Source organism: Fulvimonas soli (assembly GCF_003148905.1).
Classification (GTDB): Bacteria; Pseudomonadota; Gammaproteobacteria; order Xanthomonadales; family Rhodanobacteraceae; genus Fulvimonas; species Fulvimonas soli.
This window is the reverse complement of sequence record NZ_QGHC01000004.1, coordinates 282257-339629: the sequence shown is the minus strand read 5'-3', so window position 1 is coordinate 339629 and position 57373 is coordinate 282257. Positions and strand designations below refer to the sequence as shown.

Annotated in this window: 48 protein-coding genes and 1 tRNA gene (2 of these 49 cut by a window edge); 28 read left to right on the top strand and 21 right to left on the bottom strand. The window is 71.4% G+C overall.

The window, feature by feature from the left end:
- From nuoL to gyrA, 17 genes are all read left to right on the top strand, one after another.
- Positions 1–768, top strand: the end of a protein-coding gene (gene nuoL / locus C7456_RS07160; protein ID WP_109723051.1) for an NADH-quinone oxidoreductase subunit L. 1347 nt of this gene lie to the left of the window's left edge; 768 of the gene's 2115 nt are visible here — the last part of the coding sequence; its start codon lies off the left edge, out of view; it ends in the stop codon at positions 766–768.
- Between the two features lie 13 nt (positions 769–781).
- Positions 782–2290: an NADH-quinone oxidoreductase subunit M gene (locus C7456_RS07155; RefSeq protein WP_109723050.1), complete on the top strand. Its 1509-nt coding sequence runs from the start codon at positions 782–784 to the stop codon at positions 2288–2290.
- Positions 2291–2302: 12 nt separating this feature from the next.
- Entirely contained in the window at positions 2303–3742 is a 1440-nt protein-coding gene (gene nuoN, locus C7456_RS07150; protein ID WP_109723049.1) for an NADH-quinone oxidoreductase subunit NuoN, read from the top strand.
- A gap of 69 nt (positions 3743–3811) precedes the next feature.
- Positions 3812–3888 (top strand) — tRNA-Met (locus C7456_RS07145).
- Between the two features lie 1280 nt (positions 3889–5168).
- Positions 5169–5705 (top strand): ribosome maturation factor RimP, encoded by a 537-nt coding sequence (locus C7456_RS07135; protein ID WP_109723047.1) that lies wholly within the window; start codon positions 5169–5171, stop codon positions 5703–5705.
- Between the two features lie 52 nt (positions 5706–5757).
- Positions 5758–7263, top strand: coding sequence for a transcription termination factor NusA (gene nusA / locus C7456_RS07130; protein ID WP_109723046.1), 1506 nt, complete (start codon positions 5758–5760; stop codon positions 7261–7263).
- Positions 7264–7393: 130 nt separating this feature from the next.
- On the top strand, positions 7394–10150 hold the full coding sequence (gene infB, locus C7456_RS07125; RefSeq protein ID WP_109723045.1) for a translation initiation factor IF-2: 2757 nt from the start codon (positions 7394–7396) through the stop codon (positions 10148–10150).
- Between the two features lie 165 nt (positions 10151–10315).
- Entirely contained in the window at positions 10316–10690 is a 375-nt protein-coding gene (gene rbfA / locus C7456_RS07120) for a 30S ribosome-binding factor RbfA (RefSeq protein WP_109723044.1), read from the top strand.
- A 110-nt stretch (positions 10691–10800) separates the two neighbouring features.
- A complete protein-coding gene (gene truB / locus C7456_RS07115) occupies positions 10801–11727 on the top strand; it encodes a tRNA pseudouridine(55) synthase TruB (protein WP_109723043.1) in 927 nt (308 codons plus the stop codon).
- A gap of 142 nt (positions 11728–11869) precedes the next feature.
- Positions 11870–12139: a 30S ribosomal protein S15 gene (gene rpsO / locus C7456_RS07110; protein ID WP_109723042.1), complete on the top strand. Its 270-nt coding sequence runs from the start codon at positions 11870–11872 to the stop codon at positions 12137–12139.
- 18 nt (positions 12140–12157) lie between these two features.
- On the top strand, positions 12158–14263 hold the full coding sequence (pnp, locus tag C7456_RS07105; protein WP_109723041.1) for a polyribonucleotide nucleotidyltransferase: 2106 nt from the start codon (positions 12158–12160) through the stop codon (positions 14261–14263).
- Between the two features lie 127 nt (positions 14264–14390).
- A complete protein-coding gene (locus tag C7456_RS07100; RefSeq protein WP_109723040.1) occupies positions 14391–15371 on the top strand; it encodes a poly(R)-hydroxyalkanoic acid synthase subunit PhaE in 981 nt (326 codons plus the stop codon).
- A gap of 11 nt (positions 15372–15382) precedes the next feature.
- Complete coding sequence (locus C7456_RS07095; protein ID WP_109723039.1) at positions 15383–16450, top strand: class III poly(R)-hydroxyalkanoic acid synthase subunit PhaC; 1068 nt, start codon at positions 15383–15385, stop codon at positions 16448–16450.
- Between the two features lie 15 nt (positions 16451–16465).
- Complete coding sequence (locus C7456_RS07090; protein ID WP_109723038.1) at positions 16466–16657, top strand: PspC domain-containing protein; 192 nt, start codon at positions 16466–16468, stop codon at positions 16655–16657.
- An 86-nt stretch (positions 16658–16743) separates the two neighbouring features.
- Positions 16744–17757 carry an S-methyl-5-thioribose-1-phosphate isomerase gene (gene mtnA / locus C7456_RS07085; RefSeq protein ID WP_109723037.1) on the top strand — a complete coding sequence of 338 codons (1014 nt, stop codon included), beginning with the start codon at positions 16744–16746 and terminating at the stop codon, positions 17755–17757.
- Positions 17754–18164, top strand: coding sequence for a GtrA family protein (locus C7456_RS07080; protein ID WP_109723036.1), 411 nt, complete (start codon positions 17754–17756; stop codon positions 18162–18164). The genes mtnA and C7456_RS07080 overlap by 4 nt, the downstream gene beginning before the upstream one ends.
- A 138-nt stretch (positions 18165–18302) precedes the next feature.
- Positions 18303–20882 carry a DNA gyrase subunit A gene (gene gyrA, locus C7456_RS07075; protein ID WP_109723035.1) on the top strand — a complete coding sequence of 860 codons (2580 nt, stop codon included), beginning with the start codon at positions 18303–18305 and terminating at the stop codon, positions 20880–20882.
- A 62-nt stretch (positions 20883–20944) separates the two neighbouring features.
- Here gyrA and C7456_RS07070 read toward each other — a convergent pair whose 3' ends face one another.
- On the bottom strand, positions 20945–21442 hold the full coding sequence (locus tag C7456_RS07070; protein WP_109723034.1) for a peroxiredoxin: 498 nt from the start codon (positions 21440–21442) through the stop codon (positions 20945–20947).
- A 140-nt stretch (positions 21443–21582) separates the two neighbouring features.
- On the opposite strand from C7456_RS07070, the gene C7456_RS07065 reads away from it, so the two are divergent.
- Positions 21583–22041: an Hsp20/alpha crystallin family protein gene (locus tag C7456_RS07065; RefSeq protein ID WP_109723033.1), complete on the top strand. Its 459-nt coding sequence runs from the start codon at positions 21583–21585 to the stop codon at positions 22039–22041.
- Between the two features lie 88 nt (positions 22042–22129).
- A complete protein-coding gene (locus C7456_RS07060; RefSeq protein ID WP_109723032.1) occupies positions 22130–23026 on the top strand; it encodes a DnaJ C-terminal domain-containing protein in 897 nt (298 codons plus the stop codon).
- Positions 23027–23150: 124 nt separating this feature from the next.
- Here C7456_RS07060 and pilH read toward each other — a convergent pair whose 3' ends face one another.
- The 8 genes from pilH to C7456_RS07020 all read right to left on the bottom strand — a co-directional run bounded on the left by pilH (position 23151) and on the right by C7456_RS07020 (position 33073).
- On the bottom strand, positions 23151–23516 hold the full coding sequence (gene pilH / locus C7456_RS07055; protein ID WP_109723031.1) for a twitching motility response regulator PilH: 366 nt from the start codon (positions 23514–23516) through the stop codon (positions 23151–23153).
- Positions 23517–23583: 67 nt separating this feature from the next.
- Positions 23584–24585 carry a YhdH/YhfP family quinone oxidoreductase gene (locus tag C7456_RS07050; RefSeq protein WP_109723030.1) on the bottom strand — a complete coding sequence of 334 codons (1002 nt, stop codon included), beginning with the start codon at positions 24583–24585 and terminating at the stop codon, positions 23584–23586.
- 33 nt (positions 24586–24618) lie between these two features.
- Positions 24619–25215: an LOG family protein gene (locus tag C7456_RS07045; protein ID WP_109723029.1), complete on the bottom strand. Its 597-nt coding sequence runs from the start codon at positions 25213–25215 to the stop codon at positions 24619–24621.
- 226 nt (positions 25216–25441) lie between these two features.
- Positions 25442–26866 (bottom strand): dihydrolipoyl dehydrogenase, encoded by a 1425-nt coding sequence (gene lpdA, locus C7456_RS07040; RefSeq protein ID WP_109723028.1) that lies wholly within the window; start codon positions 26864–26866, stop codon positions 25442–25444.
- 146 nt (positions 26867–27012) lie between these two features.
- Complete coding sequence (gene odhB / locus C7456_RS07035) at positions 27013–28236, bottom strand: 2-oxoglutarate dehydrogenase complex dihydrolipoyllysine-residue succinyltransferase (RefSeq protein ID WP_109723027.1); 1224 nt, start codon at positions 28234–28236, stop codon at positions 27013–27015.
- 83 nt (positions 28237–28319) lie between these two features.
- On the bottom strand, positions 28320–31157 hold the full coding sequence (locus C7456_RS07030; protein WP_109723026.1) for a 2-oxoglutarate dehydrogenase E1 component: 2838 nt from the start codon (positions 31155–31157) through the stop codon (positions 28320–28322).
- Between the two features lie 225 nt (positions 31158–31382).
- Positions 31383–31877 carry a DUF7931 domain-containing protein gene (locus C7456_RS07025; protein WP_109723025.1) on the bottom strand — a complete coding sequence of 165 codons (495 nt, stop codon included), beginning with the start codon at positions 31875–31877 and terminating at the stop codon, positions 31383–31385.
- Positions 31874–33073, bottom strand: coding sequence for a cupin domain-containing protein (locus tag C7456_RS07020; RefSeq protein WP_109723024.1), 1200 nt, complete (start codon positions 33071–33073; stop codon positions 31874–31876). The genes C7456_RS07025 and C7456_RS07020 overlap by 4 nt, the downstream gene beginning before the upstream one ends.
- A 189-nt stretch (positions 33074–33262) precedes the next feature.
- On the opposite strand from C7456_RS07020, the gene C7456_RS07015 reads away from it, so the two are divergent.
- The 4 genes from C7456_RS07015 to C7456_RS07000 all read left to right on the top strand — a co-directional run bounded on the left by C7456_RS07015 (position 33263) and on the right by C7456_RS07000 (position 39327).
- Entirely contained in the window at positions 33263–35092 is a 1830-nt protein-coding gene (locus C7456_RS07015) for an assimilatory sulfite reductase (NADPH) flavoprotein subunit (RefSeq protein WP_425454625.1), read from the top strand.
- A gap of 7 nt (positions 35093–35099) precedes the next feature.
- A complete protein-coding gene (gene cysI, locus C7456_RS07010; protein ID WP_109723022.1) occupies positions 35100–36797 on the top strand; it encodes an assimilatory sulfite reductase (NADPH) hemoprotein subunit in 1698 nt (565 codons plus the stop codon).
- A complete protein-coding gene (locus tag C7456_RS07005; RefSeq protein WP_109723021.1) occupies positions 36794–37516 on the top strand; it encodes a phosphoadenylyl-sulfate reductase in 723 nt (240 codons plus the stop codon). The genes cysI and C7456_RS07005 overlap by 4 nt, the downstream gene beginning before the upstream one ends.
- Before the next feature lie 65 nt (positions 37517–37581).
- Positions 37582–39327: a bifunctional sulfate adenylyltransferase/adenylylsulfate kinase gene (locus C7456_RS07000; RefSeq protein WP_109723020.1), complete on the top strand. Its 1746-nt coding sequence runs from the start codon at positions 37582–37584 to the stop codon at positions 39325–39327.
- Between the two features lie 263 nt (positions 39328–39590).
- Here C7456_RS07000 and C7456_RS06995 read toward each other — a convergent pair whose 3' ends face one another.
- A complete protein-coding gene (locus C7456_RS06995; RefSeq protein ID WP_109723019.1) occupies positions 39591–40586 on the bottom strand; it encodes a LysR substrate-binding domain-containing protein in 996 nt (331 codons plus the stop codon).
- Positions 40587–40897: 311 nt separating this feature from the next.
- Here C7456_RS06995 and cysG point away from each other — a divergent pair, with 311 nt between their 5' ends.
- Positions 40898–42370: a siroheme synthase CysG gene (gene cysG, locus C7456_RS06990; protein ID WP_109723018.1), complete on the top strand. Its 1473-nt coding sequence runs from the start codon at positions 40898–40900 to the stop codon at positions 42368–42370.
- A 74-nt stretch (positions 42371–42444) separates the two neighbouring features.
- Positions 42445–43386 (top strand): cysteine synthase A, encoded by a 942-nt coding sequence (gene cysK, locus C7456_RS06985; protein ID WP_109723017.1) that lies wholly within the window; start codon positions 42445–42447, stop codon positions 43384–43386.
- 59 nt (positions 43387–43445) lie between these two features.
- On the opposite strand, the gene C7456_RS06980 is transcribed toward cysK, so the two are convergent.
- Positions 43446–44984, bottom strand: coding sequence for a glycoside hydrolase family 64 protein (locus C7456_RS06980; RefSeq protein ID WP_245889796.1), 1539 nt, complete (start codon positions 44982–44984; stop codon positions 43446–43448).
- 267 nt (positions 44985–45251) lie between these two features.
- Complete coding sequence (locus C7456_RS06975; protein WP_109723016.1) at positions 45252–45665, bottom strand: winged helix-turn-helix transcriptional regulator; 414 nt, start codon at positions 45663–45665, stop codon at positions 45252–45254.
- Positions 45666–45820: 155 nt separating this feature from the next.
- Here C7456_RS06975 and gstA point away from each other — a divergent pair, with 155 nt between their 5' ends.
- The gene (gene gstA / locus C7456_RS06970; protein ID WP_109723015.1) at positions 45821–46438 is read left to right on the top strand and encodes a glutathione transferase GstA; all 618 of its coding nucleotides are present in this window, start codon (positions 45821–45823) and stop codon (positions 46436–46438) included.
- Positions 46439–46691: 253 nt separating this feature from the next.
- On the opposite strand, the gene purB is transcribed toward gstA, so the two are convergent.
- Positions 46692–48059, bottom strand: coding sequence for an adenylosuccinate lyase (purB, locus tag C7456_RS06965; protein WP_109723014.1), 1368 nt, complete (start codon positions 48057–48059; stop codon positions 46692–46694).
- 132 nt (positions 48060–48191) lie between these two features.
- Between purB and C7456_RS06960 the strand changes: the two genes are divergently transcribed.
- Positions 48192–49589 (top strand): class II fumarate hydratase, encoded by a 1398-nt coding sequence (locus C7456_RS06960; protein WP_109723013.1) that lies wholly within the window; start codon positions 48192–48194, stop codon positions 49587–49589.
- Between the two features lie 30 nt (positions 49590–49619).
- Here the strand turns inward: C7456_RS06960 and C7456_RS06955 are convergent, their stop codons facing one another.
- The 8 genes from C7456_RS06955 to C7456_RS06920 all read right to left on the bottom strand — a co-directional run bounded on the left by C7456_RS06955 (position 49620) and on the right by C7456_RS06920 (position 56531).
- Positions 49620–50141, bottom strand: a complete 522-nt coding sequence (locus C7456_RS06955) for a YggN family protein (RefSeq protein WP_139942941.1) — start codon at positions 50139–50141, stop codon at positions 49620–49622.
- 94 nt (positions 50142–50235) lie between these two features.
- Positions 50236–50943, bottom strand: a complete 708-nt coding sequence (locus C7456_RS06950; RefSeq protein WP_109723011.1) for a YggN family protein — start codon at positions 50941–50943, stop codon at positions 50236–50238.
- 23 nt (positions 50944–50966) lie between these two features.
- Positions 50967–51923, bottom strand: coding sequence for a hypothetical protein (locus tag C7456_RS06945; protein ID WP_109723010.1), 957 nt, complete (start codon positions 51921–51923; stop codon positions 50967–50969).
- Positions 51920–52777: an ABC transporter ATP-binding protein gene (locus C7456_RS06940; protein WP_109723009.1), complete on the bottom strand. Its 858-nt coding sequence runs from the start codon at positions 52775–52777 to the stop codon at positions 51920–51922. The genes C7456_RS06945 and C7456_RS06940 overlap by 4 nt, the downstream gene beginning before the upstream one ends.
- Positions 52774–53148: a GntR family transcriptional regulator gene (locus C7456_RS06935; protein ID WP_109723008.1), complete on the bottom strand. Its 375-nt coding sequence runs from the start codon at positions 53146–53148 to the stop codon at positions 52774–52776. Before C7456_RS06935 ends, C7456_RS06940 begins: the two co-directional genes overlap by 4 nt.
- A 4-nt stretch (positions 53149–53152) precedes the next feature.
- Positions 53153–53485, bottom strand: coding sequence for a hypothetical protein (locus C7456_RS06930; protein WP_109723007.1), 333 nt, complete (start codon positions 53483–53485; stop codon positions 53153–53155).
- Positions 53486–54135: 650 nt separating this feature from the next.
- On the bottom strand, positions 54136–55818 hold the full coding sequence (locus C7456_RS06925; RefSeq protein WP_109723006.1) for an amidohydrolase: 1683 nt from the start codon (positions 55816–55818) through the stop codon (positions 54136–54138).
- 128 nt (positions 55819–55946) lie between these two features.
- On the bottom strand, positions 55947–56531 hold the full coding sequence (locus tag C7456_RS06920; protein WP_109723005.1) for an FMN-dependent NADH-azoreductase: 585 nt from the start codon (positions 56529–56531) through the stop codon (positions 55947–55949).
- Between the two features lie 115 nt (positions 56532–56646).
- On the opposite strand from C7456_RS06920, the gene C7456_RS06915 reads away from it, so the two are divergent.
- A protein-coding gene (locus C7456_RS06915) for a LysR substrate-binding domain-containing protein (RefSeq protein ID WP_109723004.1) crosses the window boundary here: on the top strand, positions 56647–57373 show its 5' portion. It continues 242 nt past the right edge of the window; 727 of the gene's 969 nt are visible here — the first part of the coding sequence; it begins with the start codon at positions 56647–56649; its stop codon lies off the right edge, out of view.

Here is a 57373-nt window from a genome sequence, read left to right as displayed (position 1 = left end):
ACCTTCCACGGCAAGGAGCGCTTCGTGGTCGTGCACGACCATGGCCACGGCCGCCACGCGCACGACCATGCGCACGGCCACGCCGCGGCGCACGGCCACGGCGGCGCGGACGCGGCGGTGAGCCCGGAGGAGCATCCCAGCGACGAGCCGGGCCACGGCGAGCCGGGCGTGCTGCACCATCCGCCGAAGGAGTCGCCGTGGGTGGTGACCCTGCCGCTGGTGCTGCTGGCGATCCCGTCGCTGCTGGTCGGCTTCCTCACCGTCGGCCCGGTGCTGTTCGGCGGCTGGTTCGGCCAGGCCGTCCGCGTCGAGGAGGCCAACGACGTGCTCGGCGAGCTGGCCCGCGAGTTCCACGGCGCGACGGCGATGGCGCTGCACGGCTTCTGGAGCCTGCCGTTCGGGCTGGTGGTGCTGGCCTTCGCGATCACCACCTACATCTACCTGTTCAATCCGGCCCTGGCCGGGCGCATCAAGCGCGCGTTGAAGCCGCTGTACGTGGTGCTCGACCGCAAGTACTGGTTCGACACGGTGTACTTCGCGGTGTTCGCGCGCGGCGGCGTGGCGCTGGGCCGCGCGCTGTGGAAGGGCGGCGACGCGGCGGTGATCGACGGCGCGCTGGTGAACGGCTCGGCCGGCCTGGTGGAGCGCATCGCCGCCGGGATGCGCCGGCTGCAGTCCGGCTACCTCTACCACTACGCCGTTGCGATGATCCTCGGCCTGGTCCTGCTGCTGGGCGGGTACTGGCTGATCGGCCAAAACGGGCAATAAGGGAAGCAGCTTCATGTTCAATCACCTGCTCAGCCTGCTGATCTGGCTGCCGATCGTCGGCGCGGTGCCCGTGCTGCTGGCCGGCTCGGGCCGGCCCAACCTGGCGCGCTGGCTGTCCCTGGCGGTGGCGGTGCTGACCTTCGCGGTCAGCCTGTTCCTGCTGCCGCAGTTCGACGCCGGCGACAGCGCCATGCAACTGGTGGAAAGCCACGTCTGGATCGCCTCGCTCGGCGTGCACTACGGCCTGGGCGTGGACGGCATCTCGGTGGCGCTGATCCTGCTCACCACCTTCGTCGGCATCCTGGTGATCGTCGGCGCGTGGGAGGTGATCCAGGACAAGCCGCACCAGTACATGGCCGCCATGCTGGTGCTCGAGGGCCTGATGATCGGCGTGTTCTGCGCCACCGACGCGCTGCTGTTCTATGTGTTCTTCGAGGCGATGCTGATCCCGATGTTCATCCTGATCGGCATCTGGGGCGGCCCGCGGCGCGTGTACGCCACGCTGAAGTTCTTCATCTACACCTTCTTCGGCTCGATCTTCATGCTGGTCGGGCTGATCTACCTGTACCTGAAGGCCGGCACCTTCGACCTGCACGCGCTGGCCGCGCTGCCGCTGACCCTGCGCGAGCAGAGCTGGCTGTTCTTCGCCTTCCTGATCGCCTTCGCGGTGAAGGTGCCGATGGTGCCGGTGCACACCTGGCTGCCCGACGCCCACGTGGAGGCGCCGACCGGCGGCTCGGTGGTGCTGGCGGCGGTGATGCTGAAGATCGGCGGGTACGGCTTCCTGCGCTTCTCGCTGCCGATCGTGCCGGACGCCTCCGAGCAGTTCGCCTGGCTGATCATCGTGCTCAGCCTGGTCGCCGTGGTCTACATCGGCTACGTGGCGCTGGTGCAGGAGGACATGAAGAAGTTGGTGGCGTACTCCTCGGTGGCGCACATGGGCTTCGTCACCCTGGGCATCTTCATCGGCTTCCTGCTGGTGCGCGGCGCCGGCAACGCCGACGCCGCCAAGCTCGGCATGCAGGGCGCGATGGTGCAGATGATCTCGCACGGCTTCGTCTCCGGCGCGATGTTCTCCTGCATCGGCGTGATGTACGACCGCCTGCACACCCGCCTGATCAAGGACTACGGCGGCGTGATCAACGTGATGCCGTGGTTCGGCTTCTTCTACGTGCTGTTCGCCATGGCCAACTGCGGCCTGCCGGGTACCAGCGGCTTCGTGGGCGAGTTCATGGTGATCCTGGCCAGCTTCAGCGCCAACCCGTGGATCGCGCTGTTCGCCGCCTTCACCCTGATCATCGGCGCGGCCTACACGCTGTGGATGGTCAAGCGCGTGCTGTGGGGCGACGTCACCAATCCGCACGTGGCCGAGATGAAGGACATCAACGGCCGCGAGACCTTCGTCCTGCTGGCCTTCGCCGCCGCGGTGGTGGCGCTGGGCGTCTGGCCGCAGCCGCTGGTGCACCTGATGGACGGCGCGGTGGGCCAGCTGGTGCAGCAGCTGGGCGTTCACAAGATCTGATCGGGACCGAACATGCCGAACCTCACTGACCTCCTGATCCTGCTGCCCGAGCTGTACCTCACCGCGGCGGCGTGCTTGCTGCTGCTGCTGGACGCCTTCATCAGGCCCGAGCAGCGCAACGTGCTGCACTGGCTGTCGCTGGCCGTGGTGCTGGTGGCGATCTACCTGGTGGTGGCGAACCAGCCGCCGTTCCCGGTCACCGCCTACGGCGGCATGTTCGTGCGCGACGGCGTGGCCGAGATCCTCAAGGTGTTCGCGCTGCTGTGCACCGCGCTGGTGTTCGTCTACGCGCGGCCCTACCTGGCCGACCGCAAGCTGTACGTGGGCGAGTTCTACACGCTGGCGATCTTCGCCACCCTCGGCGTGATGCTGCTGGTCTCGGCCGGCAACCTGGTGATGGTGTACCTGGGGCTGGAGCTGTTGACGCTGTCCTCCTACGCGCTGGTGGCGCTGAACCGCGACTCGGCGCAGTCCTCGGAGGCGGCGATCAAGTACTTCGTGCTGGGCGCGCTGGCCTCGGGCATGCTGCTGTACGGCATGTCGATGGTCTACGGCGCCACCGGCACGCTGGCGCTGGCGCAGCTGCACGGCGCGGCCGCGCACACGGCGATGCCGAACCTGCTGGTGTTCGGGCTGATCTTCGTGATCGTCGGCATCGGCTTCAAGCTCGGCGCGGCGCCGTTCCACATGTGGATCCCGGACGTCTACCAGGGCTCGCCGACCGCGGTCACCGTGTTCATCGGCTCGGCGCCCAAGCTGGCCGCCTTCGGCATGGCCTACCGCCTGCTGGAGACCGGACTGGGCGACCTGGCGCCGCACTGGCAGCAGATGCTGGCCGCGCTGGCGGTGCTCTCGCTGGCGATCGGCAACCTGGTGGCGATCGTGCAGAGCAACCTCAAGCGCCTGCTGGCCTACTCGACCATCTCGCACATGGGCTACCTGCTGCTGGGCCTGGTCAACGCCGGGCCGGAGGGTTACGCCGCGGCGATGTTCTACGCGATCAGCTACGCGCTGATGAGCACCGCGGCCTTCGGCGTGATCCTGGCGCTGGCGCGCGCGGGCTTCGAGTGCGAGGAGATCGACGACTTCAAGGGCCTCAACCAGCGCTCGCCGTGGCTGGCCTTCCTGATGATGCTGGCGATGTTCTCGCTGGCCGGCGTGCCGCCGCTGTTCGGCTTCTTCGCCAAGCTGCTGGTGCTGCAGGCGGCGATCCACGCCGGCATGCTGTGGCTGGCCATCGTCGGCGCGGTGTTCGCCATCGTGGGCCTGTACTACTACCTGCGCGTGGTGAAGGTGATGTACTTCGACAAGCCCGTCGAGGGCAGCGAGGTGCGCGTGCAGCCGGACGCCGGCCTGCGCGTGCTGCTGTCGGTCAACGCGCTGGTGCTGCTGGCGCTGGGCCTGTACTGGGGGCCGCTGCTGGGCTGGTGCCGGGCCGCGTTCCCGGGCTGAGCGGAGCGAAAAGTTTGGCGCGCTGGCTTGCAAGAATCCGGCCATCCCGCTAAACTCCCAAAAATCTGATGCGGGGTGGAGCAGTCTGGCAGCTCGTCGGGCTCATAACCCGAAGGTCGCAGGTTCGAATCCTGCCCCCGCTACCACTTCATCGGAAACGAAAACGGCGCGACCACGGTCGCGCCGTTTTCGTTTCCGGCCCGCATCCGTCCCCGTGCGGATGTGCCCGCCGTCCGCGACGCCAGGGCGTTGCCCGGACGATCCCCCGCGCCGATGGCGCGCAGCGCCGGCGGCTTCCACGCGCATCCGTTCCGCAAGAGCGGGCAAGCCGCTGGTCCATGCCCCGGCATCGAGCGGAGGCGGCGGGCGCCGGGGCCGCAGGTCCGATGCGGGGACGACGGTCCGCGCAATGCAGCGCCGGCCCGCGAAAATTTACAGGCAGGCGAGTAGGGTGGGGGCGTTGCCGGTTCCCGCGATGCGGGAACGAGCGCCGCGGTTCGCCCCGGACGGAGCAACGACGATGCCGCCCCACCCTTACCGGATGCACATGATGAATGACGATTCGAGACCCCTGTCCGCCGCGCAGATCCACAGCATCTACCGGGACGGGCTGTCCGTTGGCGACCCCGGGCAGGTCGCGCCGCCGGCATACCGCCGGTCCACCTTCTCGACCCGCGAGCCTTCCCACCCCGGCTCGCCGCCGCCGCGGCCGTCGCCGTCCCCGAAATCCAAGCGGCGCTAGCCGGCCACGAAGCCGGACGGCACGCATGACGAGGGCATAACACCGGGCCACGCATACTTCCCGGCACGGGGGATTCGCCCCCGTCCGCGGGTTTTCCGGCGAAGCCGGGAGGACATATGGAGCCCTACTGCTATCCGGCGCACTCGCCGTGGGCCAGCCGGCTGCTGGCCCTGGCGGCGCGGCTCGGGCTGGTCGCCGCTCCGCCGCCCGCCCGGGCGCAGCCGCTCAGCCGTCGCCATCAGCTGATGCTCGCCGCCGACCAGCGCAGGGAACGGGAACGCCGGCGCGCGTCCGCGCCCGGCGGGGCATCCGGCCCGCATTGCTGACGATGGCGCCCGCGCGGCGCCCGTCCCGCCGGACCCGCTTGCCATGCGCCAGGCGATGCACGGATCGGTTGCGCCACCGGGGCGCCGCGCGTATACTCCGTCGACTCTGAGCGAGGAAGAGGAACGCGCATGGGCCCTGCAGACCGGGCACAGGCCGCGTCCTCGCTACCAGATCTTTCTTAGAACAAGAAAGCCTCCTCGTGAGGCTTTTTTGTTGGGCGCAAGGATGTGCCATCCCCCGGCGGCGAGCGCCCGCCGGCGGGGCCGGGAAGAACCTGGAGGGGTCGGGACATCGGCGTGGTAAGGGAATGGGCCGTCACGAGCCCATTTTTTGTTTCTGGCGGCGGAAAAACGCACCATGGATACGCAGGCACTGGCACAACGCTTCAGCGAGGTTCTGGCCGATCTGGGCCTGGAATGCCTGGGCGTGGAGTTCACCCCGTCGCAGGGGCAGAGTACCCTGCGCGTCTACCTGGACATTCCGGCCGGGAGCGGGGAGGGCCGCGAGGTCACGCTCGACGACTGCGAGGCGGCCAGCCGCGAGCTGTCGGCGCTGCTCGACGTCGAGGACCCGATCCCGGGCCACTACGTGCTGGAAGTGTCCTCGCCCGGCATCGACCGCCCGCTGTTCAGCGCGGCGCACTTCGCCAAGGCCCTCGGCCAGGAAGTGAAGCTGCTGCTGAAGGCGCCGATCGAGGGCCGCCGCCGGCTGCGCGGCCGGGTGTCGGCGGTGGACGGCGAGCGCATCTCGCTGGAAGCCGAGGGCAGGACGTTCGCGTTCGACCACGCGGCGGTGGAAAGCGCCCGCGTGGTGCCGGACTGGGCGGCGCTCGGCTACGTGCCGCAGCCCAAGCCGGGCGGCAGGAAGGCGGCCGGCAAGGCCGGCAAGAAGTAACCCAATTCAAAAAAGCGATCGGGCGCCGGACGGCGCCTACGGAGTTGCTGCAATGAGCAAAGAACTTTTGCTGGTCGTCGATGCGGTCGCCAACGAGAAGGGCGTGCCGCGCGAGGTGATCTTCGAGGCGATGGAGGCCGCGCTGGCCTCGGCAGCCAAGAAGCGCTACCCCGACGAGGACCCGGACATCCGCGTGTCGATCGACCGCCACAGCGGCGAGTACGAGACCTTCCGCCGCTGGGAGATCATCGCCGACGACGCCGAGATGGAGTCGCCGTACTTCCAGGTGCGCCTGATGGACGCGCTGGACGAGCGCGCCGACGCCCAGGTGGGCGAGTACGTCGAGCAGCAGATCGAGAACGCCGAGTTCGGCCGCATCGCCGCGCAGGCCGCCAAGCAGGTGATCGTGCAGCGCGTGCGCGAGGCCGAGCGCCAGCAGGTGGTGGACGCCTACAAGGACCGCGTGGGCGAGCTGATCACCGGCATCGTCAAGCGCGTCGAGCGCGGCAACGTGTACCTCGACCTGGGCGGCAACGCCGAGGCGTTCATCCCGCGCGACAAGACCATCCCGCGCGAATCGCACCGCGTGGGCGACCGCGTGCGCGGCTACCTGTACGAGGTGCGCTCGGAAGTGCGCGGCCCGCAGCTGTTCGTCTCGCGCGCGGCGCCGGAGTTCATGATCGAGCTGTTCAAGCTCGAGGTGCCCGAGGTCGGCCAGGGCCTGGTCGAGATCAAGGGCTGCGCCCGCGACCCGGGCGACCGCGCCAAGATCGCCGTGGTGGCGCACGATTCGCGCACCGACCCCATCGGCGCGTGCATCGGCATGCGCGGCTCGCGCGTGCAGGCGGTGTCCAACGAGCTCAACGGCGAGCGCGTGGACATCATCCTGTGGCACGAGAACCAGGCGCAGTACGTCATCAACGCGATGGCGCCGGCCGAGGTGCAGTCGATCATCATGGACGAGGACAAGCACTCCATGGACATCGCGGTGGCCGAGGACAAGCTGTCCCAGGCCATCGGCCGCGGCGGCCAGAACGTGCGCCTGGCCAGCAAGCTCACCGGCTGGCAGCTCAACGTGATGACCCAGGACCAGGTGCAGGCCAAGAGCGAGGCCGAGCAGCAGGCCGCGCGCCAGCTGTTCATGGAGAAGCTGGAGGTGGACGAGGAGATCGCCAACATCCTGGTGCAGGAGGGCTTCTCCAGCATCGAGGAGATCGCCTACGTGCCCAGCGCCGAGCTGCTGGCGATCGAGGGCTTCGACGAGGACATCGTCGAGGAGCTGCGCGCGCGCGCGCGCGACGCCCTGCTGACCGAGGCGCTGGCGGTGGAGGAGGGCATCGAGGAGCACCAGCCGTCCGAGGAACTGCTCGCGCTGGAAGGCATGGACGAGGCCACGGCCTACGCCCTGGCCGAGCGCGGCATCGTCACCCTGGACGACCTGGCCGACCAGGCCGTCGATGATCTGATCGACATCGAGGGCATGGACGAGGAACGGGCGGCGGCGCTGATCATGGCGGCGCGCGCCCCGATGATCGCGCGCCTGGAGAAGGGCGGCTAACCGCGGGCGGCGCGCCTTCGGACGGGCGCGCCGAGGGGGCATCCGGGAGGATGCCCCGCCAGGGACGGTGGTGGCCTCGCGGCGTGGGCCGCGGGGACGAGCAGCGCGGGAAAGGCGGAGAAAGCACACGATGTCGGACGTCACGATCAAACAACTCGCCCAGGTCCTGGGCATGCCGGTGGAGAAGCTGCTCGGCCAGCTGGCCGAGGCAGGGATGAAATTCTCCGATCCGGAGCAGGTCATCAGCAGCACCGAGAAGGTGAAGCTGCTCGGCTTCCTGCGCCGCACGCACGGCAAGAACGAGGAGGCCGTCGAGGCCGACGACAGCGCGCCGCGCCAGATCACCCTCAAGCGCCGCAAGGTCAGCGAGCTGAAGGTCGCCACGCCCGGCGGCCGCGGCGCGGCGGGCAGCGCCAAGACGGTCAACGTCGAGGTGCGCGCCAAGCGCACCTACGTCAAGCGCAGCGTGATCGCGGAGGAGGCCAGCGCCGACAGCGAGCGCGAGGAGGCCCTGCGCAAGCTGCAGGAATCCCAGCAGCAGCGCGAGCAGGAGGAGCAGGAGCGCGCCGAGGCCGAGCGCCGCCGCCAGGAGGAAGCGCAGCGCCGGCAGGAGGAGGAGCGCCAGGCCGAGGCCGAGCGCCAGCGCGCCGAGACGCAGGCCCGCGAGGCCGCCGAGACGGCCGTCGAGGCCGGGCGCGGTCAGCATGCCGAGGCCGAGGCCGCCGCCGAGGAGTCGGCCGCCGTCGCCGAGAAGGCGCCGGAGGGCGGCGGCGTGCAGCGCCTCGATCCCAGCTCGCTGGGCATGATCCTTCCGCGCATCCACGAGCCGCGCAAGCGCGAGAAGAAGGTCGTGGCGGCGCCCGCGCCGGCCCCGGCGCCCGCCCCCGCGCCGGCCCCGGCCGGCGACGGCGGCCGCGGCAAGGCGCGCCACGGCCGCGACCGCGACGAGATGCCGGGCGGCAAGCGCTTCGCCGCCGGCGAGCTGCATCTGTCCGAGGCCGACCGCGCACGCCGCTCCAGCAAGCGCGGCAAGCCGGGCAAGGGCAACGTGCGCGAGGCGGTCCGCGGCGGCGTGCCGTCCGCCGGCGCGCACGGCTTCTCCCGGCCCACCGCGCCGGTGGTGCGCGAGGTGGTGGTCGGCGAGAGCAACGTGGTCGCCGACCTCGCGCAGAAGATGGCGGTGAAAGGCTCGGAGGTGGTCAAGGCGCTGTTCAAGATGGGCGTCATGGCCACCATCAACCAGACCATCGACCGCGATACCGCGACCCTGGTGGTGGAGGAGCTCGGCCACAAGCCGGTCGACGCCAGCCAGAACGACGCCGAGGCCGCGCTGGCCGCGCACACGCAGAGCGCCGAGCTGGAAGGCGAGCGCCAGCCGCGCCCGCCGGTGGTCACCATCATGGGCCACGTCGACCACGGCAAGACCTCGCTGCTGGACTACATCCGCCGCACCAAGGTGGCGGCGGGCGAGGCCGGCGGCATCACCCAGCACATCGGCGCCTACCACGTGGAGACGCCGAAGGGCGTGATCACCTTCCTCGACACCCCGGGCCACGCCGCGTTCACCGCGATGCGCGCCCGCGGCGCGCAGTCCACCGACATCGTGGTGCTGGTGGTGGCCGCCGACGACGGCGTGATGCCGCAGACCATCGAGGCGGTGCAGCACGCGCGCGCCGCCAAGGTGCCGCTGATCGTCGCGCTCAACAAGATGGACAAGGCCGACGCCAACCCCGACCACGTCAAGCAGGGCCTGGCCAACCTCGAGGTGATCCCGGAGGACTGGGGCGGCGACACCATGTTCGTGCCCGTCTCGGCCAAGACCGGCATGGGCGTGGACGAGCTGCTCGACGCCATCTCGGTGCAGGCCGAGGTGATGGAGCTGACCGCGGTGGTCGATGGCCCGGCCTCGGGCGTGGTGATCGAGTCCAGCCTGGACAAGGGCCGCGGCCCGGTGGCCACGGTGCTGGTGCAGCAGGGCACGCTCAAGCGCGGCGACTTCGTGGTCTGCGGCGTGGAGTACGGCCGCATGCGCGCGCTGATCGACGAGACCGGCAAGACCGTGCAGGAGGCCGGCCCGTCGATCCCGGTGCAGGTGCTGGGCCTGTCCGGCGTGCCGGAGGCGGGCGACGACTTCGTCGCCGTGGCCGACGAGCGCCTGGCCCGCCAGGTGGCGGCCGAGCGCCAGCAGAAGCGCCGCGAGACGCGCCTGGTCAGCTCCAGCAAGGCCAACCGCCTGGAGGACATCATGGCGCAGATGGGCCAGGGCGCCGAGCAGCAGACGCTCAACATCCTGGTCAAGGCCGACGTGCAGGGCTCGGTGGAGGCGCTGCGCGAGTCGCTGAGCCAGATCGGCAACGAGAACGTGAAGGTCAACGTGATCGCGGCCGGCGTCGGCGGCATCACCGAGTCCGACGCCACGCTCGCCGCCGCCTCCAAGGCGCTGGTGATCGGCTTCAACGTGCGCGCGGACGCCTCCGCGCGCAAGGTGATCGACTCGGCCGGCCTGGACGTGCGCTACTTCTCGATCATCTACGACGTGATCGACCAGGTGAAGCAGGCGGCGTCCGGCCTGCTGGGCAAGGAAGTGCGCGAGGAGATCATCGGCGTGGCGCAGGTGCGCGAGGTGTTCCGCAGCTCCAAGTTCGGCGCGGTGGCCGGCTGCATGGTCATCGAGGGCACGGTCAAGCGCAACAAGCCGATCCGCGTGCTGCGCGACAACACGGTGATCTTCCAGGGCGAGCTGGAATCGCTGCGCCGCTTCAAGGAGCTGGTGGACGAGGTGCGCAACGGCATGGAGTGCGGCATCGCCGTGAAGCAGTACAACGACGTCAAGGTGGGCGACCAGATCGAGTGCTTCGAGCGCATCGAGGTGGCGCGCACGCTGTGAGCGGGGCTGGGGCGAGGGACGAGTAGCGAGGGCGCGAAAATCCTTCGTCCGGCAAGCTTCCGGAGCCCGGGCGGCTTTGTCCGGGCTCCGCGTTTTTCCGTACACTGCGACGCCGGCGCCCTCGCTGCTCGCCTCTCGTCCCTGTGACGACGAAGGAGTCAATGCATGCCCTCCCGCGACTTCAAACGTACCGACCGCGTCGGCGCCGAGCTGCGCCGCGAGCTGGGCCTGCTGGTCCACGCGGCCGTGCGCGACCACGGCCTGCCTTCGGCCAGCGTGTCCGACGTGGAGGTGACGCGCGACCTGGACTGGGCCACGGTCTGGGTCACCACGCTGCAGCCGGAACGCGCGGCCGCCGCGGTGAAGGCGCTCAACGAGCTGGCCGGCGAGTTCCGCCGCGCGCTGTCGCGCAGCATGCGCATCCGCCGGGTGCCGGAGTTGCGCTTCAAGTACGACGATTCGGTGGATCGCGGCGAGCGCATCGAGCAGTTGTTGCGGGAGGATGGGGAACAGGGAACGGGGAACGGGGAACGCGGTTAGCGCGTTGTATCTCAGCGCCCCGCTGCGTCGCCGCCTTCACGCGCCCCTCCATCCGCCTCAAGCTCTCCCCGTTCCCCGTTCCCCGTTCCCCGTTCCCCGTTCCCACCGCCATGCCCCGCCGCCCCACCCGCGACCTGCACGGCATCCTGCTGCTCGACAAGCCGCTCGGCATGAGCTCGAACCAGGCGCTGCAGGCCGCGCGCCGGCTGCTGCGCGCGGCCAAGGGCGGCCACACCGGCGCGCTCGACCCGCTGGCCACCGGCCTGCTGCCGCTGTGCTTCGGCGAGGGCACCAAGCTGGCCGGCAGCCTGCTCGGCGCGCGCAAGGCCTACGAGGCCGAGTGCCGGCTCGGCGTGACCACGACCACCGCCGACCGCGAGGGCGAGGTGGTCGCCGAGCGGCCGGTGCCGGCGCTGGACGGGACGGCCATCGAGGCCGCGCTGGCGAAGCTGCGCGGGCGCATCGTGCAGGTGCCGCCGGCGTACTCGGCGCTCAAGCAGGGCGGCGAGCCGCTGTACCTGAAGGCCCGCCGCGGCGAGGCGGTGGAGGCGCCCGCGCGCGAGGTGGAGGTCCACCGGCTGGACCTGCTCGGCCGCGCGGGCGACACCCTGCGCCTGTACGTCGAGTGCGGCTCGGGCACCTACGTGCGCAGCCTGGCCACCGCGCTGGGCGAGGACCTGGGCTGCGGCGCGCACCTGGCGTCGCTGCGGCGGCTGTGGGTGGAGCCGTTCCGCGCGCCGGCGATGGTGACGCTGGAGCGGCTGGAGCAGGCCGCCGCCCAGGGCGACGCGGCCATGGCCACGCTGCTGCTGCCGCTGGAGGCCGGCGTGGCCCACCTGCCGGCCCTGCGGCTGGATGCGGCGCAGGGGCTGGCGGTGGCGCAGGGCCGGCAGATTCCCTGGCCGGGCGCGGCGGCCGCCGGGGTCCACGCCGCCTTCGCCGGGGACGGCCGCCTGCTGGCGCTGGTCGAGCGCGGCGCGGACGGCCGCCTGCGCATCCTGCGTGGGCTCAACCTGCCGCCCGTTACGCCGTCTTAACGCGCTCTTGTTGCAGCACGCCCGCGCTCGCTACAATACGGCGCTTGTTCCGAGTGTCATTCAACCCGGCGGAGCTTGCGCAACCTCATCGCCGGTGAGGTTGCGCAAGTTCCGCACCCGCTTTTTTTAGGAAGAGATACCCATGTCGCTTACCGCAGAACAGACCGGCAAGATCATTGCTGAATACGGCCGCGTGCCGAACGATACCGGCTCGCCGGAAGTGCAGGTGGCCCTGCTGTCCGCCCGCATCGAGCACCTGACCGACCACTTCAAGACGCACAAGCAGGACCACCATTCCCGCCGCGGCCTGCTCAAGCTGGTCAACCAGCGCAAGCGCCTGCTCGGCTACCTCAAGGACCGGGACCTGGCGCGCTACCAGAGCCTGATCGAGCGTCTCGGCCTGCGCCGGTAACCGGACAAGGACACACACGTGGCGAAAGTAACCAAGTCATTCCAGTACGGTAATCACGAAGTCACGCTGGAGACGGGCGAAATCGCCCGCCAGGCGTCGGGTGCCGTCATGGTCAGCATGGGCGGCACCGTGGTGCTGGTCACCGTGGTGGCCGCGGCCAAGGCGAAGGAAGGTCAGGACTTCTTCCCGCTCACCGTCGACTACGTCGAGAAGTTCTACTCCGCCGGCCGCATCCCCGGCGGCTTCTTCAAGCGCGAGGGCCGTCCGACCGAGAAGGAGACGCTGACCTCGCGCCTGATCGACCGCCCGGTGCGCCCGCTGTTCCCGGAGGAGTTCAAGAACGAGGTGCAGGTCATCGCCCAGGTGGTGTCGCTGAACCCCGAGATCGATGGCGACATCCCGGCCATGCTCGGCGCCTCCGCCGCGCTCACCCTGGCCGGCATCCCGTTCAAGGGCCCGATCGGCGCCGCCCGCGTCGGCTACGCCAACGGCCAGTACCTGCTCAACCCGACCGCCACGGAGCTGAAGACCTCCGCGCTGGACCTGGTCGTGGCCGGCACCGCCAACGCGGTGCTGATGGTGGAATCCGAGGCCAAGCTGCTGTCCGAGGACGTGATGCTCGGCGCGGTGATGTTCGGCCACAAGCAGATGCAGACCGCGATCCGCGCGATCGCCGAGCTGGCCACCGAGGCGGCCAAGCCGTCCTGGGACTGGCAGCCGCCGGCGCGCGACGAGGCGCTGGTCGCCGCCCTCAAGGCGGCCGTGGGCACCCGCCTGGAGGAAGCCTTCCAGGTGCGCGACAAGCTGCAGCGCCGCGACGCCATCGCCGCGATCAAGGCCGACGTGCTGGAGTCGCTCAAGGGCGAGGCCGAGCAGAAGGGCTGGGCCGCCGCCGACCTCGCCAAGGAGTTCGCCGAGCTCGAGTACCGCACCCTGCGCGACAGCGTGCTGAAGACCAAGGTGCGCATCGACGGCCGCAAGCTGGACGACATCCGCCCGATCAGCGTGCGCGTGGGCGTGCTGCCGCGCACCCACGGCTCGGCGCTGTTCACCCGCGGCGAGACGCAGGCGCTGGTGGTCACCACGCTGGGCACCACCCGCGACGCGCAGATCATCGACGCGCCGGAGGGCGAGTCGAAGGACAGCTTCCTGTTCCACTACAACTTCCCGCCGTTCTCGGTGGGCGAGACCGGCCGCTTCGGCGCGCCCAAGCGCCGCGAGATCGGCCACGGGCGCCTGGCCAAGCGCGGCGTGCAGGCGGTGAAGCCCTCGATCGAGGAATTCCCCTACGTGCTGCGCGTGGTCTCGGAGATCACCGAGTCCAACGGCTCCTCCTCGATGGCCTCGGTGTGCGGCTCCTCGCTGGCGATGATGGACGCCGGCGTGCCGCTGAAGGCGCCGGTGGCCGGCATCGCGATGGGCCTGGTCAAGGAAGGCGACGAGTTCGTGGTGCTGTCCGACATCCTGGGCGACGAGGACCACCTCGGCGACATGGACTTCAAGGTGGCCGGCTCCGCCGAGGGCATCTCCGCCCTGCAGATGGACATCAAGATCGACGGCATCACCGAGGAGATCATGAAGGTGGCGCTGGAGCAGGCCAAGCGCGGCCGCCTGCACATCCTCGGCGAGATGGCCAAGGCGATCAGCGCCCCGCGCGCCGAGATGAGCGAGTACGCCCCGCGCCTGCTCACCATCAAGATCCACCCGGACAAGATCCGCGAGGTCATCGGCAAGGGCGGCGCCACCATCCGCTCGATCACCGAGGAGACCGGCACCACCATCGACATCAGCGACGACGGCACCGTGATCATCGCTTCGGTCAACCGCCTGGCGGCGGACGAGGCCAAGAAGCGCATCGAGCAGATCGTCTCCGACGTCGAGCCGGGCCGCATCTACGAGGGCAAGGTGGCCAAGCTGATGGACTTCGGCGCGTTCGTCACGATCATGCCGGGCAAGGACGGCCTGGTGCACGTGTCGCAGATCTCCAACGAGCGCGTCGAGAAGGTGTCCGACAAGCTCAAGGAAGGCGACATCGTCAAGGTCAAGGTGCTGGAAGTGGACAAGCAGGGCCGCATCCGCCTGTCCATGAAGGCGGTGGCCGAAGGCGAGGGCGCCGACGCCTGAGGCGTCGCCCGCAAGCCGATGCGACCCGCGGGGCCCGGCAGCGATGCCGGGCCCCGCGCTTTTTCGATGCGTGGGTTTCATGCGCATTTGCTAGGATGCGCGGAGCACTCCACACGGACATGCGGTCATGGCGGATCCGGCCGGCGATTTCCTGAGCAACTACCGCGCGCTTGCCCAGCAGGCCTGGGACACGTGGGCGCGGTCGTGGGCGCAGTCCGCCGCGCCGGCGGCGCAGCCGGCCGCGTCCGCTGCCGACCCGCTCGCGCGCGGCGGCGCGGCGCTGGCGGGCTTCCTCGACTGGCTGCGGTCGGCCGCCCTGCAGCTGCCCTCGGCATCGCCGGGCCAGTGGCCGCCGGCGTGGGACGCCGGCCAGCCGTTCCTGCAGGCCTTCGCCGGGCTGGACCAGCACGGCGCGCACGGCTTCGCGCAGCAGTGGCAGCAATGGCTGCAGGCGATGCAGCAGGGCGGCCTCGCCGATCCGCGCCAGCCGCTGGCGCCGCTGGGCTACACCCGCGAGCAGCAGTTGCAGCAGCAGGCGCTGTACGAGGCGATGCAGGCCTACCTGCAGGCCGCGGCGCGCTACCAGTCCCTGCTGCAGCGGGTCGCCGCGCAGGGCGCCGAGCGGCTGCAGGCGCAGCTGGCGCAGCGCGCCGAGAACGGCCAGTCGCCGCAGTCGCTCAAGGCGCTGTACGACCTCTGGGTGGATGCCTACGAGGAGGCCTACGCCGAGATCGCCCTGTCCGACGAGTTCCGCGCCGTCTACGGCGCGATGGTCAACGCGCAGATGCGCGTGCGCCAGCTGCAGCGCCAGCAGACCGAGCACTGGTGCCGCGAGCTCGGCATGCCCACGCGCAGCGAGGTGGACAGCCTCGGCCAGCGCCTGCAGGCGATGCGCCGCCAGGTGACGGCGCTGCAGCGCCAGCTCGATGCGGCACGCGAGGCCGCACCGGCCGCGGCGGCGCCTGCCGGGCCCAGGCCGTCCGCCAGGAAGGCCACCCGCAAGGCGGCGGCCGGCAAGGCCGCGGCGGTGGCCAAGCGGCCCCTGCGCAAGCCCGCCGCGGCGGCTGCCGCGCGCGGCACGGCGCGTGGCGCCAAGCGGCGCAAGTGAGGGAGACAGGCATGTACGCACCGCTGCCGATCGATCCGCGCGAGGCGCTGGAGGAAATCGCCACGTTCCAGCGCAAGCTGGCGGCCGGGCTGGCCAACCTGCGCGGCCTGGGCGAGCCGGCCTACGCCAACACGCCGCGCGAGGCGGTCTACCGCGAGGACAAGCTCACCGTCTGGCACATGCGCGGCGAGCGCGAGCCCACCGCGCGGACGCCCACGCTGATCGTCTACGCGCTGGTCAACACGGTCTGGATGACCGACCTGCAGCCGGACCGCTCGCTGGTGCGCAACCTGCTGGCGCAGGGCGAGGACGTCTACCTGATCGAATGGGGCTACCCGGACGGCGCCGACCGCTGGCTGACCCTGGACGACTACCTCAACGGCTACCTCGACCGCTGCGTGGACGCGGTGCGCCGCCGCCACGGCCTGGAGGCGGTCAACCTGCTCGGCATCTGCCAGGGCGGCAGCTTCGCGCTGTGCTACGCGGCGATGCACCCGGAGAAGGTGCGGAACCTGGTCACCATGGTCACGCCGGTGGACTTCCGCACGCCGGACAACATGCTCTCGCACTGGGTGCAGGACATGGACGTGGACCTGTTCGTCGACACGCTGGGCAACGTGCCGGCCGAGCTGATGAACTGGGTCTACCTCACGCTCAAGCCGCTGCGCCTGACCCAGCAGAAGTACGTGGCGATGGTGGACATCCTGGACGACCCGGCGGAGCTGGAGAACTTCCTGCGCATGGAGCGCTGGATCTTCGACTCGCCCGACCAGGCCGGCGAGGCGTTCCGCGAGTTCATCAAGGACTTCTACCAGGGCAACAAGCTGGTCAGGGGCACGCTCGCCATCGGCGGCCGGCCGGTGGACCTGGGCCTGGTCACCCAGCCGGTGCTCAACATCTACGCCGAGCAGGACCACCTGGTGCCGCCGGACGCCTCGCGCGCGCTGGGCCGCCACGTGGGCACGACCGACTACACCGAACAGGCCTTCAAGGGAGGCCACATCGGCATCTACGTTTCCGGCCGCGCGCAGCGGGAGGTCGCGCCGGCGATCCACCGCTGGCTGCGCGACCGCGACTGACCTGCGGAGCCTGGCATGAACAGCGAAAAGCGCCTCCACCGCTCGCGCCTCAACCGCACCCTGGCCGGGGTGTGCGGCGGCATCGCCGAGTACTGCGGCTGGGACCCGACGCTGGTGCGCGTGGGCTGGATCATCCTCACCCTGCTGGGCGGCTCGGGCATCCTGCTGTACCTGATCCTCTGGCTGGTGATGCCGGACGCGCCCTAGCCGCGTTTGCCGCCCCGGCCTTGCGCGCCGCCGCGCCGCCGCGGCCGGCCTTCCCTTCCGAACCGGACGACACACCCATCCCGACCATGGACTACGACCGTTACGACCGCGTCCGCGCCGTGCAGTGGCAGGGCGACCACCTGCGCCTGCTCGACCAGCGCCTGCTGCCACAGGAGGAGCGCTGGATCGACTGCCGCGACGCCGCCGCGGTGACGCAGGCGATCAGGGACCTCGCCGTGCGCGGCGCGCCGGCCATCGGCATCGCCGCCGCCTGGGGCGTGGTGCTGGCCGCGCGGCGGGGCGAGCCGCTGGAACCGGCGCTGGCGATGCTGCGCGCCGCGCGGCCCACCGCGGTGAACCTGATGTGGGCGCTGGACCGCATGAAGGCGCGCATCGCCGCCGGGGCCGATGCGGCCGCGCTGGCGCGCGAGGCGCAGGCGATCCAGGACGAGGACCTGGCCGCCAACCGCCGCATGGGCGAGCTGGGCGCCGCGCTGATCGCGCCCGGCTCGGGCGTGCTCACCCACTGCAACACCGGCTCGCTGGCCACCGCCGGCTTCGGCACCGCGCTGGGCGTGATCCGCGCCGGCGTCGCGGCCGGGCGCGTCGCCCGCGTGTACGCGGGCGAGACGCGGCCCTGGCAGCAGGGCGCGCGGCTGACCATGTACGAGCTGGTGCGCGACGGCATCCCCGCGAAGCTGATCGCCGACTCGGCCGCCGCACACCTGATGAGGTCGGGCCAGGTGCAGTGGGTGATCGTCGGCGCCGACCGCATCGCCGCCAACGGCGACACCGCCAACAAGATCGGCACCTACCAGCTCGCCATCGCCGCGCGCCACCATGGCGTGAAGTTCATGGTGGCGGCGCCGTCCTCCACGGTGGACATGGCCACGCCTTCCGGCGAGGCGATCGAGATCGAGCTGCGCGACCCGGCCGAGCTGCTCGCGGTCGCCGGGCGCCGCACGGTGGTGGAGGGCGCCGAGGCGTGGAACCCGGTGTTCGACGTCACGCCGGCCGCGCTGATCGACGCCATCGTCACCGAGCGCGGGGTGATCGAGCGCCCGGACGCCGCCGCGATGCAGGCGATGTTCGGCCGATGAGGCTGCACCGCGAGATCGGCCTGTTCGCCGTCGGCGGCGTGATCGGCCTGCTGGTCGACGCCGGCGTGGTGCAGCTGCTGGTCGGCCTGGCCGGCTGGAATCCCTACCTGGCCCGCGTGCTGTCGTTCCTGCTGGCCGCCACCGTCACCTGGTGGTGGAACCGCCGGCACACCTTCGCCGCGCGCTCCAGCGGCCGCCCGCTGCCCGCCGAGTGGCTGCACTGGATGGGCCTGATGGGCGTCGGCGCGGTGGTCAACTACGCCGTCTACGCCGCCCTGCTGCTCGCCTTCGCCGGCCTGCACCGCTGGCCGGCGATCCCCGCCGCGGCCGGCTCGGCGGTGGCCGCGGCGCTCAACTTCGCCACCGCCCGTGGGATGCTTTTCAGGCGCCCGAAATCGGCCGTTTAAGTCGTTGATTCAAAAGGCTTAAATACTGTCAATTCGGGCGCATTCGTGGTACTCTCTCAAGGTTGATCCCGATGCGCGCCGCAAGCGCACGCCTGACGTGCGCGCAGGGGCTTTTTTCACGATCAGGGAAGCCGATTGATGGCAGAACTCGCCAAAGAAGTCATCCGCGTCAACATCGAAGACGAGATGCGCCAGAGCTACCTCGATTACGCCATGAGCGTGATCGTGGGACGCGCCCTCCCGGACGTGCGCGATGGCCTGAAGCCGGTGCATCGCCGCGTGCTGTACGCGATGAACGAGCTCGGCAACGCCTGGAACAAGCCCTACAAGAAGTCGGCCCGCGTGGTCGGCGACGTGATCGGTAAGTACCACCCGCACGGCGACGCCTCGGTGTACGACGCGATCGTGCGCATGGCGCAGCCGTTCTCGCTGCGCTACATGCTGGTGGACGGCCAGGGCAACTTCGGCTCGGTGGACGGCGACAACCCCGCGGCGATGCGCTACACCGAGGTGCGCATGGCGCGGCTCACCCACGAGCTGCTCGCCGACATCGACAAGGAGACCGTCGACTTCGGCCCCAACTACGACGAGAGCGAGCAGGAGCCGCTGGTCCTGCCCACGCGCGTGCCCAACCTGCTGGTGAACGGCTCGGCCGGCATCGCGGTGGGCATGGCCACCAACGTGCCGCCGCACAACCTGGGCGAGGTGATCGCGGCGACCATCGCGCTGATCGACGATCCCTCGCTCACGGTCGACCAGCTGATGCAGCACGTGCCGGGCCCGGACTTCCCGACCGCCGGCATCATCAACGGCGCCGCCGGCATCGTCGAGGCCTACCGCACCGGCCGCGGCCGCGTCCTGGTGCGCGCCAAGACCGAGATCGAGACGGAGAGCAACGGCCGCGAGACGATCATCGTCCACGAGCTGCCGTACCAGGTGAACAAGGCGCGGCTGATCGAGAAGATCGCCGAGCTGGTCAAGGAGAAGAAGCTCGAGGGCATCAGCGAGCTGCGCGACGAGTCCGACAAGGACGGCATGCGCATCGTGATCGAGGTGCGCCGCGACGCGATGGCCGACGTGGTGCTCAACAACCTGTTCCTGCAGACGCAGCTGCAGGTCACCTTCGGCGTGAACATGGTGGCGCTGGTCGACGGCCAGCCGCGCCTGCTCAACCTCAAGGAGATCCTCGAGGCGTTCATCCGCCACCGCCGCGAGGTGGTCACCCGCCGCACCATCTTCGAGCTGCGCAAGGCGCGCGCCCGCGCCCACATCCTGGAAGGCCTCACCGTCGCGCTCGCCAACATCGACGAGATGATCGAGCTGATCAAGACCTCGGCCTCGCCGGCGGAGGCGCGCGAGCGCATGCTGGCGCGCAAGTGGCAGCCGGGCGTGGTCCAGGCGCTGCTCTCGGCCGCCGGCGCCGACGCCTCGCGGCCGGAGGACATGGACCCGCGCGACGGCCTCAAGCCCGACGGCTACCAGCTCTCCGACGTGCAGGCGCAGGAGATCCTCGCCATGCGCCTGCACCGCCTCACCGGGCTGGAGCAGGAGAAGCTGTCCGACGAGTACCGGCAGATCCTGGAGACCATCCGCGGCCTGATCGAGATCCTGGAGAACCCCGACCGCCTGCTCGCGGTGATCCGCGAGGAGCTGGAGGCGATCCGGGCCGAGTACGGCGACGCGCGCCGCACCGAGATCCAGCCCTCGCAGGAAGACCTCGACGTGCTCGACCTGATCGCGCCCGAGGACGTGGTGGTCACGCTCTCGCACGCCGGCTACGTCAAGCGCCAGCCGGCCAGCACCTACCGCGCGCAGAAGCGCGGCGGCAAGGGCCGCTCGGCCTCGGCGCTGAAGGACGAGGACTTCGTCGAGCAGCTGTGGGTGGTCAACACCCACGACACCCTGCTCACCTTCACCAGCACCGGCCGCGTGTACTGGCTCAAGGTCTACCAGATGCCGGAGGCGGGCCCGAACGCGCGCGGCAAGCCGATGGTGAACCTGCTGCCGCTGGCCGAGGGCGAGAAGGTGCAGGCGGTGCTGCCGGTGCGCGAGTACGCCGCGGACCGCTTCGTGTTCTTCGCCACGAGGCAGGGCACGGTGAAGAAGACCCCGCTCACCGAGTTCGCCTTCCAGCTGCAGAAGGGCAAGATCGCCATCAACCTGGACGAGGGCGACGCGCTGGTCGACGTCGCGCTCACCGATGGCAACAGCGACGTGCTGCTGTTCGCCTCCAACGGCAAGGCGGTGCGCTTCGACGAGAGCGAGGTGCGCGCGATGGGCCGCACCGCCACCGGCGTGCGCGGCATGCGGCTGGCCGACGGCGCCGAGGTGGTCTCGCTGATCGTGGCGGCGGAGGGCGACATCCTCACCGCCACCGCGCGCGGCTACGGCAAGCGCACCGTGCTGGACGAGTTCCCGAAGAAGGGGCGCGGCACGCAGGGCGTGATCGCCATCCAGTGCTCCGAGCGCAACGGCGCGCTGGTGTCGGCGGTGCAGGTCACCGAGGCGCACGAGCTGATGCTGATCTCCAACCAGGGCACGCTGGTGCGCACGCGCGCCGCCGAGGTCTCGCAGGTGGGCCGCAACACCCAGGGCGTGACCCTGATCCGCCTGCCGGCGGAGGAGTCGCTGGTCAGCGTGGTGCGGCTGGACGCCGACGAGGACGGCGGCGCGGAGCCCGGCGAGGACGGCGCGGAGCCGGCCCCGGCCGAGGGCTGATCCACGCCCGGCGGACACGCGGAAAAACCCGGCCCCGGCCGGGTTTTTCCGTTCCGGGCCGGCTACGGCGCGGGGGCCTGGCCCAGCGCCGCGAGCATCGCGTCGGCGCCGGACACGCGGAACTCGCCGGGCGCCTCGACGTGCAGCTGGCGCACCACGCCGTCCTCCGCGTAGAGGGCGAAGCGGCGCGCGCGCAGGCCCATGCCGTAGGCGCTGCCGTCCAGCTCCAGCCCCAGCGCGCGGGTGAAGGCGGCGTTGCCGTCGGCCAGCATGACCAGCCCGGCCGGCACGTGGCGGTCGCGGGCCCAGGCCTTCATCACGTAGGCGTCGTTCACCGCCAGGCAGAACACGTCGATGCCGCGGGCGCGGAAGTCCGGGTAGCGCTCCACGTAGCCGGGCAGGTGCTTCTCCGAGCAGGTGGGGGTGAAGGCGCCGGGCACGGCGAACAGCACGGCGCGGCGGCCGGCGAACAGCGCGCCGGTGCGGGCGGGCCCGGCCTGGCCGTCCTCGATCGCGGTCAGCTCGACGTCGGGGAGCTGCTGCCCGGTCTGGATGGTCATGGCGGCCTCGGCTGAAGTGGCGGCAAACGGGGGCATGCTAAAGCGTCGCAGGGCGTCCTGTCGCCTTGAAGCGCGGTCCGGCGGCCCTACTTGGGGGGACAAGCGGCGTCGCGCCGTAACTGCCTTCGAGGAGCCAAGCCATGAACCCGAGCCGTCACCCGATGCTTTGGAACGCCACCAGCGTCTTCCCGGACGAGATCCGCCAGGCCTTCGACCGCTTCTTCCAGCAGCAGGAGGAGAGCGACGGGTCCAACGTGGTGACCAGCCAGTGGGCGCCGCGGGTGGACATCAAGGAGGAGGACAAGCGCTTCGTGATCTACGCGGACATCCCCGGCGTGGACCCGGCGAACATCGAAGTGAGCATGGAGAAGGGCATCCTGACCATCAAGGGCGAGCGCACGGTGGAGAACCGCGAGCAGAACGGCCGCTTCACCCGCATGGAGCGCTCGCACGGCGTGTTCCACCGGCGCTTCGCGCTGCCCGACAGCGCGGACCCGGAAGGCGTCACCGCGCACGGCCGGCACGGCGTGCTGGAGATCGTCATCCCCAAGCGCGCCGAAACGACGCCGCGGCGCATCGCCATCAACACCGAGAAGTAGTCTCGGTCGAGGTTGCGGTGGCGGCCCACGGCGGACATGATCCGCCGTGGGCCGTCCGTTTCGACGTACCAGTCGCCGGGGAGTGGCTGTGGAGTTCAAAGACTATTACGAGGTCCTGGGCGTGAAGCCCGACGCCAGCGAGGCCGAGATCAAGGCGGCCTACCGCAAGCTGGCGCGCAAGTACCACCCGGACAAGAACAAGGAAGCCGGCGCCGAGGAGAAGTTCAAGGCCGTCAACGAGGCCAACGAGGTGCTGCGCGACCCGGAGAAGCGCCGCGCCTACGACGAGCTGCGCGCGGGCGGCTACCGCGGCGGCGAGCAGTTCCGCCCGCCGCCGGGCTGGGGCCAGGGGCGGGGCTTCGATTTCGGCGACGCCGGCGACGGCGACTTCAGCGATTTCTTCGAGAGCCTGTTCGGCCGCGCCGCCGGCGCGCGCGGGCAGCCGCGCGCGCGGCGCGGGCGCGACGTGCAGGCGCAGGTGCAGATCGACCTGCAGACCGCCTTCGAAGGCGGCCGCACGCGGCTGGCGCTGCACGATGGCGGCGGCAGCGAGCGCGTCCTGGAGGTGAAGATCCCCGCCGGCATCCAGCCGGGGCAGGTGATCCGCCTGGCCGGGCAGGGGCATCCGGGCAGCGGCGGCGGGCCGAGCGGCGACCTGCTGCTGGAGGTGGGCATCCGCGACGACGCGCGCTTCCGCCTGGACGGGCGCAACGTGATCCACGTGCTGCCGATCAGCCCGTGGGAGGCGGCGCTGGGCGCCACCGTGCCGGTGCCGACGCTGGGCGGCACGGTGGACCTGCGCATCCCGCCGGGCTCGCAGTCCGGCCGCAAGCTGCGCCTGAAGGGGCGCGGCATGCCCGGCCCGCATCCCGGCGACCAGCTGGTGGAGCTGTCGATCCGCACGCCGCCGGCGGCGGACGACGCGCAGCGCGCGGCCTACGAGGCGCTGCGGGAGCGGTTCGCGGGGTACGATCCGCGCGGCTGAGTTCCCCGGCGGACCCGTCGCGGCCTCCGGCCGCGATGCTTTGGTTCCGAGGAGTCGCGGCCACCCCGGAAACACGGACGGCGCCCAAGGGCGCCGTCCGCACGTGCAATGGAGGCCGCGCCGTTCAGGCCGGCAGCAGCTCCTTCAGCGTGGCCACCAGCTCGTCCTCCTTGATCGGCTTGGTCACGTAAGCCTTGGCGCCCTGGCGCATGCCCCAGACCTTGTCGGTCTCCTGGTCCTTGGTGGTGACCAGCACCACCGGGATGTGCGCCGTCTCGGGCGTCTTGCTGATCGTGCGGGTGGCCTGGAAGCCGTTGAGGTTGGGCATCACCACGTCCATCAGGATCAGGTCGGGCAGCTCGCGCCTGGCCGCCTCCACGCCGGCGGCGCCGTCTTCCGCGGTGAGCGCCTCGTGCCCGAGTTTCTCGACGATGCGCTTGAGGCCCAGCAGCTGGGACGGGGAATCGTCGACGATCAGGATGCGTGCCATGGATGTGGTGGTTCCCTTGTGGTTCAGGTGGATTCTATGCTGCGCCGGGTCCGGCTTCCAAGCGCGTTCAGGCGGCGTGGCGGACCACGGTGCGGCCGAAGGAATCGCCGGCGAGCATGCCCGCGAAAACCTGCGGCAGCTCCTCCAGGACTACCTCGCGGGTGGCGATGCGGTCCAGGTGGCGCGGCTTCCAGTCGCCGGCCAGCCGCTCCCACACGCGCTCGCGCCGGTCGCGCGCGGTGCCGGCCGAGGCCACGCCGAGCAGGTTGACGCCGCGGATGATGAAGGGCATCACCGTGCTCTCGAAGCCGATGCCGCCGGCGTTGCCGCAGACCGCCACGTTGCCGTAGGGCGCGACCAGCGGCAGCAGGCCGGCCAGCATGGGACCGCCGACGTTGTCCAGCGCGCCGCCGAAGCGGGCCGAGTCCATCGGCTTGCCGCTGAAGGCGAGCGCGCGGCGGTCGATGCACTCGGCGGCGCCGAGCGACCGGAGGAAGTCGAAGTGGTCGGCCTTGCCGCTGATCGCGTGCACCTCGTAGCCGGCGCGGCTGAAGATGTCGATCGCCAGCATGCCCACGCCGCCGCTGGCGCCGGTGACGGCCAGCGGGCCCAGCGCGGGCGTCTGGCGGTTGTCCTGCATCTGCAGCAGCGCCAGCGCGGCGGTGAAGCCGGCGGTGCCGATGACCATGCTCTCGCGCAGTCCGAGGCCCGGCGGCAGCGGGATGGTCCAGCGCGCGTCCAGCCGCACGTACTCGCCGTAGCCGCCGTCGCGCGTCTCGGACAGGCCGCTGCCGGTGCACAGCACCGCGTCGCCCTCCTTGAACGCCGGGTCGGCGGAGGCGACCACGTGGCCGGCCACGTCGATGCCGCCGTTGAGCGGGTACCGGCGCAGGATCTTGCCCTTGCCGGTGCCGGCCAGCGCGTCCTTGTAGTTCACCGAGGACCAGGCCGCCTTGACCAGCACCTCGCCCGGGGTCAGCGCGTCGGCGTCCATCGTCTCGATGCCGGCGCGGTAGCCCTGCTCGTCGTTGCGGATGCGGAAGGCGCGGAAGGCGGGAGCGTGGCTCATGGCTGTTCTCCGGGGTGCGGGCGGGCGCGGCGCTCAGGCGTCCACGCTGCGCGTGTCGATCCATTTGGGCAGGTAGCGTCCCTGGTAGCTTTCCATCCACGCGAACAGCGCGCCGATGTCGTCGCCGAACCACAGGCTGTCGCGCTGCTCGTGGCGCACGAAGCGCTCCTCCACCATGTGGTCCATCATCGCGCGCAGCTGCCGGTAGTAGCCGCGCGCGTCGAGGAAGGCGCAGGGGTAGCGGTGCAGGCCGAGCTGGGCCCAGGTCAGCATCTCGAACATCTCGTCCATGGTGCCGAAGCCGCCGGGCAGGGCGACGAAGGCGTCGGACAGCTCGTACATGCGCGTCTTGCGCTGGTGCATGGTGTCCACCACCACCAGCCGGTCGAGGCCGGGGTGGGCGACCTCCAGGTCCACCAGCTGGCGCGGGATCACGCCGATCACCTCGCCGCCGGCGGCCAGCGCCGCGTCGGCCACGGCGCCCATCAGGCCCACCTTGCCGCCGCCGTAGACCAGCGCGATGCCGCGCCGGGCCAGCTCGGCGCCGAAGGCGCGCGCCAGCTCGGCGTACTCGGGGTGCGCGCCGCTGCTGGAGCCGCAGTAGACGCAGAGGGCGGTGGGTTGGGGCATGGCGAAACCGCTTGAAGTCTCGGGGCCGTCATCCCGGCGGAAGCCGGGATCCAGTGTCTTTCCGCTTGTCGCCGGAGTCGCTGGATTCCTGCTTCCGCAGGAATGACGATGGAAAAAAGCAAACGGCCCGCTCATGTTGCCACGAGCGGGCCGCCTGGCACGACGAGGCACTGGATCCCGTGTCGTCGGCCATCCATGGCCTGCACGGGATGAGGTCATCCCGACCTCAGTTGCCCTTGTGGATGGCGCGCTTGTCCACCGACAGCGCGGCCTCGTGCACCGCCTCCGACAGCGTCGGGTGGGCGTGCACGATGCGGGCGAGGTCTTCCGAGGAGCCCTTGAACTCCATCGCCACCACGCATTCGGCGATCAGCTCGGACACGCACGGGCCGACCATGTGCACGCCGAGGATGCGGTCGGTCTCGGCGTGGGCCAGCATCTTCACCTGGCCGACCGCCTCGTTCATCGCCACGGCGCGGCCGATGGCGGCGAACGGGAAGGTGCCGACCTTGTACGGCACGCCTTCCTCCTTGAGCTGCTTCTCGGTCTTGCCGGCCCAGGCGATCTCCGGCTCGGTGTAGATCACCCACGGGATGGTGTCGAAGTCGACGTGGCCGGCCTTGCCGGCGATCCACTCGGCCACCGCCACGCCTTCCTCGGAACCCTTGTGCGCCAGCATCGGGCCGCGCACGGCGTCGCCGATCGCCCACACGCCGTCCACGCCGGTGTGGTTGTGCTCGTCCACCACGATGCGGCCGCGCTCGTCCAGCTTCACGCCGGTGTCCTCGGCCAGCAGGCCGTCGGTGTAGGCGCGGCGGCCCACGGCCACCAGCAGCTTGTCCACCACCAGGTCGTGCGCGCCGTCCTTGTCCTCGTAGGTGAGGTGGACCTCGTTCTTCTTCGCCTCGGCCTTGGCCAGCTTGGCGCCGAGCTTGATGGCGAGGCCCTGCTTGGTGAACTCCTTGAGCGCGATCTTGGCGATGTCCGCGTCGGCGGCGCCGAGGAAGTCCGGCAGCGCCTCGATCACGGTCACTTCCGCACCCAGCCGGTTCCACACGCTGCCCAGCTCCAGGCCGATCACGCCGGCGCCGATCACGCCCAGGCGCTTGGGCACCTCGGTGAAGTCCAGCGCGCCGGCGTTGTCGACGATGTGCTTGCCGTCGAACTTGGCGAACGGCAGCTCGATCGGCACCGAGCCGGAGGCGAGGATCACGTTGGTGGCGCTAATGGTCTGCCTGGCGCCGTCGTTGCCGGTGATCTCGACCTGGTTGCCCTTCAGCAACTTGCCCTTGCCGAAGAACGGCGTGACCTTGTTGGCCTTGAACAGCTGCGCGATGCCGCCGGTGAACTGCTTGACGATCTTGTCCTTACGGCCGATGAAGGCGGCCATGTCGACCTTGGCGTCCTTCACGCTGATGCCGTGCGCGGGCAGGTTGTGGCTGAGGCCGTAGAACTGCTTGGAGGAATCCAGCAGCGCCTTGGAGGGGATGCAGCCCACGTTGAGGCAGGTGCCGCCCAGGGCCTGCTTGCCGTCCTTGCCCACGAAGGCGTCCACGCAGGCGGTCTTGAGGCCGAGCTGCGCGGCGCGGATCGCGGCCACATAGCCGGCGGGGCCGGCGCCGATGACGATGACGTCGAATTTGTCGCTCATGGTTCGGAGTTCCTTGGAAATGCATCGCGCAGGTCAGCGCGAAAGAGACGAGGGACCAGCAGCGAGGGCGCAAGCTCCGGCGTTTGCATGGTGCGAAGGCGCGTGGTTTTCGCGTCCTCGCTACTCATCTCTCGCCCCTGCGACGCTCAGATACCCAGCAGCATCCGCTGCGGGTTCTCCAGCTGGTTCTTGATGTCGACCAGGAACAGCACCGCGTCCTTGCCGTCGATGATGCGGTGGTCGTAGGACAGCGCCAGGTACATCATCGGCGCGGCGACCACCTGGCCGTTCTCGACCACCGGGCGCTCCTTGATGGTGTGCATCCCCAGGATCGCGCTCTGCGGCGGGTTGACGATCGGCGTGGACAGCAGCGAGCCGAAGGTGCCGCCGTTGGTGATGGTGAAGGTGCCGCCCTGCAGGTCGTCCAGGCCCAGCTTGCCGTCGCGCGCCTTCCTGGCGTACTCGGCGATGCCCTTCTCGACGTCGGCGAAGCCCATGTCCTGCACGTCGCGCAGCACCGGCGTCACCAGGCCCTTGTCGGTGGCCACGGCGATCGAGATGTCCTGGTAGCCGTGGTAGACGATGTCGTTGCCGTCCACCGAGGCGTTGATGATCGGGTGGCGCTTGAGCGCCTCGGCCGCGGCCTTGACGAAGAAGCTCATGAAGCCGAGCTTGATGCCGTTGGCCTTCTCGAAGGCATCGCCCAGCGTCTTGCGCATCTTCACCACCTCGGCCAGGTTCACCTCGTTGAACGAGGTGAGCATGGCGATGGAGTTCTTCGACTGCATCAGGCGCTCGGCGATGCGCGCGCGGATGCGCGTCATCGGCACGCGCTCCTCGGGGCGCGCGCCCGGGGTGGGCTTCGCGGCCGGCGCGGCGGCGGGGGCGGGCGCCGGGGCGGCGCCGCCCTTGGCGTAGTTGACCAGGTCCTCCTTGGTCACGCGGCCGTCGCGGCCGGTGCCGGCCACCTTGGAGACGTCGATGTTCTGCTCGGTGGCCACGCGCAGGCCGGCCGGCGAGAGGTTCTCGGCGCCCTTGGCCGCCGCCTTCGCCGGCGCCGCGGCGGCGGGCGCGGGCGCGGCCGCTGCGGGGGCGGTGGCGGCCGGAGCGGGCGCGGGCGCGGCGGCCGCGGCGCCTTCCTCGATCACCGCGATCACCTGCTGGCTGGTCACGGTGTCGCCGGCCTGGAACTTGATTTCCTTCAGCACGCCGTCGACCGGGGCGGGCACTTCCAGCACCACCTTGTCGGTTTCGAGGTCGACCAGGTTCTCGTCGCGCTTGACGGCCTCGCCGGCCTGCTTGTGCCAGGTGGCGATGGTGGCGTCGGAGACGGATTCGGGCAGGACGGGGACTTTGACTTCGATGGACATGACGGGTCCTTGGGGTGGTGGGCGCTCGTCCGTGTGCGCGGGATCTGGAAAACGGCCGTCCCGGCCGCGCTATCCGGAAAATCTTACTCCGCGGAGTGGTCCGCGCCGACCGGGTCGACCAGCGCCTGCGCGACCAGCGCCGCCTGCTCGGCGATGTGGTCGTTGAGGTGGCCGACCGCCGGCGCCGGCGAGCGGGCGCGCCCGGCGTAGGACAGGCTCTGCTTGCTGCCCACGCAGGCCTGCAGGTGGTGGCGGATCTGGAACCAGGCGCCCTGGTTCATCGGCTCCTCCTGGCACCACACCACCTCCTTGGCGGCCGGGTACTTCTCCAGCTCGGCGACCACCTCGGGGCGCGGGAACGGGTAGAGCTGCTCGACGCGCACGATGGCGACGTCGGCGAGCCCGCGCTTGTCCGCCTCCTCCAGCAGGTCGTAGTAGACCTTGCCGGCGCACAGCACCACGCGCCTGACCTTCCTGGGCGCGAGCTCGCGGTGCTCGCCGATCACCAGCTGGAAGCTGCCGCCGGCCAGCTCGTCCAGCGTGGACACGGCCAGCTTGTGGCGCAGCAGCGACTTGGGCGTCATCACGATCAGCGGCTTGCGCACCGGCCGGATCATCTGCCGGCGGATCATGTGGAAGGCCTGCGCCGGCGTGGTCGGCACGCACACCTGCATGTTGTCCAGCGCGCACAGCTGCAGGAAGCGCTCCAGGCGCGCGGAGGAGTGCTCCGGGCCCTGGCCCTCGTAGCCGTGCGGCAGGAACAGCGCCAGGCCGCACAGGCGGTCCCACTTGGCCTCGCCGGAGCTGATGAACTGGTCGATCACCACCTGCGCGCCGTTGGCGAAGTCGCCGAACTGGGCCTCCCAGATGGTCAGCGTGTACGGGTCGGTGGTGGCGTGGCCGTACTCGAAGGCCATCACCGCCTCCTCGCTGAGCAGCGAGTCGATCACCTCCACCTCGGCGCCGTCGCGCACGTTGGCCAGCGGCAGGTAGGTGTGGTCGTCCTTCTGGTCGTGCAGCACCGCGTGGCGGTGGAAGAAGGTGCCGCGACCGGCGTCCTGGCCGACCAGGCGCAGGTTGTAGTCCTGGTCGACCAGGCTGGCGTAGGCCAGGTTCTCGGCGAAGCCCCAGTCGCCCGGCAGCTCGCCGGCGGCCATCTTGCGGCGGTCGTCGTAGATCTTGGCCACGCGCGGGTGCAGGGTGAGGTCGCCCGGCAGGTCGAGGATGCGCCCGGCCAGCTCCACCAGCTTCTGCTTCGGCACGGTGGTGTCGGCCGGGGTGGACGGCTTGTTGCCGAGGAAGCGCGTCCAGTCGACCTGGATGTCCTTGGGCAGGTCCGGCGCCAGCTCGGTCATCGGCGCGCCGGCCTCCAGGCGGTCGCGGTAGGCGTCGAACATCTTCTGCGCGTCGCCGTCGGCCAGCACGCCTTCCTTCACCAGCCGCTGCGCGTACAGGTCGCGGGCGGTCGGACGCTTCTTGATGATCTGGTACATCACCGGCTGCGTGGCCGAGGGCTCGTCGGCCTCGTTGTGGCCGTGGCGGCGGTAGCAGACCAGGTCGATCACCACGTCCTTGCGGAAGGTCTTGCGGAACTCGTAGGCCAGGCGGGTGACCTGGATCACCGCTTCCGGGTCGTCGCCGTTCACGTGGAACACCGGCGCGTTGACCATCTTGGCCAGGTCCGTGCAGTACAGCGTGGAGCGCGCGTCCTGCGGGTTGGAGGTGGTGAAGCCGATCTGGTTGTTGACCACGATGTGCAGCGTGCCGCCGATGCGGAAGCCGCGCGCCTGCGACATCTGGAACAGCTCCATGTTCACGCCCTGGCCGGCGAAGGCGGCGTCGCCGTGGACCAGCACGGCCAGCGACTGGCTGCGCTCGGTGTCGCGGCGGCGCACCTGGCGCGCGTGCACGGAGCCGGCCACCACCGGGTTGACGATCTCCAGGTGCGAGGGGTTGAACGCCAGCGCCACGTGCACGCCGCCGCGGGGCGTCTTGACGTCGGCGGAGAAGCCCATGTGGTACTTCACGTCGCCGGAGTGCGCCGGGTCCTGCGGGTGCTCGAACTTGCCCTCGAACTCGTCGAACAGGGTCTTGGGCGGCTTGCCGAGGATGTTGACCAGCACGTTCAGGCGGCCGCGGTGGGCCATGCCGATCACCACCTCCTTGATGCCGTTGTCGCCGGCGGCGCGGACGATGTCGTCCACCATCGGGATCAGGCTGTCGCCGCCCTCCAGCGAGAAGCGCTTCTGGCCGACGTACTTGGTGTGCAGGTAGCGCTCCAGGCCCTCGGCAGCGGTGAGCTCGTCCAGCACGCGCAGCTTGCCGGCCCCGTCCAGCCCGGCGTTGCCGTTGGCCTGCTCCAGGCGGCTGTAGATCCAGCTGCGCTGCAGGTGGTCGGAGATGTACATGAACTCGGCGCCGATGGTGCCGGTGTAGACCTTCTTCAGGTTGGCCAGCAGCTGGCGCAGCTTCAGGCGCTGGCCGCCGCCGGCGTAGGTGCCGCAGTCGAACTCGGTGTCCAGGTCGGCCTCGGACAGGCCGTGGAAGGCCAGGCCCAGGTCCGGCGCCTCCATCTTCTGCGCCAGGCCCAGCGGGTCGAGGTCGGCGGCGAGGTGGCCGCGCGAGCGGTAGGCGGTGAGCAGGCGCAGCACGCCGGCCTGCTTGCGCGCGTGGGCGTCGTCCACCGGGCCGGCCGCGGCGGCGCGGCGCTGCTTCTGCGCGGCCTCTATGCGCGCGATGGCCGCGGTATGGGGGACGTCCCCCGACTCGCGGCCCTTGAAGGTCTGGAAGTACTGGTTCCATTCGGCGGGTACCGACGCGGGGTCGGCCAGCCAGGTCTCGTAAAGCGATTCGACGTAATCGGCGTTGCCGCCTGCGAGTTGGGAGGACTCGAAGAACTCGCGGATCAGGTTTGTGCTCACGTCACCACCGGCAGGGGAAGGGAGGCTGCGGCCGTCGCCCGGCGGGCGGGCAGCTGGCTGGATCAAATCTTAACGATTATAGCCGTTGGCTGCTGCGACGCGACAAGCGCAGACCTAGCCGAAGGTCGATACCGGCCCGGCCTTTTTCAAGTGGAATGGCGCGGTTCCGCGCCGCGCCGCGCTCCCGCGCGCGGCGCGGGAGCGCGGCGTCCGTTCAGGCGCCGTCTAGAGATCCAGCGGCTGCAGCATGGAGGCGCGCACGGCGCGCAACCAGGCGGCGTCGAAGTGCTGGCGCAGCGGCGCCTGCGCCGCGCGGTCGCACAGGGCCGCGCGCCCGCGCGGGCGTTCGGCCTCCGGCAGGAACAGGTAGCCGCCCGTGTCGTTGAGCAGGTAGCCCGACGCATAGGCCAGGTCGGCCTCCTCGACCGGCATGCGGATCTCCAGCAGGCTGGGCAGGCGCTGGGCCAGCGCGATCAGCCGGTGGCCGTCGCGCAGCGCCGCGGCCGGGTCGTGCAGGATCACCCGGATCAGCGCGCCGCGGCCGGCGGTGGCGATGCGGCGCAGCTCGGCCAGCTCCTCCTCGCCGCCGAGCACGTCGGGGGCGAGCCGGGGCAGGCAGGCGTCGATCCGGCGGCGGGCGGCGGCCAGCAGCTGCCGCCGCGCCGCGGCGATGTCCTCGCGGCTCTGCGCCGGCAGGTCCAGGGCCTCGGGCGGGTTCATCGGCGGCGTGGCCTGCGGGGGACCAGGTGGCCTTCGTTCGCCAGCGCGAGCAGCAGGGCCAGCTCGGCCTCGCCGGGCGGCTGGCCGGCGAAGTCCAGCGCGCGCTGCGCGCACAGGCGCTCGGCCAGGGCGGGACTGGTCGGCCAGGCCTGGCCGTTGGCGAACAGCGTGGCGGCGCGCGCGCCGTCGCGGGTCCAGGCCAGCCGCGTCCACGGATGGCGCAGCAGTTGCGCGCCGCCGGCCAGGCGCCGGCGCAGCGCGGCGGCGGTGAGCGGCCGGTCCGGCGGGGCCGGCGTCTGCGCCAGCCGGTAGCGGGTGACGAAGCGGCCGAACCAGTCGCGCAGGGTCAGCTCGTCCAGCGCCGCGGCGAAGGGCAGGGCGGCGCGCAGGCGGGCCAGGGCGGCCCGGTCGATCTCGCCGGCGGCCCTGGCCGGGGCGAGGTCGGGGTCGGCGTAGCGCAGCTCCTCGGGCAGGCGCTCGGCCAGGTAGTCCGCCAGGTCGCCGAGCAGCTCGGCCTGCGCCGGCGCGCGCATGCCGACCGAGAAGGTCATGCAGGGGCCGCCGAAGGCCACGCCGTCGTGCGGCACGCCGGGCGGCAGGTAGAGCATGTCGCCGGGATCGAGCAGCCACTCGTGGGTGGGCTCGAAGTGCACGAGCTGCTTGAGCTCCACGTCCGGGCGGAAGTCCTTCGGCGCGGCCGGGTCGGTGCTGACCGCCCAGTGGCGCTGGCCCAGGCCCTGGAGCAGGAACACGTCGTACTGGTCCACGTGGGCGCCCACGCCGCCGCCGGGCTCGGCGTAGGAAACCATGATGTCGTCCACCCGCCAGCTGGGCAGGAAGGCGAACGGTTCCAGCAGCTGCGCCACCCCGGCGTCCCACTTGTCCACGTCCTGCACCAGCAGGGTCCAGTTGGCGTCGCCGGTGGTGGCGAAATCGGCCTCGTCCAGCGGGCCGGTCTTCACCTTCCAGCGGGTGCGCGCCGCGTCGTGGACGATCAGGCGCGACAGCGCGCCTTCCTCGCAGGCCAGGCCGGCCAGCTCGTCCGGCGCGATGGGCGGCTCGAAGCCGGGGAAGGCGCCGCGCACCAGCAGCGGGCGTTTCTGCCAGTAGTCGCGCAGGAAGCGCGCGGGGGGCATGCCCAGCGGCTGCCGGTCGGAGCCGCGGACTTCGATGGGGGGCGTGGCGGGGGTGGTCATCGGCGGATTGTAAGCGCAGGCCGCCGCGGCCGCGCGCCTGCCTCCCGCGGCCGTCCCGGGTGGCGGGGCGTCATAAGCCATCGGCATGACGACATGGCGATACGTGCTTTCCGTGTTCGTTCAATAAAAGTTATTTTGGGCGTAGAGACGTATGGACGTCCGAACGAACAAGGGAACGCAGTGAACGCCGTGGTCGCGCCCGAACCGGAATTTCCCGCACTGGATGCGGACAGGCGCGTCCTGCTGGCGCGGCTGGTCGAGGGGCTGGGGCCGGCGCAGCTCTACGCGGCGGCGGCCTGGATCGCGGCCCGCGCCGAGCCGGGAGCGCCGCGGTTGCGCGCCGAGGCGGCGCCGGCCGCCGCGGAGCGGCTGACCGTCGTCTACGGCAGCCAGACCGGCAACGCGCGCCGCGTGGCCGAGCGCCTGGCGCGGCGGGCCGAGGCGGCCGGGCTGCCGGTGCGCCTGCTGCGCGCCGGCGCCTACCCGCAGCGCGAGCTGGCGCAGGAGCGCCAGCTGGTCGTGGTGGTCAGCACCCAGGGCGAGGGCGAGCCGCCGGACGACGCGCGCGGCTTCGTGGAGTTCCTCGCCGGCCGCCGCGCGCCGAAGCTGCCGGGCCTGCGCTACGCCGTGCTGGCGCTGGGCGATTCCAGCTACCCGCAGTTCTGCGCCGTCGGCCGCCTGCTGGACGCGCGGCTGGCCGAGCTGGGCGCCAGCCGCCTCGCGCCGCTGGGCGAGGCCGACGTGGACGTCGAGGCGGTGGCCGGGCCGTGGAGCGAGCAGGCGCTGGCCAGGGCGCGGGAAGCGCTGCAGGCGGCCGCGCCCGCGGCCGTGCGCGCCGTGCCGCTGCACGCGGTGCCGGCGCCCCCCGCGCACGACCGCGACCGCCCGTTCGCCGCCGCGGTGCTGGCCAACCAGCGCATCGTCTCGCGCGACAGCGCGCGCGAGGTGCGCCACGTCGAGCTGTCGCTGGAAGGCTCCGGCCTGCGCTACGAGCCCGGCGACGCGCTGGGCGTGTGGCCGCGCAACCCGCCCGCGCTGGTGGCGCAATGGCTGGAGGCGCTGCGCCTGGACGGCGACGAGCCGGTGGCCTGGCAGGGACGCACGCTGCCGCTGGCGCAATGGTTGGAACGCGAGCGCGAGCTGACCCGGCTCACCCGGGGCTGGCTGGCGGCGCATGCCTCGGCCGGCCGCCACGTCGGCCTGCTGCGGCTGTTGCGTCCCGAGCACGCGGCGGAGCTCGCCGCGCTGCTGGACGGCCACCAGCCGGTCGACCTGCTGCGCCTGCACCCGTCACCGTGGGAGGCCGAGGCGCTGGTTGCCGCGCTGCGCCCGCTGACGCCGCGGCTGTACTCGATCGCCTCCAGCCCGAAGGCGGTGGGCGAGGAGGTGCACCTCACCGTGGCGGTGGTCGACTACGAGGCCCATGGCGCGCGGCACTGGGGCGCGGCCTCGTCCTTCCTCGCCGCGGCGGCGGCGGACGGCGACGCGCGCGTGCCGGTGTTCGTCGAGCCGAACGAGCGCTTCCGCCTGCCGGCCGATCCTGCGCGCGACGTCGTGATGATCGGGCCGGGCACCGGCGTGGCGCCGTTCCGCGCCTTCGTGCAGGAGCGCCGCGAGACCGGCGCGCGCGGGCGCAACTGGCTGTTCTTCGGCAACCGCCATTTCGCGCAGGACTTCCTCTACCAGGTGGAGTGGCAGGAGGCGCTGAAGCAGGGCCACCTGCATCGCCTCGACCTGGCCTTCTCCCGCGACGGCGCGCGCACCGGCGCGCAGGCCGCCGGAAGCGCGCCGCGGACCTACGTGCAGCAGCGCCTGCGCGAGCAGGGCCGCGAGCTGTACGCCTGGCTGCAGGACGGCGCGCACCTGTACGTGTGCGGCGACGCCGCGCGCATGGCCAGGGACGTGCACGCCGCGCTGGCCGACATCGCCGTCGCCCACGGCGGCCACACGCCCGAGTCGGCGCAGGCGTGGCTGGACGACCTCCTGCAACAGGGGCGCTACGCCCGCGACGTGTACTGAGAGACCCATGAGCAGCCCCCCGCTTTCCGAGCTCGAGCGCATCAAGGCCGACAGCCGCTTCCTGCGCGGCACCCTCGCCGAGGGCCTGGCCGATCCGGTCACCGGCGCGATCGGCGACGACGACAACAAGCTGCTCAAGTTCCACGGCAGCTACCAGCAGGACGACCGCGACCTGCGCGAGGAGCGCCGCCGGCAGAAGCTGGAGCCGGCCTACAGCTTCATGATCCGCGCGCGCCTTCCCGGCGGCGTGGTGACCCCCGCGCAGTGGCTGGCCTTCGACGCGCTGGCGCGCGAGCATGCCAACGGCACGCTGCGCATCACCACGCGGCAGACCTTCCAGTGGCACGGCGTGATCAAGCGCGAGCTCAAGCCCACCATCGCGGCGATCCACCGCGCGCTGGCCACCACCATCGCCGCCTGCGGCGACGTGGTGCGCACGGTGGTGTGCACGCCCAACCCGGTGGAGTCCGCCGCGCACGCGGCCGCCTACGCCTGGGCCGCGAAGCTGTCCGAGCACCTGGCGCCCCGCACCCGCGCCTACCACGAGATCTGGCTGGACGGCGAGAAGCTCGTGGGCGGGGACGAGGAGCCGCTGTACGGCCCCACCTACCTGCCGCGCAAGTTCAAGATCGGCCTGGCCGTCCCGCCGCTCAACGACATCGACGTGTTCGCGCAGGACCTCGGCCTGATCGCGGTCGTCGAGCAGGGCGAGCTGCGCGGCTTCGACGTCGCGGTGGGCGGCGGCATGGGTGCCACCCACGGCGACGCCGGCACCTACCCGCGGCTGGCCAGCGTGATCGGCTTCGTGGCGCCGGAGCGGCTGGTCGCGGTGGCCGAGGCGGTGATCGGCATCCAGCGCGACTGGGGCAACCGCAGCGAGCGCAAGCACGCGCGGCTGAAGTACACGCTCGACCATCGCGGGCTCGACACGTTCGTCGCCGAGCTGGAGCGGCGGCTGGGCTTCGCGCTGGAGCCGGCGCGGCCGTACCGCTTCGAGCACAACGGCGACCGCTACGGCTGGACCGAGGGGCAGGACGGCCGCTGGCACCTCACCCTGCACATCGAATCCGGCCGCCTCGCCGACGCGGGCGGGCGGCGCGCGCTCACCGGCCTGCGCGAGCTGGCCAGGGTGCATCGCGGCGACTTCCGCCTCACCTGCAACCAGAACGTGATCGTGGCCAACGTCGAGCCCGCCGGGCGCGCGCGCATCGACGCCATCGTCGCGGCGCACGGCCTGGACGGCTACCGGCGCGGCAGCGCGATCCGCCGCCACGCGCTGGCCTGCGTGGCGCTGCCCACCTGCGGCCTGGCGATGGCCGAGAGCGAGCGCTACCTGCCCGCGCTGCTGCCGCAGCTGGAGGCGCTGCTGGAACGCCACGGCCTCGCCGACGCGCCGATCCTGCTGCGCCTGTCCGGCTGCCCCAACGGCTGCTCGCGGCCGTACCTGGGCGAGATCGCGCTGGTCGGCCGCGGCCCCGGCCGCTACGACCTGCGCCTGGGCGCCGACTTCCGCGGCCAGCGGCTCAACCGGCCGTACCGCGAGAACGTGGACGAGGCGGCGATCCTCGCCGCGCTCGATCCGCTGTTCGCGCGCTACGCCGCCGAGCGCGGCGAGGGCGAGCATTTCGGCGACTTCCTGCTGCGCGCGGGCGTGGTCGAGGCAACGCCGCCGGCGCGGCAGGTTCCGGCGGAGGTCCACGCATGAGCCCGGTGTCGTTGGAGCTTGCGGCGCAGGACGCGCAGGCGCTGGCCGAGCTCAACCGCTGGCTGGCCGGGCTGGCGGCGGAGGAACGGGCGGCGTGGGCGCTGGAGCGGGTGCCCGGCGTGCAGGTGCTGTCCTCCAGCTTCGGCGCGCAGTCGGCGGTGTCGCTGCACATGCTGACGCGGCTGCGGCCGGACATCCCGGTGGTGCTGATCGACACCGGCTACCTGTTCCCCGAGACCTACCGCTTCATCGACGAGCTGACCGCGCGGCTGGACCTCAACCTCAAGGTCTACCGCGCCTCGATCAGCGTGGCCTGGATGGAGGCCCGCTACGGCCGGCTGTGGGAGCAGGGCGTGGCCGGCATCGAGCGCTACAACCAGCTGCGCAAGGTCGAGCCGATGCGCCGCGCGCTGGACGAGCTGGGCGCGGTCGGCTGGTTCGCCGGGCTGCGCCGCGACCAGGCGCGCAGCCGCGCGCGCATCGACTTCGCCGAGCGCCGCGACGGCCGCTGGAAGTGGCACCCGCTGGCCGACTGGCGCGACCGCGACGTGGGCCGCTACCTCAAGCAGCACGGCCTGCCGTACCACCCGCTGTGGGAACAGGGCTACCTCTCCATCGGCGACGTGCACACCACGCGCCGCTGGGAGCCCGGCATGGCGGCCGAGGACACCCGCTTCTTCGGCCTCAAGCGCGAATGCGGCCTGCACGGGCTGAGCTGAAAAAACGACAACGACAACCGCCCCGACCCGTCGCCCCGGCGACGCCAACACAAAAGAAGAACCCGATGACCCGCACCGCCCTGGCCGAAACCCTCGACGATACCCTCATCCCGCCGCACGGCGGCACGCTCAAGGAGCTCTACCTGCCGCCCGCCGAAGCCGAGGCGCTCAAGCGCCGCAGCGGCGAGCTGCCCGCGCTGGACCTCGACACGCGCCAGCTGTGCGACCTGGAGCTCCTGCTCAACGGCGCCTTCTCGCCGCTGGAGGGCTTCCTCGGCCGCGCCGACTACGACCGCGTGGTGGAGGAGATGCGCCTGGCCGACGGCACGCTGTGGCCGATCCCGGTCACGCTGGACGTGGACGAGGCCTTCGCCGCCCGGCTGGAGCGCGGCAGCGAGGTGGCACTGCGCGACGGCCAGGGCGTGCCGCTGGCGGTGCTGGAGGTGCAGGACATCTACTGGCCCGACCGCCTGCACGAGGCGCGCCGCGTGTTCGGCACCACCGACCGCCTGCACCCGGGCGTGGCCGAGCTGCTGGAACGCACGCGGCCGGCCTGCCTGGGCGGCCGCGTGCGCGGCATCCAGCCGCCGGCGCACTACGACTTCACCGAGCTGCGCGACACGCCGCGCCGCCTGCGCGAGTGGTTCGCCGCCCGCGGCTGGACCCGCGTGGTGGCCTTCCAGACGCGCAACCCGATGCACCGCGCGCACCGCGAGCTGACCCTGCGCGCCGCGCAGCAGGTCGGCGCGAAGCTGCTGATCCAGCCTTCGGTGGGCCGCACCAAGCCGGGCGACGTGGACCACTACACCCGCGTGCGCTGCTACCGCGCGCTGCTGCCGCAGTACCCGCAGGACAGCGCGAAGCTGTCGCTGTTGCCGCTGGCGATGCGCATGGGCGGACCGCGCGAGGCGCTGTGGCACGCGATCATCCGCAAGAACTACGGCGCCACCCACTTCATCGTCGGCCGCGACCACGCCGGTCCCGGCAAGGACGCCGACGGCAAGCCGTTCTACCCGCCGTTCGCCGCGCAGGAGCTGCTGCTCGCGCACCAGGACGAGCTCGGCATCGGCATCGTGCCGTTCCCGGCGATGGTGTACGCGGCCAACCGCGACGCCTACCTGCCGGCCACCGAGGTCGGGCCGCAGGACGAGGTGCGCGACATCTCCGGCACCGAGCTGCGCCGGCACCTGCGCGAGGGCACCGAGATCCCGTCCTGGTTCAGCTTCCCCGAGGTGGTGAAGATCCTGCGCGAGCGCCATCCGGCGCGCGCGCCGCGCGGCTTCGCGCTGTTCTTCACCGGCCTGTCCGGCGCCGGCAAGTCGACCCTCGCGCAGGCGGTGGTGGCGCAGCTGCTGGAGCACGGCAGCCGGCCGGTGACCGTGCTGGACGGCGACGAGGTGCGCCGGCACCTCTCGCGCGGGCTGGGCTTCTCGCGCGAGGACCGCGCCGCCAACGTCACCCGCATCGGCTACGTGGCGGGCGAGATCGTGCGCCACGGCGGCATCGCGGTGTGCGCGCCGATCGCGCCCTACGCCGACGCCCGCGCCGAGGCGCGCGCGCTGGTGGAGGCGCACGGCGACTTCGTCGAGATCCACGTGGCGACCCCGCTGGAGGTGTGCGAGGCGCGCGATCGCAAGGGCCTGTACGCGCAGGCGCGCGCGGGGAAGATCGCCAGCTTCACCGGCATCAGCGACCCCTACGAGGTGCCGGAGCGGCCGGAGCTGCGCCTGGACGGCAGCGCGGCCGAGCCGCTGGCGCTGGCGCGGCAGGTCATCGCGCTGCTGCGCAACCGCGGGCTGATCGAGGACTGAGCCGCCAGCCGCATGGCCGGCCGGGAAGTGCGACCGGCCGGCCACCCGCGACCGTCGTCCCGGCGCAGGCCGGGACCCAGCGGCGACATGGCCGGTTCGAGCCTCACGGCCACTGGATTCCGGCCTGCGCCGGGATGACGATCCTGAGGGGCGGCGCCCATCGACGCGCGGGACCACCACAGATGCGAGCCGAAACGCGGCGCGGACGCCAGTGGGCGACAACAAGCGCCCGGCGACGTGCGCCAATCCGCCTGGTCCCCGCCTCAGGCCGCATCCGGCAACGGCAGCACCGGACGCTCGCGCCAGTGCGGCGCGGCCGGCCAGCGCGCCGGCGCCGCATCGGCCAGCACCCGCGTCACGTCGCGGCGATCCAGGTGCGGCGCGAAGCGGGCGACGAATTCCAGCATGTACTCGCGCGGCACCACGTCGCGGCGCAGCACGACCCAGGTGGTGCATTCGGGCAGCAGGTGGTCGGCCGGCAGCGCGACGAGATCGTCGTCGCCCGCCTGCACCGCCATCTCGGCCAGCACGCCGACGCCCAGGCCGGCGCGCACGTAGGTCTTGATCAGGTCGGCGTCGCCGGCGGTCATCGCGATCTGCGGCGCCAGCCCTTCCAGCTCGAACGCGCGGCGCAGCGAGGACTCGGGCTTGAGCGAGGAGTCGTAGCTCACCAGCGGCAGCCGGGCCAGGTCCGCCAGCTGCAGCGCCTGGCGCCGCGCGGCGAGCGGGTGGTCCTGCGGCATCAGGATCACCCGGTGCCAGCGGTAGGCGGGCAGCGCCAGGCCGACCGGCGGCGGCACGCCGGCGGCGGTGCTGATCACCGCCAGGTCCGCGCGCCCGGCCTCGAGCTGGGCCAGCACCTCGCCGTCCTGCACGGGCAGGAGGTGCACGCTCACCTGCGGGTAGCGCGCGTTGAGCGCGGCGATCGCCGCCGGCAGCGCGAAGCGCGCCTGGGTGTGGGTGGTGGCGATGCGCAGCTCGCCGTGCGCCTCGTTGCGCAGGTTGGCGGCGATCGCGCGGATGTTGCCGACCTCGGCGAGGATCAGGCGGGCGCGCTCGAGCACCTGGCGGCCGGCCTGGGTCACCGCGTCCAGGCTCTTGCCCTTGCGCACGAACAGCTGGAAGCCCAGCTCGTCCTCCAGCTGCTTGAGCTGCTTGCTGAGGCCGGGCTGGGTGGCGTGCACGCGCTCGGCGGCCAGGGTGATGTTGAGGCCGGCGTCGGCGATGGCGACGAGATAGCGGAGTTGGGTCAGCGTCATGGGATGCTAGCGGTTCGCGGGCGGGAGGGATTTTCAGGCGCGCGGGAAGCCGCGGATACATCGCGCAGGACGCGGCGACGGCGCGGCCGGAACGGCGGGGCGGGTGCTCCGTGGGGCGGTTCCGGCGGGGCTGTCGTCGAATGGCATGTGGACGTCTATACGGATAAATGAAAAATTTGTCAAACGCGACGCGCGCGGCGCTGAAGGCGGGACACATAACGCCGCGCCATATCGGCAGCGCCGGAAATCATTTGCGGGGCATGCGCGCAGGCCCCTAGCGTGGTCCCGTTGTGCCCACTGCCGATGGACCGATGAAGCTCTACCCCCTGTTCGCCGACCTCTCCGGCCGTGCCGTCCTGGTGCTCGGTGGCGGGCCGGTGGCCGAGCGCAAGGTCGCCGGCCTGCTCGACGCCGGCGCGCAGGTGACGGTGAACGCGCCGGAGCTGACGCCGCAGCTGCAGCGCTGGAAGCGCGAGGGGCGCATCGCGCACCGCGCCGATCCCTTCCAGGCGCACTGGCTGGACCGCGTGTGGCTGGTGGTGGCCGCCACCGCCGACCGCGAGATCAACGGGTTCGTGGCGACGCTGGCCGGCCTGCGGCGCATCCTCGTCAACGTGGTGGACGACGCTAAGCTGTCCAGCTTCCACGTGCCGGCGGTGATCGACCGCGCGCCGCTGACCATCGCCATTTCCAGCGGCGGCGCCGCGCCGATGCTGGCGCGGCTGCTGCGCGAGCGGCTGGAGGCGCTGCTGGACGGCTCGCTGGGCGCGCTGGCGGAGCTGGCGGCGCGCCTGCGCCGGCGCGTCCGCGCGCGCCTGCCCGAGCCCGCGGCGCGGCGGCGCTACTACGAGGCGCTGTTCGCCGGCCCGACGGCGGCGCTGCTGCGGCAGGGCCGGCCGGCCGAGGCGCGGCAGGCCGCCGAGGCCGCATTGGCGGCGACGGAAGCCGCGCCGCGCGGCTCGGTGGCGCTGGTCGGCGCGGGACCGGGCGATCCGGGCCTGCTCACGCTGCGCGCCCTGCGCGCGCTCAACGAGGCCGACGTGATCCTGCACGACCGCCTGGTCGGCGCCGAGGTGCTGGCGCTGGCGCGCCGCGACGCCGAGCGCATCGAGGTGGGCAAGCAGGCCGGCAACCACCACGTCACGCAGGCGCGCATCCACGCGCTGATGCTCGAGCACGCGCGCGCCGGCCGGCGCGTGGTGCGGCTGAAGGGCGGCGACCCGTTCGTGTTCGGCCGCGGCGGCGAGGAGCTGGAGTTCCTGCGCGCGCACGGCATTCCCTACGAGGTGGTGCCCGGCATCACCGCCGCGCTGGCCTGCGCGGCCTATGCCGGCGTGCCGCTGACCCACCGCGCGCACGCGCAGTCGGTGCGCCTGGTCACCGCGCACTGCCGCGACTCGCTGGACACGCTGGACTGGGCCGCGCTGGCGCAGGAGCGGCAGACGCTGGCGGTGTACATGGGCGTGGCGGAGCTGCCCGCGCTGCGCGCGCGCCTGCTCGCCCACGGCCGCGCGCCGTCCACGCCGTTCGCGCTGGTGGAGAACGGCTCGCGGCCCGGGCAGCGCGTGGTGACCGGCCCGCTGGCCGAGCTGCCCGAGCGCGCCGCCGCGCACGCGGTGGCCTCGCCGGCGCTGCTGATCCTGGGCGAGGTCGCCGCGCTGGCCGACACCCTGCACTGGTTCGGCGCGCCGCCGCTGCGGGAACCGTCCGCCGCGCTGCCTCCCGCGCGGGCGCGCCGGCCGCGGGCGGCGGCCGACGTGCTGGCGGCGGTCCACCAGGCTTGACGAAATCCTTCGTCCCGGCCGCGCAAGATCCGCGGGCGGGATTCACCGAATCCGTTTGCCACAGGGAGCGATCCATGATCTACGACAGCATCCTCGACACCATCGGCCACACCCCGGTGGTGAAGCTGCACCGGCTGGCGCCGAAGCACGTCGAGCTCTACGTGAAGGTGGAGGCGTTCAACCCGGCCGGCTCGGTGAAGGACCGCCTGGCGCTGGCGATCATCCTCGACGCCGAGCGGCGCGGCGCGCTCAAGCCGGGGCAGACCGTGGTGGAGGCCACCTCCGGCAACACCGGCGTGGCGCTGGCGGCGGTGTGCGCCGCGCGCGGCTACCCGTTCGTGGCGGTGATGACCGAGACCTTCTCGATCGAGCGGCGCAAGCTGATCCGCGCCTACGGCGGCAAGGTGCTGCTCACCCCGGCGGCCGAGCGCGGCACCGGCATGGTGCGCAAGGCCAAGGAGCTGGCCGACAAGCACGGCTGGTTCCTCGCCCGCCAGTTCGAGAACCCGGCCAACCCGGCCTACCACCGCAACACCACCGCGGCGGAGATCCTGCGCGACTTCGCCGGCCGCCGGCTGGACTACTTCGTCACCGGCTGGGGCACCGGCGGCACGCTCACCGGCGTGGGCGAGGTGCTGAAGGTGGCGCGGCCGGAGGTGAAGGTGATCGCCAGCGAGCCGGCCGGTGCCGCGCTGCTCTCGGGCAAGGAATGGCAGCCGCACAAGATCCAGGGCTGGACGCCCGACTTCATCCCGGCGGTGCTCAACCGCGAGGTGGCGCACGCGATCCTGCCGGTCGACGACACGCTGGCGCGCGACACCGCGCGCGCGCTGGCGCAGCAGGAGGGCATCTTCGTCGGCATCTCCTCCGGCGCCACGCTCGCCGCCGCGCTGCAGACCGCGCAGAAGGCCCCGGAAGGCTCGGTGCTGCTGGCGATGCTGCCCGACACCGGCGAGCGCTACCTGTCGACCTTCCTGTTCGAGGGAGTGAACGAGGGCTCCGACGAAGTGGAGTAGGGGCGCCCGCAGGCGCGCGGGCGGCGAAGCGGACGGCGTCCGCTTCGCCGCCCCGGTAGTCACCAGCCGATCGTGAAAGTCACCGTGGTCGGCGCATCGGTGTGGATCGAGGGGCTGAAGCCGCCGACGTCGTCGTAGGCGAAGCCGTAGGCGAGCCGGTCGATGTCGTGGTCGTGCCAGAACTTGGCGTACCAGTTGGCGGCCTGGCCGGCGGGATAGTGCGAGCCCTGGTCGTACCACAGCCACGGCGTCTCGGCGACGTGGCGGTTGAGCGCGGCGCACAGCTGGGCCTGGATCTGCAGCTGGGTCGCCGCATCGCTCGCGCCCGCGGGATCGTTGAGCAGGCCGTTGCCCAGGAAGACCTCCGAAGTGCTGGGGATGCCGTTGATGTAGTAGGTGCCGTTCCCGTTGCCGCCGGTGAACACGAAGGTGTTGCCGCTCACGCGGCCATGGAAGGTGCCGAGGTTGTCGAGCGTGAACACCAGGTCCTCGCTGCGATAGCGGTTCCAGACGCCGTCGATGTAGCCCTGCAGGTAGTTGCCGTTCGCCTGCCCCGCGGCGAACGAGGCGTGCGACGGTGCCACGATGCGGTACGGCGCGTAGGGCGCCTGGGCGAGGCCGGCGAATTCCGCCGGGACGGCGGCCAGGTAGGCGGCGAAGATCGCGTCGCGGCTTTCCGTGAGCGGCTCGCCGACCGTGCGGTCGAAGCCGCCCAGGCCCTGCACCCGCAGCTTGATCGGGAAGCCGAACTGATCGACGCGGGTGGTGTTGACGAAGATGCCCTGGTTGGCGTTGCCGGGCGGCAGGATCGCCATCTCGCCGAAGTCGAAATAGACGTCGATGTTCGGGTCGGTGGGATTCTCGATGTTGGCGCCCGCATAGCCGATCTTGCCGTTGGCGTCGGTCACCACCTTGATGTACATCGGCGAGCCGACCGAGAACAGGATGCGCGCCGAATCCAGCGGCGGGATCGTCACCGAACTGAGCTCGGCGAGGGAGTGGAAATAATTGGTGTAGCCTTCGCCGTTCTTGCTGAGCGCGCCGTTGTCCGCGGTCGACATCGGCACCAGGTGGCCGCCGGCGTCGACGTGGACGAACTGGCCGGTGGCCCAGTCGCGCCCGATGATGGCCCAGTAGACCTGGTTGTCGGCCCAGCGGCCGTTGGTCTGGTTGACGATGTGGAAGGTGGTCTGGCCGTTCCAGCCGCCGCCCTGGTCGCCGCCGTTGCCCGGGTTGCCGCCGCTGTCCGAGCCGACCGTGTAGGTGTAACCGGCGCTGTCGTAGGCGGGACCGCCCTTGTTGTAGGTGAACGAATAGTTGATGACCGATCCGGCGCCGACGGGCGTCACCGCCGTCTGGTAGCGCGCGGCGCCGCCGTCGTAGCCCATGCGGAGGTTCTGCTGGACGCCGCCGTCGAGCGTGTAGTGCACGTCCACCCACGAGGTGGACGCATCCGTGGGCCGGAACCAGATCGTCGCAGTCGTTCCCGCGACCGTGACGCCGTGGCTGTAGTCGCTCTCCCCCTGCGCGTGCGCCGCAGGGATGCGCCCGACGAGCAGTAGGGCGAGCGTGAACATCCATAACGCGATGCGTTTCATGCCAACGTCTCCTTGTGCCTGATCGAGGATGGAACTTGATCGTCCATGGGCCTTGCCCGCCCCTCGCCGCATGCCCGCGGCCAGGCATTCCCGTGCGGCAGCGTAGTACGGCGCGCACGGCGCGACCGGTACGCGTTCGACATTTGCGGCATCGGAAGGGAGACGCGCAGGGCGGGGGAGCGCATCGTTGCGCTTCGTGCGGGCGGTGGCGCCGCTGCCATCCGGCCCGCCCGTTCGCCGACGGGCGCTCCCGGCGCCGTGTCCGGGTTACTTCGGTTTCGCCGTGGCGCTTCCGGCACCGCCGCGCGGCTTTCGCGGCACGGCGGCCGGCGGCCGCGCGCTCCAGCCGTCGATCAGCTTCTGCCCCACGCTGGCCAGCGCGCGGATCGCCGGCAGCAGCTCGCGGCCCATCCCGGTCAGCGCGTACTCGGCGGACGGCGGCGAGGTGGCCAGCACGCGCCGCGTCACCAGGCCGCGCGATTCCAGCTCGCGCAGGCGGGCGCTCAGCACGCGCGCGGAGATGCGCGGGATGTCGTGGCGCAGCTCGCCGAAGCGGCGCGGCTCGCCGCTCAGGCACCAGATCACGTTCGGCGCCCAGGCGCCGCGCAGCAGCGCCAGGCTTTCGGTGAGCGGGCAGGCGGGCGGCGGCGCCACCTTGCTCTTGCGGACGGGCAGGCCCATCGGGGACTCCGGTAACCAGCGGGATACCGCATTTTCGCGCTAACCGCAGGTTAGGTGGTATCCACCCGTAACCATGCGGTACTAGGATGCGCACCTCGCCCGTGGCGGCCTCGGCCGCCGTGGCATGGTTCCCCCAACCCGTGCGGAGACATGGCATGAAGCTCTACTACTCCCCTGGCGCCTGTTCGCTCTCGCCCCACATCGTGGCGCTGGAAGCCGGCATTCCCCTGCAACTGGAGAAGGTCGACGGCAAGGCCAAGCGCACCGAGACCGGCCGCGACTTCTGGCAGATCAACCCCAAGGGCTACGTGCCGGCGCTGGAGCTGGACGACGGCCAGCTGCTCACCGAGGGCCCGGCGATCGTGCAGTACCTGGCCGACCTGAAGCCGGAGAGCGGACTGGCGCCCGCCAACGGCACGCTGGCGCGCTACCGCCTGCAGGAGATGCTGGGCTACATCAACTCCGAACTGCACAAGACCTACAGCCCGCTGTTCAAGCCGGATACGCCGGATGCCACGCGCGCCGAGCGCAAGGACTACCTGCGCCGCCGCTACGCGCTGCTGGAAGGCGTGCTGGCGAAGCAGCCCTACCTGCTGGGCGAGCATTTCACCGTGGCCGACGCCTACCTGTTCACCGTCACCAACTGGGCACGCGCGGTGGAGCTGGACCTGTCGGATTTCCCCGCGCTGGGCGAGTTCCAGAAGCGCGTGGCCGAGCGGCCGGCGGTGCGCAAGGCGCTGGAGGCCGAGGGCCTGCGCAAGGCCGTGCCCTGAGAGCATCCCGCTTCGACCTGCCAGTGCAGGCCGAAGCTCGATACGGGGCGTGCCGTTCGCGGCGCGCCCCGCGCGCTATCGGCCGCCGCGCGGGGCGATGCGCCGGTGCGCTTCGCTGCCTTCGACGGACTGCCGCACCGACGGCGGCAGCCTGGCCATTTCCACGCGCACGAACCGAAGCGGCTGGCGGGCTCGCCGGGCTCCCGCGCCGGGCCGAAGCTCGTCATGGCGTCCTCCCTGACGCGGCGCCGGCTCAGATGCCCTTCGCCAGCGTCTCGGCCAGGCCGGTGTAGCCGCCGGGCGCGAGGTCGAGCAGGCGCTGCTTCGCTTCCGCCGGCAGTTGCAGGCCTTCGATGAAGGCGCGCATCGACTCGCGCGTGATGCCCTGGCCGCGGGTCAACGCCTTGAGCTGCTCGTAGGGCTCGGGCAGGCCGTAGCGGCGCATCACCGTCTGCACCGCCTCGGCCAGCACTTCCCAGCTGGCGTCGAGGTCGGCGGCGAGGCGCTCGGGGTTCACGCTGAGCTTGCCCAGGCCCTTGGCCAGCGATTCCAGCGCCACCAGCGTGTGGCCGAAGGCGGTGCCCAGCGCGCGCAGCACGGTGGAGTCGGTGAGGTCGCGCTGCCAGCGGCTGATCGGCAGCTTCCCGGCGAAGTGGCCGAGCAGGGCGTTGGCGAGGCCAAGGTTGCCCTCGGCGTTCTCGAAGTCGATCGGGTTGACCTTGTGCGGCATGGTGGAGGAGCCCACCTCGCCGGCCTTGAGCGCCTGCCTGAAGTAGCCCAGCGAGATGTAGCCCCACACGTCGCGGGCCAGGTCGATCAGGATCACGTTGAGGCGGCGGACCGCGTCGCAGTACTCGGCCACGCCGTCGTGCGGCTCGATCTGCGTGGTGTAGGCGTTCCACTCCAGCCCCAGGCTTTCCACGAAGCGGCGCGAGAAGGCCTGCCAGTCCACCTCGGGGTAGGCGACGGCGTGCGCGTTGTAGTTGCCCACCGCGCCGTTGATCTTGCCGGGGACGGTCAGCGCGGCGAACTGCGCGCGCTGGCGCTCCAGCCGGGCGACCACGTTGGCCAGCTCCTTGCCCAGCGTGGTGGGCGAGGCGGTCTGGCCGTGCGTGCGCGAGAGCATCGGCAGCGCGGCGTTGGCGCGCGCCAGCGCGCGCAGCCTGGCGACGATGCCGTCGATGGCCGGCAGCAGCACGCCGGCGCGCGCGTCGCGCAGCATCAGCGCGTAGGAGAGGTTGTTGATGTCCTCGCTGGTGCAGGCGAAGTGCACGAACTCCCTGGCCTGGGCCAGCGCGGGATCGGCGCCGATGCGCTCCTTGATGAAGTACTCCACCGCCTTCACGTCGTGGTTGGTGGTGGCCTCGATCGCCTTGATGCGCTCGCCGTCTTCCACGCCGAAGCCGTCGGCGATCGCGCGCAGCTGTTCCACCTGCGCGCCGGAGAACGGCGGCAGCTCGGCCACGCCCGGCTCGGCGGCCAGCGCGAGCAGCCACTCGATCTCCACGCGGACGCGGCGGTGCATCAGGCCGAATTCGCTGAAGACCGGGCGCAGCGGCTCGACCTTGGCGGCGTAGCGGCCGTCCAGCGGCGAGAGGGCGGTGAGGGCGTGGGTGGACATCGCGGCGGTTCCGGCAAGGGGAAAACGCGCATTTTACCGGAGCCGCCGGCCCGGGCGGGCGCGGGCGCGAGGCCGGCCATCGCGCTACGCTTGGCCGGTTCCCTGCCATCCCCGGCTTGAAGGAGTCTCGCAATGAGCGGTTTCCGCATCGAACACGACAGCATGGGCGAACTGAAGGTGCCCGCCGACGCGCTGTACGGCGCGCAGACCCAGCGCGCCATCGACAACTTCCCGGTCTCCGGCCTGCGCCTGCCGCGCGGCTTCATCCGCGCGCTGGGGCTGATCAAGGCCGCCGCCGCCGAGGCCAACCTGCAGCTCGGTTACCTCAAGAAGGGGCAGGCCGCGGCGATCCGCAAGGCCGCGCTGGCGGTGGCCGAGGGCCAGTTCGACGACCAGTTCCCGATCGACGTGTTCCAGACCGGCTCGGGCACCAGCACCAACATGAACGCCAACGAGGTGATCGCCCACATCGCCTCCAGGGCCGGCGGCAGGGTGCATCCCAACGACCACGTCAACTACGGGCAGAGCTCCAACGACGTGATCCCCACCGCGATCCACGTCAGCGCCGTGCTGGGATCGAGCGAGGAACTGCTGCCCGCCCTGAAGCACCTGCGCAGGACGATCGACCGCCGCGCCCGCGAGCTGCGCAACGTGCCCAAGACCGGCCGCACGCACCTGATGGACGCGATGCCGGTGACCTTCGGGCAGGAGCTGTCCGGCTGGTCGGCGCAGATCGCCGCCGCCGAGGAGCGCATCGCGGACGCGCTCCGCCGCATGCGCCGCCTGCCGCAGGGCGGCACCGCGGTGGGCACCGGCATCAACGCCGACCCGAAGTTCGGCCCCGCGGTGGCGAAGGCGCTGAAGCGGCTGACCGGGGCGAAGTTCGAGTCGGCCGACAACTATTTCGAGGGCATCGCGGGGCAGGACGCCGCGGTGGAGCTGTCCGGCGCGCTGAAGACGCTGGCGGTGGCGCTGATGAAGATCGCCAACGACCTGCGCTGGATGAACTCCGGGCCCCTGGCCGGCCTGGGCGAGATCGAGCTGCCGGCGCTGCAGCCGGGCTCCTCGATCATGCCGGGCAAGGTGAACCCGGTGATCCCCGAAGCCACCGCGATGGTGGCCGCGCAGGTGATCGGCAACGACGCGGCGATCACCGTGGCCGGTCAGTCCGGCAACTTCCAGCTCAACGTGATGCTGCCGCTGATCGCCTACGACCTCTTGCAGTCGATCGGCCTGCTCGCCAACGTCTCGCGGCTGCTGGCCGACAAGGCCATCGCCGGCTTCAAGGTCAACAAGGAGCGGGTCAACCAGGCGCTGGCGCTGAACCCGATCCTGGTCACCGCGCTCAACCCGGTGATCGGCTACGAGAAGGGCGCGGCCACCGCCAAGCGCGCCTACAAGGAGAAGCGGCCGATCCTGGACGTGGCGCTGGAGACCACCGGCCTGCCGCGGGAGGAGCTGAAGAAGCTGCTCGACCCGATGGCGCTGACCCGCGGCGGCATCCACGGCGAGGGCGGCGGCGGGGGCTGAACCCACCGCCGGGTCGCGGGCGGCGCGGGACTACGGCGCCGCCTTGCCGTCGTCGTGGCAGTCCTTGTCCTCGTCGAGGATGTTCGCGTAGGGCTTGAACGCGGGCAGCTGGACGGCCAGCGCGTCCTGCGCGGCCTTCACCTCGGCCAGGTCCTGGCAGATGCGCGTCGCCATCCGCGTCACCAGGTCGGCGCGGTCGGCGGCCTTGTCGCCGGCCGCGCTGCCGCCGGCGACGGCGTCCTTCAGCGATGCCGCCGCGGCCGCGGCGCCGGCCTTGCCGGTGGCGATGCCGTGCTCGCGCACCGCGCGCACGCCCTGGTAGTAGCGCAGCAGCAGCGCGCGCTGGTCGGGAGCGAGCGCCACCGCCTTGCCGTCGATGCGCAGCGTGCCGGCGGCGTCGATGGTCGCCGCCGGCGCGTCGCTGGCGTGCAGGGTGATTTCGCCGTGGTCGAGCACGATGCCGCCGTTGGCGATGCTGGTGTCGCCGAGGCCGCTGCAGCCGGCGAGCAGGGTGGCCGCGAGCAGCATGGGTGCGAGGAAGTGGCGTGCCATCTGGGCTCCAGGGTGGGTGTCGGTAGCGTCGGGGTCTTGCAGGAGTTCGCGCGCCGGCGGCGGATGGCACCGTCCGTGGCGCGCCGGGCATCCGTCAGTTGCGGCGGTCTTCCGGACGGTCGTCCTTGTCCGCCGTTTTCTTGCCGCAGTCGTCGACGTCCTTCTGCTGCATGGTCGCGTAGGGCCTGAACTCCGGCATGGCCGCGGCCAGCTTCTGCTGCGCGGAGAGCAGGCCGGGCATCCGTTGGCACAGGACGGCGGCGGCGGCCTCGATCCTGTCGGTCTGCGGCTTGATCGCCGCCTCGATCTCCTTGTCGCTCTTGCCGGTGAGCGCGCCCCACACCGCTTCCTTGGCCACGTCGACGCCCATGTCGGCGGCGTGGGAGCCGATGTCCATGCCGGCCTCGGCGATGCCGACGATCTGCTGGCGGTAGTCCAGCAGCAGGGCATGCTGTTCCGGCGTGGCCGGCACCGGCTTGCCCGCGATCAGCAGGTCGCCCTGCGGGGTGATCTCGGCCTTGGGGCGCGGGTCCTGCTCGTCGTCGTCATGCTTGCCGTGGTGGTTGACGTGGACGTGGCGGATGTCGATGTTCTTGGTCGCCAGCTCCTTCTTGGCCGCCTCCATCGCCTTGCGGATCTCGCCGGAGATCATCGACGGAGGCACTTCCTTGTCGGCCTCCTTGCTCGCCTGGGCCACGGCGTCGGCGGCGCCCGGCTGGGTGTCGGTCTGCCCGGACTGGCTGCAGGCGGCCAGCGGCAGCAGCAGGGCCAGGGCGAGTGCGTTGAAAGCGAAGGGTTTCATGGCGTCCTCCTGTGATGCGCGGGTCAGCCGTCGACCCGCCAGCGGCGCAGCCAGATGGCGCCGGCGATCATCACGATGCCCGCGACGGCGCCGATCAGGAACGGCGGGGTGAGCAGCAGCGAGTAGTCGGTGAGCGAGACGAACATGCGGCTGGCGTCGGCGCCGCCCATGGCCATGCCCAGGGCGTGGTCGGGCATCCAGCCGCCGGGGAAGACGCTGAGCAGCAGGCGGCCGACGATGTTCTTCCAGTACCAGAGGGTGCCCCGGTGGAACAGGTCCATCAGGCCGAACCAGCCGACCAGGATGCCGCTGCCGATCGGCAGCGCCAGCGCCCACAGGAACTGCTTGCTGCGCGCCCAGGCCGAGCAGAGCATCAGCCAGCCGACCGTGGGCAGCGACCAGACCACGTAGAGCGGCAGGTTGCTGAGCAGGTGGGCGGTGATGCGCAGCGGATGCGGCAGGCTCCACAGCATCTCCCACAGGTTGACGCCGTGGAAGGACGCGGCGATCGCCAGCAGCACCAGCAGCGCCAGCCCGGCCGCGATGCCGGCCAGGGTGGCGATCACCGGCGCCACCACCACCGCCGAGACGACCTTGGACAGCACCGTGGCGCGGTCGGAGATCGGCAGCGACTTCCAGAACAGGATGCTGCGGTCGCGCCGCTCGTCGGCCAGGGTGTTGGTGCAGTAGAAGAACACCACGAAGAACAGCACCAGGCCGATCAGCATGCTCGGTACCAGCATGGTGATGTCCAGCGCCATGCTGAACTTGTCGAGGTCGCCGGCATCCAGGTGCGAGCGCAGCTGCGCGAAATCCATGCCGGACACGTGCACGCCCGCGCGGCTGCGGAACACCTCGCCAGCGATGACGCCCATCAGGGTGAGCAGCAGCACGACGCCGCCGCAGATCACGGGAGCGAACAGGAAGCTGCCGCGGTTCTCCCAGAACTCGCGCTTGACCAGCCAGTAGAAGGTCTTCATGCGTAGGTTCCCTTCATGGTGGCGACGAACAGGTCGCTGACGGAGGGGCGGCGGACCTCGCCGAGCGCCTCCAGCGTCGCGCGGTCGGCGCCGTCGAACAGGAAAATGCTCTTGCCGAACACCTGACGCTCGTCGAGCGGCTTGAGCGCGCGCGCGGCGGCGGCGCGGTCGGCGCCCACCATCACCTCGGCGAAGCGGTCGCCCAGCGATTCCATGTCGGTGTCCAGCACCACCTTGCCGTCGCGGATGAACATCAGGTCGGTGAGGATGTTCTCCACCTCCTCGACCTGGTGGGTGGTGACGACGATGGTCTTGTGCTCGTCGAAGTAGTCCTCCAGCAGGCTCTGGTAGAACTGCTTGCGGTAGAGGATGTCCAGGCCCAGCGTCGGCTCGTCCAGCACCAGCAGGCGGGCGTCGATCGCCATCACCAGCGCCAGGTGCAGCTGCACGATCATGCCCTTGGACATCTGCTTGACGCGCATGTCCGGCGTCAGCTTGGTGCGCGCCAGGAAGGCCTCGCACTTGGCGCGGCTGAAGCGCGGGTGCACGTTGGCGACGAAGTCGACCGCCTCGCGCACGCGGATCCAGCGCGGCAGCACCGCCACGTCGGCGATGAAGCAGACCTGCTCCATCAGCTTGTCGCGCTGGGTGCGCGGGTCGAGGCCGAGCACGTTGAGCTCGCCCTGGAAGTCGGTGAGGCCGAGGATGGCCTTCAGCGCGGTGGTCTTGCCGGCGCCGTTGGGGCCGATCAGGCCGACGATGCGGCCGGACTCGATCTGGAAGCTCACGTGGTCCAGCGCCACGGTGTTCTTGTAGCGCTTGCCGAGGTTCCTGGCGGTGACGATCGCGCTCATCGCTGCTTCTCCGTGCTGTCGGGCGCTTCGCGCAGCAGCGTCTTCAGGTCCAGGCCGAGCCGCTGCAGGCGCGCGTACAGCGCCGGCCACTCCTCGCGCAGGAACCGCTCGCGCTCGGACTTGAGCAGCGCCTCGCGCGCGCCATCGGTAACGAACATGCCCAACCCCCTTCGTTTCTCAACCAGTTGATCGTCGACCAGTTCCTGGTAGGCCTTGGATACGGTCAGCGGATTGATCTGGAAATCCGCCGCCACCTGGCGCACCGACGGCAGCGGGTCGCCTTCGTTCAAGGCGCCGTCCAGGATCATCGCCACCACGCGCTCGCGCAGCTGGCGATAGATCGGGACGCTGTCGTTCCAGGCGATGGTCATACGGTTATTCCTTGTTGCTGCGGGCAAACTTGGTGCCGAACGAATAGTAGGGCATGGTCAGTTGCTGCCCGAGCAGGCGCATGACGTTGCTGGCGGAGCTGCCGGACATCGCCGGCACGGCGATCGCGCTGGCCACGCCGGCGTCGGTCAGCAGGGCGGCGGCGCGGACTTCCTCGGCGTTCGGGCGGACCATGACGGGCGCCAGGTCGATCACCTTCACGCCGTTGATCTCGCTGACCGGGGCGACCGGGACGCGGGTGTGCAGGGCGGCCAGGCCGGTGGCGGTGAACAGCGCGGCGGCGGCCAGGGCGACCAGGTTGACGTTCTGGGCTTTCATGACGGGCCTCCTAGTGACCTCGTTGACCAGTGTTGTAGTGAACTATAACACCGAATCGAAAACTGTCAATCGAAGCCGGCCATGACTGATGGCCTAGGCGCCGCCACGGCCTTGCGGCGCGCCTTGGAAAGGCGCCGCAACTGCATGAAAGATAAGGATTCATGGCGAGGGGAGGGCGTCGCCGTGCTGGCGCCATGGGCTGCGGCGGATGGCGCGTGGATGGCTCCCGGCAAGCCGGAGGTGGGCGGCAGAATGCCGTCAACGGGTGCTTAGCGCCTATTTACGATCTTCCTGTGCCCGCCGGGAGCCGGTCGCGCGCAGGCCAGGGAGGCGAAGGAGTCGACGTCGGTCCGCGACAGTGGGGCGTGAGTGGGGCGATGGTTCAAGCATCGCGGCCGGAGACCGCTCCCACAGGGAACCTCGCAAGCCTCGTGGGAGCGGCCTCCGGCCGCGATCAGCCTGACGCAGGATCGCCAACGGCCCCGCTGCCAGGCCCGTCGAGGCCATGCCCCTGCGCCGGGTGATCGGGCGCGGCTTCGCCCGACCGGAGACGCACGCGGGGCGAAGGAAGAACAAGAACGGCGAACGCCGCCTCCACCCGCCCACGCTTCATCCCGCCGGCCTTCCTGGCACTCTTCTCGAACAGGCTCTCAGGGATGCCCCGCGGCCTGGTAGACGCGCTTGCCGCCCACCCAGGTCTCCAGCACCTTGGTCTTCCAGATGTCGGCCGGGTTGCCGGCGATGATGTCGCGGTCGACCAGGATGAAGTCGGCCCACTTGCCCGGCTCCAGCGTGCCGCGCGCGGCCTCGTCGTGCGAGGCGTAGGCGGCGTCGAGGGTGAAGGCGCGCAGCGCCTCGAGGACCGTCATCTTCTGCTGCGGATACCAGCCGCCGGGCGGCTGGCCCTGGTGGTCCTGGCGGGTCACCGCCGAATAGATGCCGAAGAACGGGTTGGGCGATTCCACCGGGAAGTCCGAGCCGCCGGCGATCACCGTGCCCTGCTTGAGGAACGTGCGCCAGGCGTAGGCGCCGGCCATGCGCGCGCGGCCGATGCGCTGCTCGGCCATGTTCATGTCGGAGGTGGCGTGGGTCGGCTGCATCGAGGCGATCAGGTGCAGCGGCACGAAGCGCGGGATGTCCTCGGGCGAGACGATCTGCGCGTGCTCGACGCGGTTGCGCAGCGCGATGCCGTCCGGGTGCGCCTTGTAGGCGGCGGCATAGGCGTCCAGCACCTCGCGGTTGGCGCGGTCGCCGATCGCGTGGATCGCCACCTGGTAGCCCTTGCCCAGCGCCTTGCCGATCATCGCGGCCAGCCCGTCGGGCGGGATGAACAGCAGGCCGCGGTTGCCCGGGTCGTCGGAGTAGGGCTGCAGCATCGCCGCGCCGCGGCTGCCCAGCGCGCCGTCGGCGAACAGCTTGACCGCGCGCACGGTGAGGGTGTCGTCGGCGTGGCCGACCAGCGGGCCGTCGGCGCTGATCGCGTCGAAGTCCGCCTCGGTGCCGCGGATCATCGCGTAGATGCGCGCGGTGAGCTTGTGCGCGTCGGCGTACTGCCGGTAGAGCCGGTAGGTGGCCAGGTCGATGCCGGCGTCGTCCACGCCGGTGAGGCCCACGCTGGCCAGCTCGGCCAGCGCGGTGTCGAGCGCGCCGGCCATCTGCCCGGGCGTGGGCGCGGGCCGCCTGGCCTCGATCAGCGCGGTGGCGCCGTCCACGAACACGCCGGCGGGGTTGCCCTGCGCGTCGCGCTCGATGCGGCCGCCCGGCGGGTCCCTGGTGTCGCGCGTGATGCCCGCCGCGCGCATCGCCGCGCTGTTGGCCCAGGCGGCGTGGCCGTCGACGCGGCTCAGCCACACCGGCCGGTCGGCCACCACGGCGTCCAGCTCCCTGGCGGTGGGAAAGCGGCCGAGCTTCCAGATCTCCTGGTTCCAGCCGCCGCCGAGGATCCACGGCGCCTCCGGGTGCGCGGCGGCGTAGCGCTTCACCCGCGCCAGCGCGTCGGCGAGCGAGGCGGAGCCGGCGAGGTCGACCTGGTTGCGCGCGTAGCCGAGCTCCAGCACGTGGCCGTGGGCGTCGATCAGGCCGGGCAGCAGGGTACGGCCATGGCCGTCGAGCACTTGGGTTTGGCCCGCCTGCCGGGACAGCTCCGCGTCGGTGCCGGTGGCGACCACCTTGCCGTGGTCCACCAGCATGGCGTCGAAGCGGTGGAGCCTGCCCTGGCCGTCGAGCGTGTAGCCGTTGACGTGGCGGACCAGCAGATCGGCGGCCGGCGCCGCCGGGGCGGCCAGCATGGCCAGCACGGACAGCGCGGCGGCGAGGCGCGACGAACCTTTCATGGGCGGACTCCGCGGGAACGAAAGCCGCAGTGTGTCGGGAGCGCCGCCGCATTTCCAGCGCCGGGACGGCGCCAAGGGAACGGCCGCCGCGCCACGGGGGCGACGGCGGCCGCTTGCGGGGGAAAGGATCAGGCCGCCCTGGCGGCCAGCGCGCCGATCGCGTCGCGCGCGGACGCCAGCGCCTGCGTCTTGTGCTCGGGGCTCACCGCCACGCCCTCGGCGCGCACGAACCGCACGTCGGCGATGCCGATGAAGCCGAAGACGGCGCTCAGGTACTTCTCCTGGAAATCCATCGCCGCCCGGCCGGAGGCCTCGCCGTAGAAGCCGCCGCGGCTGGACGCCACGATGACGCGCTTGCCGCCGGCCAGGCCCTCGGGGCCGTTGGCGCCGTAGCGGAAGGTCTTGCCGGCGACCAGGATACGGTCGATCCAGGCCTTGAGCTGGCTGGGGATGCTGAAGTTGTACATCGGCGCGCCGAGCACGATCACGTCGGCGGCCAGGAATTCCTCCAGCACCTCGTTGCCGAGCAGCGCCAGCGGATCGGCGGCGTCGGCCACCGGGGTCCAGTGCGGCAGCGGCTGCGCGGCGAGGTCGCGGTGGGCGACGTCGAGCGAGGGATCGGCACGCTTCAGCTCGGCGACGATCCGCGCGGTCAGCTCGCGCGAGACGGAGTGGCCCCCCAGCACGCTGGAATCGATATGCAGCAGTTTCATCGCGTTCCTCCCGATCAGGCCCGGCGGTGCCGGTGTTGGGAAACACGATAGACGGGCAACAATCCCGCGATAAGTCGGCTAGAATTGAACTGGTCGTTTCTGCTTGGAAACAGTCATGGTCGCTATCGAAGGCGCGATGCAGGATCTCAACGATCTGTACTTCTACGCGGCGGTGGTCGAGCACGGCGGCTTCTCCGCCGCCGGCCGCGCGCTGGGCATTCCGAAGTCGCGCCTGAGCAAGCGCATCGCGCAGCTGGAGGAGCGGCTGGGCGTGCGCCTGCTGCAGCGGACCACCCGCCGCTTCGCGGTCACCGAAGTAGGCGAGCGCTTCTATGCCCACTGCCGCGCGATGCTGGAAGAGGCGCGTGCGGCGCAGGAGGCGGTGGACGAGCTGCGCGCCGAGCCGCGCGGCGTGGTGCGCCTGAGCTGTCCGGTGGCGCTGGCGCAGACCGTGTTGGCGCACGTGCTGCCGGAGTTCATGGAGCAGTACCCCAAGGTGCAGGTGCGCGTGCTGGCCAGCAACCGCCGCGTGGACGTGGTGGGCGAGGGCATCGACGTCGCCATCCGCGTGCGCAACCGGCTCGACACCGACGCGAACCTGGTGGTGCGCACCTTCGGCCAGTCGCGCGTGCTGGCGGTGGCCAGCCCCGCGCTGCTGGACCGGCTGGGGCGGCCGCAGACCCCGGCCGAGCTGTCGCGCCTGCCGGCGCTGACCTCGCAGGAGCACGAGGGCGCGCAGGTGTGGGAGCTGATCGACGCGCAGGGCGCGCGCGTGCCGGTGGAGATGGGCGCGCGGCTGATCACCGGCGAGTTCGCCGTGCTGCTGGAGGCGGCGCGGCGCG

Bases quoted from the DNA above. Each gene is read 5' to 3' on its own strand.
- C7456_RS07100 (WP_109723040.1), top strand. From the start codon at position 14,391: ATGGCGGATCCGGCCGGCGATTTCCTGAGCAACTACCGCGCGCTTGCC.
- C7456_RS06960 (WP_109723013.1), top strand. From the start codon at position 48,192: ATGAGCGGTTTCCGCATCGAACACGACAGCATGGGCGAACTGAAGGTG.
- pilH (WP_109723031.1), bottom strand. From the start codon at position 23,516: ATGGCACGCATCCTGATCGTCGACGATTCCCCGTCCCAGCTGCTGGGC.
- C7456_RS07095 (WP_109723039.1), top strand. From the start codon at position 15,383: ATGTACGCACCGCTGCCGATCGATCCGCGCGAGGCGCTGGAGGAAATC.
- C7456_RS06980 (WP_245889796.1), bottom strand. From the start codon at position 44,984: ATGAAACGCATCGCGTTATGGATGTTCACGCTCGCCCTACTGCTCGTC.
- C7456_RS06995 (WP_109723019.1), bottom strand. From the start codon at position 40,586: ATGACGCTGACCCAACTCCGCTATCTCGTCGCCATCGCCGACGCCGGC.
- nusA (WP_109723046.1), top strand. From the start codon at position 5,758: ATGAGCAAAGAACTTTTGCTGGTCGTCGATGCGGTCGCCAACGAGAAG.
- C7456_RS06975 (WP_109723016.1), bottom strand. From the start codon at position 45,665: ATGGGCCTGCCCGTCCGCAAGAGCAAGGTGGCGCCGCCGCCCGCCTGC.
- C7456_RS06940 (WP_109723009.1), bottom strand. From the start codon at position 52,777: ATGAGCGCGATCGTCACCGCCAGGAACCTCGGCAAGCGCTACAAGAAC.
- cysK (WP_109723017.1), top strand. From the start codon at position 42,445: ATGATCTACGACAGCATCCTCGACACCATCGGCCACACCCCGGTGGTG.
- C7456_RS06925 (WP_109723006.1), bottom strand. From the start codon at position 55,818: ATGAAAGGTTCGTCGCGCCTCGCCGCCGCGCTGTCCGTGCTGGCCATG.
- C7456_RS07005 (WP_109723021.1), top strand. From the start codon at position 36,794: ATGAGCCCGGTGTCGTTGGAGCTTGCGGCGCAGGACGCGCAGGCGCTG.
- gyrA (WP_109723035.1), top strand. From the start codon at position 18,303: ATGGCAGAACTCGCCAAAGAAGTCATCCGCGTCAACATCGAAGACGAG.
- C7456_RS06945 (WP_109723010.1), bottom strand. From the start codon at position 51,923: ATGAAGACCTTCTACTGGCTGGTCAAGCGCGAGTTCTGGGAGAACCGC.
- nuoN (WP_109723049.1), top strand. From the start codon at position 2,303: ATGCCGAACCTCACTGACCTCCTGATCCTGCTGCCCGAGCTGTACCTC.
- C7456_RS06935 (WP_109723008.1), bottom strand. From the start codon at position 53,148: ATGACCATCGCCTGGAACGACAGCGTCCCGATCTATCGCCAGCTGCGC.
- C7456_RS07080 (WP_109723036.1), top strand. From the start codon at position 17,754: ATGAGGCTGCACCGCGAGATCGGCCTGTTCGCCGTCGGCGGCGTGATC.
- mtnA (WP_109723037.1), top strand. From the start codon at position 16,744: ATGGACTACGACCGTTACGACCGCGTCCGCGCCGTGCAGTGGCAGGGC.
- C7456_RS06950 (WP_109723011.1), bottom strand. From the start codon at position 50,943: ATGAAACCCTTCGCTTTCAACGCACTCGCCCTGGCCCTGCTGCTGCCG.
- purB (WP_109723014.1), bottom strand. From the start codon at position 48,059: ATGTCCACCCACGCCCTCACCGCCCTCTCGCCGCTGGACGGCCGCTAC.
- infB (WP_109723045.1), top strand. From the start codon at position 7,394: ATGTCGGACGTCACGATCAAACAACTCGCCCAGGTCCTGGGCATGCCG.
- rpsO (WP_109723042.1), top strand. From the start codon at position 11,870: ATGTCGCTTACCGCAGAACAGACCGGCAAGATCATTGCTGAATACGGC.
- odhB (WP_109723027.1), bottom strand. From the start codon at position 28,236: ATGTCCATCGAAGTCAAAGTCCCCGTCCTGCCCGAATCCGTCTCCGAC.
- cysG (WP_109723018.1), top strand. From the start codon at position 40,898: ATGAAGCTCTACCCCCTGTTCGCCGACCTCTCCGGCCGTGCCGTCCTG.
- C7456_RS07025 (WP_109723025.1), bottom strand. From the start codon at position 31,877: ATGAACCCGCCCGAGGCCCTGGACCTGCCGGCGCAGAGCCGCGAGGAC.
- C7456_RS07090 (WP_109723038.1), top strand. From the start codon at position 16,466: ATGAACAGCGAAAAGCGCCTCCACCGCTCGCGCCTCAACCGCACCCTG.
- C7456_RS07050 (WP_109723030.1), bottom strand. From the start codon at position 24,585: ATGAGCCACGCTCCCGCCTTCCGCGCCTTCCGCATCCGCAACGACGAG.
- gstA (WP_109723015.1), top strand. From the start codon at position 45,821: ATGAAGCTCTACTACTCCCCTGGCGCCTGTTCGCTCTCGCCCCACATC.
- C7456_RS07065 (WP_109723033.1), top strand. From the start codon at position 21,583: ATGAACCCGAGCCGTCACCCGATGCTTTGGAACGCCACCAGCGTCTTC.
- C7456_RS07155 (WP_109723050.1), top strand. From the start codon at position 782: ATGTTCAATCACCTGCTCAGCCTGCTGATCTGGCTGCCGATCGTCGGC.
- C7456_RS07020 (WP_109723024.1), bottom strand. From the start codon at position 33,073: ATGACCACCCCCGCCACGCCCCCCATCGAAGTCCGCGGCTCCGACCGG.
- C7456_RS07135 (WP_109723047.1), top strand. From the start codon at position 5,169: ATGGATACGCAGGCACTGGCACAACGCTTCAGCGAGGTTCTGGCCGAT.
- C7456_RS06930 (WP_109723007.1), bottom strand. From the start codon at position 53,485: ATGAAAGCCCAGAACGTCAACCTGGTCGCCCTGGCCGCCGCCGCGCTG.
- C7456_RS06955 (WP_139942941.1), bottom strand. From the start codon at position 50,141: ATGGCACGCCACTTCCTCGCACCCATGCTGCTCGCGGCCACCCTGCTC.
- C7456_RS07000 (WP_109723020.1), top strand. From the start codon at position 37,582: ATGACCCGCACCGCCCTGGCCGAAACCCTCGACGATACCCTCATCCCG.
- lpdA (WP_109723028.1), bottom strand. From the start codon at position 26,866: ATGAGCGACAAATTCGACGTCATCGTCATCGGCGCCGGCCCCGCCGGC.
- rbfA (WP_109723044.1), top strand. From the start codon at position 10,316: ATGCCCTCCCGCGACTTCAAACGTACCGACCGCGTCGGCGCCGAGCTG.
- C7456_RS06920 (WP_109723005.1), bottom strand. From the start codon at position 56,531: ATGAAACTGCTGCATATCGATTCCAGCGTGCTGGGGGGCCACTCCGTC.
- C7456_RS07045 (WP_109723029.1), bottom strand. From the start codon at position 25,215: ATGCCCCAACCCACCGCCCTCTGCGTCTACTGCGGCTCCAGCAGCGGC.
- C7456_RS07070 (WP_109723034.1), bottom strand. From the start codon at position 21,442: ATGACCATCCAGACCGGGCAGCAGCTCCCCGACGTCGAGCTGACCGCG.
- truB (WP_109723043.1), top strand. From the start codon at position 10,801: ATGCCCCGCCGCCCCACCCGCGACCTGCACGGCATCCTGCTGCTCGAC.
- cysI (WP_109723022.1), top strand. From the start codon at position 35,100: ATGAGCAGCCCCCCGCTTTCCGAGCTCGAGCGCATCAAGGCCGACAGC.